Source organism: Parendozoicomonas sp. Alg238-R29 (genome assembly GCF_947331445.1).
In the GTDB taxonomy this organism is placed as follows: domain Bacteria; phylum Pseudomonadota; class Gammaproteobacteria; order Pseudomonadales; family Endozoicomonadaceae; genus Sansalvadorimonas.
On the sequence record NZ_CAMZOG010000017.1, the window covers coordinates 1 to 57,671 of the forward strand.

The 57,671-nt window shown below is 48.1% G+C and carries 56 protein-coding genes and 1 pseudogene; 34 read left to right on the forward strand and 23 right to left on the reverse strand.

All coding sequences use genetic code 11. The features are described 5' to 3' along the window. Positions 1 to 79: 79 nt before the first annotated feature. Positions 80 to 292 (reverse strand): hypothetical protein, encoded by a 213-nt coding sequence (locus QMA35_RS06260; RefSeq protein WP_281646282.1) that lies wholly within the window; start codon positions 290 to 292, stop codon positions 80 to 82. A gap of 167 nt (positions 293 to 459) precedes the next feature. Between QMA35_RS06260 and QMA35_RS06265 the strand changes: the two genes are divergently transcribed. Then, positions 460 to 1,956, forward strand: a complete 1,497-nt coding sequence (locus QMA35_RS06265) for a CoA-acylating methylmalonate-semialdehyde dehydrogenase (RefSeq protein WP_281646283.1) — start codon at positions 460 to 462, stop codon at positions 1,954 to 1,956. 23 nt (positions 1,957 to 1,979) lie between these two features. Continuing rightward, positions 1,980 to 2,876 (forward strand): 3-hydroxyisobutyrate dehydrogenase, encoded by an 897-nt coding sequence (mmsB, locus tag QMA35_RS06270; protein WP_281646284.1) that lies wholly within the window; start codon positions 1,980 to 1,982, stop codon positions 2,874 to 2,876. Here mmsB and QMA35_RS06275 read toward each other — a convergent pair. The 3 genes and pseudogenes from QMA35_RS06275 to QMA35_RS06285 all read right to left on the reverse strand — a co-directional run bounded on the left by QMA35_RS06275 (position 2,865) and on the right by QMA35_RS06285 (position 4,925). Then, positions 2,865 to 3,938: pseudogene (locus QMA35_RS06275) on the reverse strand (D-serine ammonia-lyase). The gene mmsB and the pseudogene QMA35_RS06275 overlap by 12 nt on opposite strands. Further along, a complete protein-coding gene (locus tag QMA35_RS06280) occupies positions 3,910 to 4,209 on the reverse strand; it encodes a hypothetical protein (RefSeq protein ID WP_281646285.1) in 300 nt (99 codons plus the stop codon). The pseudogene QMA35_RS06275 and the gene QMA35_RS06280 overlap by 29 nt, the downstream one beginning before the upstream one ends. Positions 4,210 to 4,325: 116 nt before the next feature. Beyond that, positions 4,326 to 4,925: a hypothetical protein gene (locus QMA35_RS06285; protein WP_281646286.1), complete on the reverse strand. Its 600-nt coding sequence runs from the start codon at positions 4,923 to 4,925 to the stop codon at positions 4,326 to 4,328. Positions 4,926 to 5,005: 80 nt separating this feature from the next. On the opposite strand from QMA35_RS06285, the gene rraA reads away from it, so the two are divergent. Next, on the forward strand, positions 5,006 to 5,494 hold the full coding sequence (rraA, locus tag QMA35_RS06290) for a ribonuclease E activity regulator RraA (RefSeq protein WP_281646287.1): 489 nt from the start codon (positions 5,006 to 5,008) through the stop codon (positions 5,492 to 5,494). Positions 5,495 to 5,554: 60 nt separating this feature from the next. On the opposite strand, the gene urtE is transcribed toward rraA, so the two are convergent. The 6 genes from urtE to QMA35_RS06320 all read right to left on the reverse strand — a co-directional run bounded on the left by urtE (position 5,555) and on the right by QMA35_RS06320 (position 12,407). Next, a complete protein-coding gene (gene urtE, locus QMA35_RS06295; protein WP_281646288.1) occupies positions 5,555 to 6,250 on the reverse strand; it encodes an urea ABC transporter ATP-binding subunit UrtE in 696 nt (231 codons plus the stop codon). A gap of 98 nt (positions 6,251 to 6,348) precedes the next feature. After that, positions 6,349 to 7,125: an urea ABC transporter ATP-binding protein UrtD gene (gene urtD / locus QMA35_RS06300; protein WP_281646289.1), complete on the reverse strand. Its 777-nt coding sequence runs from the start codon at positions 7,123 to 7,125 to the stop codon at positions 6,349 to 6,351. Then, positions 7,118 to 8,281 carry an urea ABC transporter permease subunit UrtC gene (gene urtC / locus QMA35_RS06305; RefSeq protein ID WP_281646290.1) on the reverse strand — a complete coding sequence of 388 codons (1,164 nt, stop codon included), beginning with the start codon at positions 8,279 to 8,281 and terminating at the stop codon, positions 7,118 to 7,120. The genes urtD and urtC overlap by 8 nt, the downstream gene beginning before the upstream one ends. A gap of 28 nt (positions 8,282 to 8,309) precedes the next feature. Beyond that, positions 8,310 to 9,914, reverse strand: coding sequence for an urea ABC transporter permease subunit UrtB (urtB, locus tag QMA35_RS06310; RefSeq protein ID WP_281646291.1), 1,605 nt, complete (start codon positions 9,912 to 9,914; stop codon positions 8,310 to 8,312). Between the two features lie 102 nt (positions 9,915 to 10,016). Beyond that, positions 10,017 to 11,318 carry an urea ABC transporter substrate-binding protein gene (urtA, locus tag QMA35_RS06315; RefSeq protein WP_281646292.1) on the reverse strand — a complete coding sequence of 434 codons (1,302 nt, stop codon included), beginning with the start codon at positions 11,316 to 11,318 and terminating at the stop codon, positions 10,017 to 10,019. Positions 11,319 to 11,525: 207 nt separating this feature from the next. Then, positions 11,526 to 12,407: a hypothetical protein gene (locus tag QMA35_RS06320; RefSeq protein WP_281646293.1), complete on the reverse strand. Its 882-nt coding sequence runs from the start codon at positions 12,405 to 12,407 to the stop codon at positions 11,526 to 11,528. A gap of 258 nt (positions 12,408 to 12,665) precedes the next feature. On the opposite strand from QMA35_RS06320, the gene QMA35_RS06325 reads away from it, so the two are divergent. From QMA35_RS06325 to QMA35_RS06360, 8 genes are all read left to right on the forward strand, one after another. Then, positions 12,666 to 13,556 (forward strand): urease accessory protein UreD, encoded by an 891-nt coding sequence (locus QMA35_RS06325; RefSeq protein WP_281646294.1) that lies wholly within the window; start codon positions 12,666 to 12,668, stop codon positions 13,554 to 13,556. Between the two features lie 294 nt (positions 13,557 to 13,850). Then, positions 13,851 to 14,153 carry an urease subunit gamma gene (locus tag QMA35_RS06330; protein WP_281646295.1) on the forward strand — a complete coding sequence of 101 codons (303 nt, stop codon included), beginning with the start codon at positions 13,851 to 13,853 and terminating at the stop codon, positions 14,151 to 14,153. 41 nt (positions 14,154 to 14,194) lie between these two features. Then, the gene (locus QMA35_RS06335; protein WP_281646296.1) at positions 14,195 to 14,515 is read left to right on the forward strand and encodes an urease subunit beta; all 321 of its coding nucleotides are present in this window, start codon (positions 14,195 to 14,197) and stop codon (positions 14,513 to 14,515) included. Between the two features lie 21 nt (positions 14,516 to 14,536). Next, positions 14,537 to 16,231, forward strand: coding sequence for an urease subunit alpha (ureC, locus tag QMA35_RS06340; protein ID WP_281646340.1), 1,695 nt, complete (start codon positions 14,537 to 14,539; stop codon positions 16,229 to 16,231). A gap of 28 nt (positions 16,232 to 16,259) precedes the next feature. After that, entirely contained in the window at positions 16,260 to 16,769 is a 510-nt protein-coding gene (gene ureE / locus QMA35_RS06345; RefSeq protein ID WP_281646297.1) for an urease accessory protein UreE, read from the forward strand. Between the two features lie 3 nt (positions 16,770 to 16,772). Then, on the forward strand, positions 16,773 to 17,438 hold the full coding sequence (locus QMA35_RS06350) for an urease accessory UreF family protein (RefSeq protein WP_281646298.1): 666 nt from the start codon (positions 16,773 to 16,775) through the stop codon (positions 17,436 to 17,438). Between the two features lie 141 nt (positions 17,439 to 17,579). Then, positions 17,580 to 18,224, forward strand: a complete 645-nt coding sequence (gene ureG, locus QMA35_RS06355) for an urease accessory protein UreG (RefSeq protein ID WP_281646299.1) — start codon at positions 17,580 to 17,582, stop codon at positions 18,222 to 18,224. Continuing rightward, positions 18,221 to 18,415 (forward strand): hypothetical protein, encoded by a 195-nt coding sequence (locus tag QMA35_RS06360; protein ID WP_281646300.1) that lies wholly within the window; start codon positions 18,221 to 18,223, stop codon positions 18,413 to 18,415. The genes ureG and QMA35_RS06360 overlap by 4 nt, the downstream gene beginning before the upstream one ends. 9 nt (positions 18,416 to 18,424) lie before the next feature. Here the strand turns inward: QMA35_RS06360 and QMA35_RS06365 are convergent, their stop codons facing one another. After that, a complete protein-coding gene (locus tag QMA35_RS06365) occupies positions 18,425 to 19,360 on the reverse strand; it encodes an RING finger domain-containing protein (RefSeq protein ID WP_281646301.1) in 936 nt (311 codons plus the stop codon). Between the two features lie 186 nt (positions 19,361 to 19,546). Here QMA35_RS06365 and QMA35_RS06370 point away from each other — a divergent pair, with 186 nt between their 5' ends. Next, a complete protein-coding gene (locus tag QMA35_RS06370; RefSeq protein WP_281646302.1) occupies positions 19,547 to 20,065 on the forward strand; it encodes a hypothetical protein in 519 nt (172 codons plus the stop codon). Positions 20,066 to 20,076: 11 nt separating this feature from the next. On the opposite strand, the gene QMA35_RS06375 is transcribed toward QMA35_RS06370, so the two are convergent. Beyond that, positions 20,077 to 20,268, reverse strand: coding sequence for a type II toxin-antitoxin system RelB/DinJ family antitoxin (locus QMA35_RS06375; protein WP_281646303.1), 192 nt, complete (start codon positions 20,266 to 20,268; stop codon positions 20,077 to 20,079). Between the two features lie 118 nt (positions 20,269 to 20,386). Beyond that, positions 20,387 to 20,716, reverse strand: a complete 330-nt coding sequence (locus QMA35_RS06380) for a hypothetical protein (RefSeq protein ID WP_281646304.1) — start codon at positions 20,714 to 20,716, stop codon at positions 20,387 to 20,389. A 290-nt stretch (positions 20,717 to 21,006) separates the two neighbouring features. Here QMA35_RS06380 and QMA35_RS06385 point away from each other — a divergent pair, with 290 nt between their 5' ends. Further along, entirely contained in the window at positions 21,007 to 21,825 is an 819-nt protein-coding gene (locus tag QMA35_RS06385; RefSeq protein WP_281646305.1) for a cytochrome c, read from the forward strand. A 271-nt stretch (positions 21,826 to 22,096) separates the two neighbouring features. Continuing rightward, positions 22,097 to 22,381, forward strand: coding sequence for a hypothetical protein (locus QMA35_RS06390; protein ID WP_281646306.1), 285 nt, complete (start codon positions 22,097 to 22,099; stop codon positions 22,379 to 22,381). Positions 22,382 to 22,450: 69 nt separating this feature from the next. On the opposite strand, the gene QMA35_RS06395 is transcribed toward QMA35_RS06390, so the two are convergent. Continuing rightward, the gene (locus QMA35_RS06395) at positions 22,451 to 23,098 is read right to left on the reverse strand and encodes a hypothetical protein (RefSeq protein WP_281646307.1); all 648 of its coding nucleotides are present in this window, start codon (positions 23,096 to 23,098) and stop codon (positions 22,451 to 22,453) included. 322 nt (positions 23,099 to 23,420) lie between these two features. Between QMA35_RS06395 and xthA the strand changes: the two genes are divergently transcribed. The 11 genes from xthA (at position 23,421) to infA (ending at position 35,263) form a co-directional block, all read left to right on the forward strand. Beyond that, positions 23,421 to 24,227, forward strand: coding sequence for an exodeoxyribonuclease III (xthA, locus tag QMA35_RS06400; RefSeq protein WP_281646308.1), 807 nt, complete (start codon positions 23,421 to 23,423; stop codon positions 24,225 to 24,227). A 162-nt stretch (positions 24,228 to 24,389) separates the two neighbouring features. Beyond that, a complete protein-coding gene (locus QMA35_RS06405; protein WP_281646309.1) occupies positions 24,390 to 24,833 on the forward strand; it encodes a MerR family DNA-binding transcriptional regulator in 444 nt (147 codons plus the stop codon). Positions 24,834 to 24,840: 7 nt separating this feature from the next. Next, positions 24,841 to 26,001 (forward strand): isovaleryl-CoA dehydrogenase, encoded by a 1,161-nt coding sequence (locus QMA35_RS06410; protein ID WP_348650934.1) that lies wholly within the window; start codon positions 24,841 to 24,843, stop codon positions 25,999 to 26,001. Between the two features lie 42 nt (positions 26,002 to 26,043). Continuing rightward, complete coding sequence (locus QMA35_RS06415) at positions 26,044 to 27,651, forward strand: carboxyl transferase domain-containing protein (RefSeq protein ID WP_281646311.1); 1,608 nt, start codon at positions 26,044 to 26,046, stop codon at positions 27,649 to 27,651. Between the two features lie 16 nt (positions 27,652 to 27,667). After that, positions 27,668 to 28,477: an enoyl-CoA hydratase-related protein gene (locus QMA35_RS06420; RefSeq protein WP_281646312.1), complete on the forward strand. Its 810-nt coding sequence runs from the start codon at positions 27,668 to 27,670 to the stop codon at positions 28,475 to 28,477. Then, on the forward strand, positions 28,477 to 30,474 hold the full coding sequence (locus QMA35_RS06425) for a biotin carboxylase N-terminal domain-containing protein (RefSeq protein ID WP_281646313.1): 1,998 nt from the start codon (positions 28,477 to 28,479) through the stop codon (positions 30,472 to 30,474). The genes QMA35_RS06420 and QMA35_RS06425 overlap by 1 nt, the downstream gene beginning before the upstream one ends. Beyond that, entirely contained in the window at positions 30,471 to 31,409 is a 939-nt protein-coding gene (locus tag QMA35_RS06430; RefSeq protein WP_281646314.1) for a hydroxymethylglutaryl-CoA lyase, read from the forward strand. Before QMA35_RS06425 ends, QMA35_RS06430 begins: the two co-directional genes overlap by 4 nt. Before the next feature lie 75 nt (positions 31,410 to 31,484). Then, the gene (locus QMA35_RS06435) at positions 31,485 to 33,434 is read left to right on the forward strand and encodes an acetoacetate--CoA ligase (protein WP_281646315.1); all 1,950 of its coding nucleotides are present in this window, start codon (positions 31,485 to 31,487) and stop codon (positions 33,432 to 33,434) included. A 53-nt stretch (positions 33,435 to 33,487) separates the two neighbouring features. Next, a complete protein-coding gene (aat, locus tag QMA35_RS06440) occupies positions 33,488 to 34,204 on the forward strand; it encodes a leucyl/phenylalanyl-tRNA--protein transferase (RefSeq protein ID WP_281646316.1) in 717 nt (238 codons plus the stop codon). Then, a complete protein-coding gene (locus tag QMA35_RS06445) occupies positions 34,197 to 34,907 on the forward strand; it encodes an arginyltransferase (protein ID WP_281646317.1) in 711 nt (236 codons plus the stop codon). Before aat ends, QMA35_RS06445 begins: the two co-directional genes overlap by 8 nt. Positions 34,908 to 35,044: 137 nt before the next feature. Beyond that, positions 35,045 to 35,263, forward strand: coding sequence for a translation initiation factor IF-1 (gene infA / locus QMA35_RS06450; RefSeq protein WP_281646318.1), 219 nt, complete (start codon positions 35,045 to 35,047; stop codon positions 35,261 to 35,263). A 119-nt stretch (positions 35,264 to 35,382) separates the two neighbouring features. Here the strand turns inward: infA and clpA are convergent, their stop codons facing one another. Further along, the gene (clpA, locus tag QMA35_RS06455; protein ID WP_281646319.1) at positions 35,383 to 37,668 is read right to left on the reverse strand and encodes an ATP-dependent Clp protease ATP-binding subunit ClpA; all 2,286 of its coding nucleotides are present in this window, start codon (positions 37,666 to 37,668) and stop codon (positions 35,383 to 35,385) included. A 19-nt stretch (positions 37,669 to 37,687) separates the two neighbouring features. Beyond that, entirely contained in the window at positions 37,688 to 38,050 is a 363-nt protein-coding gene (clpS, locus tag QMA35_RS06460; protein WP_281646341.1) for an ATP-dependent Clp protease adapter ClpS, read from the reverse strand. Between the two features lie 186 nt (positions 38,051 to 38,236). Between clpS and QMA35_RS06465 the strand changes: the two genes are divergently transcribed. Then, entirely contained in the window at positions 38,237 to 38,524 is a 288-nt protein-coding gene (locus QMA35_RS06465; RefSeq protein ID WP_281646320.1) for a cold shock domain-containing protein, read from the forward strand. 115 nt (positions 38,525 to 38,639) lie between these two features. Here the strand turns inward: QMA35_RS06465 and icd are convergent, their stop codons facing one another. Further along, complete coding sequence (gene icd, locus QMA35_RS06470) at positions 38,640 to 39,896, reverse strand: NADP-dependent isocitrate dehydrogenase (protein WP_281646321.1); 1,257 nt, start codon at positions 39,894 to 39,896, stop codon at positions 38,640 to 38,642. A gap of 328 nt (positions 39,897 to 40,224) precedes the next feature. Between icd and mnmA the strand changes: the two genes are divergently transcribed. The 5 genes from mnmA to QMA35_RS06495 all read left to right on the forward strand — a co-directional run bounded on the left by mnmA (position 40,225) and on the right by QMA35_RS06495 (position 45,293). Then, positions 40,225 to 41,331, forward strand: a complete 1,107-nt coding sequence (gene mnmA, locus QMA35_RS06475; protein ID WP_281646322.1) for a tRNA 2-thiouridine(34) synthase MnmA — start codon at positions 40,225 to 40,227, stop codon at positions 41,329 to 41,331. 86 nt (positions 41,332 to 41,417) lie between these two features. Then, positions 41,418 to 42,044 carry a high frequency lysogenization protein HflD gene (gene hflD, locus QMA35_RS06480; RefSeq protein ID WP_281646323.1) on the forward strand — a complete coding sequence of 209 codons (627 nt, stop codon included), beginning with the start codon at positions 41,418 to 41,420 and terminating at the stop codon, positions 42,042 to 42,044. Between the two features lie 74 nt (positions 42,045 to 42,118). After that, a complete protein-coding gene (gene purB / locus QMA35_RS06485; RefSeq protein WP_281646324.1) occupies positions 42,119 to 43,483 on the forward strand; it encodes an adenylosuccinate lyase in 1,365 nt (454 codons plus the stop codon). A 67-nt stretch (positions 43,484 to 43,550) separates the two neighbouring features. Next, complete coding sequence (locus QMA35_RS06490; RefSeq protein WP_281646325.1) at positions 43,551 to 44,666, forward strand: cupin domain-containing protein; 1,116 nt, start codon at positions 43,551 to 43,553, stop codon at positions 44,664 to 44,666. A 180-nt stretch (positions 44,667 to 44,846) separates the two neighbouring features. Further along, entirely contained in the window at positions 44,847 to 45,293 is a 447-nt protein-coding gene (locus QMA35_RS06495) for a GFA family protein (RefSeq protein WP_281646326.1), read from the forward strand. 158 nt (positions 45,294 to 45,451) lie between these two features. Here QMA35_RS06495 and QMA35_RS06500 read toward each other — a convergent pair whose 3' ends face one another. The 5 genes from QMA35_RS06500 to QMA35_RS06520 all read right to left on the reverse strand — a co-directional run bounded on the left by QMA35_RS06500 (position 45,452) and on the right by QMA35_RS06520 (position 50,740). After that, entirely contained in the window at positions 45,452 to 45,625 is a 174-nt protein-coding gene (locus QMA35_RS06500; protein ID WP_281646327.1) for a hypothetical protein, read from the reverse strand. Positions 45,626 to 46,316: 691 nt separating this feature from the next. Continuing rightward, positions 46,317 to 46,712, reverse strand: coding sequence for a hypothetical protein (locus QMA35_RS06505; protein WP_281646328.1), 396 nt, complete (start codon positions 46,710 to 46,712; stop codon positions 46,317 to 46,319). A gap of 162 nt (positions 46,713 to 46,874) precedes the next feature. Next, entirely contained in the window at positions 46,875 to 48,236 is a 1,362-nt protein-coding gene (locus QMA35_RS06510; RefSeq protein WP_281646329.1) for an L-serine ammonia-lyase, read from the reverse strand. A 151-nt stretch (positions 48,237 to 48,387) separates the two neighbouring features. After that, the gene (locus QMA35_RS06515) at positions 48,388 to 49,845 is read right to left on the reverse strand and encodes an aminoacyl-histidine dipeptidase (RefSeq protein ID WP_281646330.1); all 1,458 of its coding nucleotides are present in this window, start codon (positions 49,843 to 49,845) and stop codon (positions 48,388 to 48,390) included. Positions 49,846 to 49,945: 100 nt separating this feature from the next. After that, complete coding sequence (locus QMA35_RS06520; protein ID WP_281646331.1) at positions 49,946 to 50,740, reverse strand: MOSC N-terminal beta barrel domain-containing protein; 795 nt, start codon at positions 50,738 to 50,740, stop codon at positions 49,946 to 49,948. 75 nt (positions 50,741 to 50,815) lie between these two features. Between QMA35_RS06520 and QMA35_RS06525 the strand changes: the two genes are divergently transcribed. From QMA35_RS06525 to QMA35_RS06535, 3 genes are all read left to right on the forward strand, one after another. Then, entirely contained in the window at positions 50,816 to 51,250 is a 435-nt protein-coding gene (locus QMA35_RS06525) for a DUF1499 domain-containing protein (protein WP_281646332.1), read from the forward strand. 414 nt (positions 51,251 to 51,664) lie between these two features. After that, positions 51,665 to 52,744 (forward strand): efflux RND transporter periplasmic adaptor subunit, encoded by a 1,080-nt coding sequence (locus QMA35_RS06530; protein ID WP_281646333.1) that lies wholly within the window; start codon positions 51,665 to 51,667, stop codon positions 52,742 to 52,744. A 4-nt stretch (positions 52,745 to 52,748) separates the two neighbouring features. Beyond that, positions 52,749 to 55,817 (forward strand): MexW/MexI family multidrug efflux RND transporter permease subunit, encoded by a 3,069-nt coding sequence (locus tag QMA35_RS06535; protein WP_281646334.1) that lies wholly within the window; start codon positions 52,749 to 52,751, stop codon positions 55,815 to 55,817. Positions 55,818 to 55,862: 45 nt separating this feature from the next. On the opposite strand, the gene ggt is transcribed toward QMA35_RS06535, so the two are convergent. Further along, entirely contained in the window at positions 55,863 to 57,554 is a 1,692-nt protein-coding gene (ggt, locus tag QMA35_RS06540; RefSeq protein WP_281646335.1) for a gamma-glutamyltransferase, read from the reverse strand. Positions 57,555 to 57,671 lie beyond the last annotated feature (117 nt).

The window sequence follows — 57,671 nt, forward strand, 5'->3', positions numbered from 1 at the left end:
CAACGGGTTTGAATATCCATTTATTCATAGAGCTTGACGCCACTGCAACTGGATGTTCGATTCTATCTTGATTGACGTTTTAAGTCCGACAGGCTGCTAGTGCTGGAATCGGTATACCTGTAGGCCCAGCCCCTGCCTGCCCACTGAAGCCATTGCTGTGGAGGTTAGCGGCTTCCGTTTGATCATCAAAGGTGATGGTTGCGGCCGGTAGATTGGTCACAAACGGTAATAGACCAGACAAGGCAATCAGGGGTAGATTATTTATCAGTGCAAATTGACGCTTTCTGTTCACGGAATTATCCAGTTGATGATCTACCAGAAAATGAGTCTAGATGAACGGTTTCAGACTGTACGTCTATTTTCGTATAGTGATAGTTTCAGTTTTCACCTGTTACCATCACCTTTTGCCAACAACATCTGAACTTTTACTATAAAAACAATATTTTCGGAGGTTTGATAATGACGGCACGTGTTCCTCTGTTCATTAACAACCAATTAGTTGCTTCTGCATCAGAGCAGATTATTCCTGTTACCAATCCGGCCACGGGCGAAGTCATATCTGAAGCACCCTTAACCACCCCAGCAGAGATGCAACAAGCGATTGCCGATGCCAAACAGGCGTTTAAAACCTGGCGTAATGTAGCAGTGCCTGAACGTTCCCGCCTGATGCTTCGTTATCAAGCTTTATTGAAAGAACATCACGATGAGCTGGCAGAAATCCTCAGCCAGGAAACAGGTAAAGTATTCGAAGATGCCAAGGGTGATGTCTGGCGGGGCATTGAAGTGGTTGAGCAGGCTGCCAATATCGCCCCTCAACTTATGGGTGAATCGGTAGAAAATGTCGCGCCCGGTATTGATACGGTCAGCTATATCCAGCCATTGGGTGTTTGTACGGGTATAACGCCATTTAACTTTCCAGCGATGATACCTCTATGGATGTTCCCAATGGCAATTGCCTGCGGTAATACCTTTATTCTGAAACCTTCGGAGCAGGATCCCCATACACCCATGCGCCTTGCAGAGTTGTTCCGCGAGGCCGGCGCACCAGAGGGGGTTCTTCAGGTTGTACATGGCAGCAAGGAGCAAGTTGATACACTGCTGACCCATGACGATATCAAAGCTGTATCTTTTGTTGGCTCTGTGAATGTTGGTCAACATGTTTACCGCACAGCCACAGATCATTTGAAGCGGGCACAGTGTTTTGCCGGTGCTAAAAACCATATGGTTGTTATGCCAGATGCCAGTAAACAACAGGTTATTAATAATATTGTTGGTGCTTCTGTTGGCGCTGCTGGTCAGCGTTGTATGGCGATCAGTGTAGCTGTACTGGTTGGTGAAGCCCGTGAATGGTTGCCTGACATTAAAGAAGCGTTGGCGAATGTTCGCCCGGGCGCGTGGAATGACCCGGAAGCAGCTTTTGGCCCGGTTATCAGCCCCAAAGCCCGTGAGCGTGTTCTTTCTTTAATCGCCAAAGGCAAGGAAGAGGGCGCGACATGCTTGATTGATGGTTCAGACTGTAAGGTTGATGGCCTTCCCAATGGCAACTGGATAGGCCCAACCGTGTTCTCCGGAGTAACTCCGGATATGTCTATCTACAAGGAAGAAATCTTTGGCCCGGTTCTCTGCTGTATGGAAGCTGAAAACCTGGATGACGCTCTGGAACTCGTCAATAACAGTCCTTATGGTAACGGTACGTCCATCTTTACTGACAGCGGTGCGATTGCACGGCGCTATCGCCATGAGGTGGAAGTCGGGCAGGTAGGTATTAATGTGCCGATTCCTGTGCCTCTGCCATTTTTCTCTTTCACTGGTTGGAAAGGTTCCTTCTATGGCGATCAGCACGCTTATGGCAAGCAGGCTGTCCGGTTCTATACAGAGACTAAAACGGTCACCAGTCGTTGGTTTGAAGATGCAGCCAAACCATCCGGCCCTAACATGACCATTAACCTCAAATAATAAAAACAACTGAGGAAAGACTTATGAATATTGCGTTTATTGGTCTTGGAAATATGGGCGGTCCAATGGCTGCCAACCTTGTTAAAGCTGGCTATGCCGTGACTGGCTTTGACCTATCAAAAGCTTCTTTAGACGCTCTTGAAAAGGCCGGAGGCAAAGTCGCCTCCACAGCCCTTGCAGCGGTTGAGGGTGTCGATGTTGTTATTTCCATGTTGCCCAATGGCAAAATCGTTCGGGATTTATATACCGGGAAGAACAGCCTCTTTGCCGCACTATTACCTCAAACACTGGTGATTGACTCCAGCACTATTGATCTGCAAACCGCACGGGATATGGCGGCGGCAGCAGAGGAACAGGGTGTTCAATTTATTGATGCTCCGGTATCTGGTGGTACCGCTGGAGCTGCAGCTGGCACCTTGGCTTTTATGGCTGGGGGTGAAGATGAGGCCTTCAAGCGTGCGAAACCTGTTCTTGAAAAAATGGGGGCCAATATCTTCCACGTTGGTGCAGCTGGTAATGGTCAGCTGGTAAAAATGTGCAATAATATGCTGCTGGCGATTCATATGGCGGGAACGTCTGAAGCGCTGGCTTTAGGGGCGGCCAACGGCCTTGATCCCAAAGTCCTTTCAGAAGTAATGCTTCAAAGCTCGGGCTGTAACTGGTCGCTACAGAAATACAACCCTGCCCCTGGCGTTATGGAGAATGTTCCGGCCGCTAACAGCTACCAGGGAGGCTTTATGGTGAATCTGATGCTGAAAGATCTGGGATTAGCCATGGATATTGCCTCTGGCAGCAGTCAGCCAACACCTATGGGAGAGCTGGCTCAAACCCTGTTCCAAAAGCATGGCGATCAGGGTATGGGCGATAGAGATTTTTCAAGCATTTACCAGATGTACCGCCAGGGTGATCTATTTGCCTAGCTTGTGAGTGCGTGCCAGATAGTGATTCATTTCATCATCTGGCACCATACCTCCACCCGTTGCCCAAACAATATGGGTTGATTGGGCAACTTTATCAGCCAACCCCATCTGCTGAAGGTATTCACGATTCTCTAAAACCTTCACAACTCCCGGCATACCGGCCAGAGCTGATGGCTCCAAAGCTATTCCTTCATTCTGATGCAATTGTCCCAATCTATGGAACAACTCTTCATCACTGACGGTGTAATAACCGTCAATCATTCGCTCCATGGCTTTGCCAACAAAACCGGAAGCACGGCCAACAGCCAAGCCGTCTGCAACAGCGCTGTTGTCCAGCCCGATATCCTGAACAGAAATCCCTTCGTGCAGGCCGGTATACACCCCAAGCATCATGCAGGGTGAATGGGTGGGTTCCGCAAAAATGCAGCGTACCGCATCACCAAAAGCCAGTTTTAAGCCAAAGGCGACTCCACCTGGACCACCACCCACTCCACATGGCAGATAAACAAAGAGAGGATGACTTTGATCGACAATGACTCCCTGCTTATCAAGCTGTTGTTTCAACCGTTGACCAGCAACGGCATAACCAAGAAAAAGAGTGGTAGAGCTTTCGTCATCAACCAAATGGCAATGGGGATCAGCTTCAGCCTGCTCTCGTCCCTGTTCCACAGCCCGACTGTAATCGGACTCATACTCCTTAACAGTCACACCGTGATCCCTCAGTTTATCTTTCTTCCACTAGCGGGCATCGGCAGACATATGAACCGTAACGTTAAAACCAAGCCTCGCGCTGATAATACCGATAGAAAGACCGAGGTTGCCGGTTGAACCTACGGCAATAGAGTAATTTTTGAAACAGTCTGAAAACCTTCTGGAATCAAACTGGCTGTAATCCTGATTCTTACTAATTAGTCTTTCATTAAGAGCCAGGCTCTCAGCATGGTGTAAAACTTCATAGATTCCGCCGCGTGCCTTTATAGAACCGGAGACAGGTAGCTGTGAGTCGAGTTTAATCATCAGCTTGCCAGAAGTATTACGCACTATCCCAGGCGCTTTCTGCATATGTGGAATAGCCTGAAGAGGTGACTCCAACACTCCTTGAGTGATGCGTGCCTTGAGTGATGCGTGTTTCAGGAAAAGCGCTCTCAAAATAGGGAGCAAAGCGCTGCAATCTGGCAGCAGCATTTTCTACATCATACTGAGTAAGGTCTGTATAAGGCAGGGCTGTTTCAAAATCGGTAATTTCATTATTAAACCAGCTGACAGGTTGGTAATTCTTAAGCTGGTTAATGAGCTGATCATTGGAGCCAAAGATAGTTATTGTTTGTTGCATAAATAGCCAGAGTAGACAGAGCAGGGCGTAAAGCACTCAGGCACTATGAGGGCTTTAAAAGGAAAATAACAGCTCCAGAAATGAAGGTTTTGTAAATATGGCTATAGGCCAGAGCATCAGCCTCCTGCAGCAGGAGGCAACTGTTTCAGCCATTGCTCTCTGAGTTCATTGGCCTTATTTATATCTTCCAAGGCTTTTACCCTCTTTGCCTCTTCCAACTGCCGACGCTCGTTATAACTTTTCTGGTCCTGCCTATCCTGATCATGTTCTTCCTGTTTGCGCTCAGCGTCTCTTTCCTGGCTCTTCTCTATTTCTTTTAATTGAATCGTGATGAGGGTATTTATTGAGCTTACAGCTTTTATATATTCAACCTGATCCGAGTAATCCTCAGGCTTCATTTTGTCCGCTATTCTTGCCAGCTCTAGAACGACAATGAATGGATCTCCATAGTCTTTACGCATTTCCGCTTTAGCTGCTTTGATGGCTTCCGCTCTTACGGCTTTTTCAGCTTGCACTTCCGCCTGCTTTTGCAGGCGTCTTGCCCTGCGACGATCTTTGCGTTCTGCCGGGGTAAGTTTGGGCATTTTATAGCCCATACGTTTGCTCATATGGGCACGAACTACCTTTCTACGCCGATAGCTGCCAACAGCAACCTTGCGGTGATTTCTTCCACGCTGTGGTTCGCCGCCCGCTGTGGGGCCATCTATAACTGGCATATCGTCTTTCCCTGAAACCTCAGTTCCAGTATAAAATACCTTCCACCTTCGGCTTAGAATGATAACCAAGAGAAAACGCCATGAAGTATATAACGCCAGATCTTTGTGATACTTACCCAGAACAGGTATCAGCAGCAGCGCCAGGATTCCGTAATTTTGGCGGTGAATCCTCGTTTGGTGGTGAAGTTGTCACTGTTAAGTGTTTTGAAGATAACTCCCGTGTAAAAGAACTGGTGGACGAAGATGGCTCAGGCAAGGTGATGGTTGTTGATGCTGGCGGTTCTATGCGTCGTGCCTGTCTGGGCGATATGCTGGCAGAGAAGGCCGTTAAGAATGGCTGGGAAGGTATTATCATGTATGGCTGTGTGCGGGACGTGGATATTCTGGCAACTCTGCCTCTGGGAGTCCAGGCTCTGGGAGCCCACCCTATGAAAACGGATAAGAAGGGGATTGGTGAAGTGAATGTTCCAGTCACTTTCCACGGTGTGACTTTTGAACCCGGCTCGTATGTGTATGCGGATAATAACGGTATTATTTCTTCACTTGTACCACTCTCTATGCCTGAGTAAATAGCATATAAAACAAACAGTTGTCGTTAATACTTAAAATCAACGACAACTGTTTATTTTCTAAACCATCATATGCCCACGCACTTCCTCGATATCTACCTGGTCGGCTTCACCGGCCAGCACCACTTCACCCCGATCCAGCACGGTATAGTAATCCGCCAGTTCACGGGCAAAATCAAAGAACTGTTCTACCAACACAATAGCCATATCACCACGGTCACGGAGCATGGCAATCACCGATTGAATATCTTTGATAATAGAAGGCTGAATACCTTCCGTCGGCTCATCGAGGATAAGCAACTCTGGTCGGGTAATCAGCGCCCGGGCAATCGCCAATTGCTGTTGCTGACCGCCAGACAGGTCTCCACCACGGCGCTTGCGCATATCATGGAGAATAGGAAACAGGTCAAAGATTTCCGGATCTATAGTGCGATGGCCGCGAGGGACACAGGCATAACCCGTTTCCAGATTTTCCTGTACGGTAAGCAAAGGAAATATCTGTCGCCCCTGAGGAACATAAGCAATACCAGAACGGGCACGGGTATGGGCCGGCTGGGTGGTAATATTCTTGCCTTGCCAGGTAATGGCGCCGGATGTTGGCGACACATGTCCGGCAATACTTTGCATAAGTGTGGTTTTACCCACACCGTTACGACCCAGCACCGCAGTAATTTTTCCTGGTTCGGCCTTTGATGAGACAGACTTCAGTGCCTGGCTGGCTCCGTAATACACATCCAGGTTTTCAATTTCCAACATAATTTCAATGCTCCCTCATGTTTAATGCTCAGTCAGGTCGCGAGTCATAAACACGCTGTTGGGATCTGGGCCTTTAAGGTCGTCAAAAATGATTTCCATTAGCGCCCCAGATACACGTCGATCACTCGTTGATCCTGCTGCACATGGTCCAGTGAACCCTCTGCCAGCACATGGCCTTCATGAAGAACGGTCACTCGGCAGTCCAGTGCCCGGATAAATTCCATATCATGTTCGACCACCACCACAGAGCGCTCCCTGGCGATATCTTTGAGCAGATCTGCAGTGCGGAAAGTTTCCTCATCGGTCATACCGGCAGCCGGTTCATCGACTAGCAGCAGTTCCGGTTCCTGCAGTAACAGCATGCCAATCTCCAGCCACTGTTTCTGGCCATGGGAGAGATTTTCTCCAAGGTCATCACGGCGATCGGCAAGGTGAATCAACATCAAAGTGTCGGCAATTTTGACTTCTCCCGCATCATCAAGCTGGTGAAACAACGAAGCGAAAGGTGAACGACGACCGACCAGTGCTATCTCCAGGTTTTCCCAGACTGTGAGGCTTTCAATCACTGAGGGTTTCTGGAATTTACGGCCAATGCCCATGTTGGCGACAGCGGCTTCGTCGTATGTAGTCAGATCGGTACTGGCTTCAGCCTGTGTCGATTGCCGATAGAGTACCCGACCATTATCCGGACGGGTTTTGCCGGTAATCACATCCATCATTGTGCTTTTACCAGCACCATTGGGACCAATCATGGCCCGCAGTTCCCCTTTGCGCACCAGCAGGGACAGATCATTCAGAGCTTTAAAACCATCAAAGCTGACGTTTACACTGTCCAGGTAGAGAAGGGTGTCATCGGGTATATGTTTATCAACCATGATCGACGACCTCCTGCATTACAGGCTCGGATTTTCGTTGTTTGAACTTATTTATCAGGGGCTCAACAATGCCCACGATACCTTTGGGCAGCCATAAAGTGCTCACTACGAACAGCGCGCCGAGGGCAAACAACCAAACTTCCGGGAAAGCACCGGTAAACCAGGTTTTGGCATAGTTCACCAGCAGGGCACCAATCACCGCACCATAGAGTGAGCCCCGGCCACCGATGGCCACCCAGATCACAAGCTCAATCGAGTAAATAGGGGAGAATTCACCGGGGTTGATAATGCCCACCTGTGGCACATACAAGGCACCAGCGATACCTGCCAGCACAGCAGATATGACAAAAGCGACCAGTTTAAAGTGCTCAACTCGATAACCGAGGAAGCGGGCGCGACTCTCGGCATCCCGTACCGCAACAAGTACGCGGCCATAGCGGCTACTGACCAGGCCATGACAGAGCAGGTATCCAACAATCAAGGCCACAGACGACAACAGGAACAGTACTGCCCGTGTGCCATCGGCCTGCAGGTCATAACCGAGAATATCTTTAAAGTCGGTCAGACCGTTGTTACCGCCAAAACCGAAGTCATTCTGGAAAAACATCAGCATCAACGCATAGGTCAGTGCCTGGGTGATAATGGACAGGTATACGCCAGTCACACGGGAGCGAAATGCCAGCCAGCCAAACAGGAAAGCCAGCAGCCCAGGAGCCAACATGACCATCACCGCGGCAAGCCAGAACTGATCAAACCCTTGCCAGTACCAGGGGAGTTCCTGCCAATTGAGGAACACCATAAAGTCCGGCAGTTCCGGGTTGCCATATACGCCTCGATCACCGATCTGGCGCATCAGGTACATACCCATGGCATACCCACCAAGGGCAAAGAAGGCACCATGTCCCAGACTAAGGATTCCGCAGTAACCCCATACCAGATCCAGTGCCAGTGCCAGCAGGCCGTAGCAAAGGTATTTCCCCAGCAATGTCACCATATAAGTGCTGACATGCAGGGGCGAAGAGGCAGGCACCAACAGATTCAGTACTAAAACCGATAGTGTTCCGACAGCGAGGCAACCAAGGAACCAACGTCCGCCTCGATCATTCAGCAGCAACCGTGTGACCGGGCCGCCTTTTATTGTTTGAGTAGAATTCATCAATAAACTCTTATTTTAAAAGCACGGCTTACGATTCCACCGCACGCCCTTTCAAGGCGAACAGACCACGGGGACGTTTCTGAATAAACAGAATGATAAAGATCAATACTAAAATCTTGGCGATAACTGCTCCTGCCCAGGGCTCAATAAACTTGTTGGCAATCCCCAATCCCATGGCCGCAACAAAGGTGCCCCAGAGATTTCCGACACCACCAAAGACCACCACCATAAAGGAGTCGATGATGTAGTTCTGGCCAAGGTTAGGGCCAACATTTGTCAGCTGGGACAGTGCCACACCGGCGATACCGGCAATGCCAGAACCCAGACCAAAGGTGAGGGCGTCAACATGGCCTGTACGAATACCCATGGAACTGGCCATAGCCCGGTTCTGGGTGACTGCACGCATGGTTAAACCGGCACGGGTATAACGCAGCACAAACAAAAGGCCGAGGAACACGATCAAGCTGAAGCCAATTACGACCAGTCGATTGACAGTCAGGGATAGCATCTCATTGATAACGATGGAGCCGCTCATCCACTCAGGCGTAATTACGCTTTGGTTGAGTGGAGAGAAAATGGTTCGCACCGCCTGCTGAAGAATCAGGCTGACACCAAAGGTGGCCAGCAGTGTTTCCAATGGGCGGCCGTAAAGGTGGCGAATCACCGTGCGCTCAATCAACACTCCTGTAGCCCCGGCCACAAGGAAAGCCAGGGGCAGGGAGATAAACAATGAGGCACCAATATGATCCGGCAACAGGCTTTGCACCACATAGGTGGTGTAAGCGCCAAGCATAATCATTTCGCCGTGAGCCATATTGATGACCCCCATTACCCCAAAGGTAATGGCAAGGCCAATCGCTGATAACAGCAATACCGAGCCAAGGCTTAAACCAAAGAAGGTGTTTTCTACTGCGCCATAGAACTTGCGACGTTGTTCAATATCATCAATAGACTTATTAATGACGGCCAGAACATCTTTGTCCTGCTCAATAGCCTTCTGAGCCTGCAGTTTGGTATAGACAACGGAATTGTTGGCTTCGCCTAATATTTGGACTGCGGAAAGACGTTGTTCTTCATTGCCATTTTTCAGGTCAAACAGTGCCAGACCTGAACTGATCAGTTCTTTTAGCTCTCGCTTCTGTTCAGTTCTGCTGGCAGTTTTCAAAAGCTCATAGCTTTCTGGATTTTCATCGCCCAGCAGGTTGGCTATAGCTGTGCGTCGTAATTCTGTATCTGTGGATTGCAGATCTCGTACAGAGAGCGCATTACGCAGAATTTTGCGCAGCTTGTTATTGAGCGGCACTTTCTTTACCGCACGTTTTTTATGAAGACCAAGATCTTCACCTGTTGCGAGATTGGTCAACTGATATTTGCGCCCATCCTTTTGGGTCAGCACAAATGTTTGATTCGACTTGAGTACAAATAACTGTCCGTCCAGCCAGAGTTCCGCCAGTTGAATGGATGAAGATTCTTGAGAGGTAGCCAGGTGGTGGGCGAGGGTTTCCCGCTCAGACCAAGAGCCTTTTAATAATTGTTTACTTAAGAGGGGTTCGCTTAAACCTTCAGGTAACGCCACCACTGTCGTAGACAGACATAGAAAAACCAGTGCGGCCAAGCGCTGAATAACATTCATAGAACGCCTTAGAACATAAATAAATCGTATAAGAACGAAGCAAGTGGGTTGGGGTAGCCACGAAGTGGCATAACCCAACCTACGCAAAGCTACATGATGGGATTACTCGTATTTTTGACCAGAACATACTGATGTGCTCAGGTTGTAGTTGCCGCACTTCACTGGAGCCGTCCAGTCAGCAATGATCTTGGCGCTTTCTGGCAGGTAATCTGTCCAGGCGTCACCAATGACTCCACCGCTGGTCTTCCATACGATCTCAAACTGACCATCGTCCTGAATCTCACCGATCAGTACTGGTTTAGTCAGGTGGTGATTGGTGTTCATCACTGCATAACCGCCGGTCAGGTTTGGTACAGTTACGCCGTAGATAGCATCCCGTACGGAATCAACCTCTGCGGTGCCAGCCTTCTCAACAGCCTTGGCCCACATATTGAAACCAATGTAAGTCGCTTCCATGGGGTCATTGGTGACACGTTCTTCATCCTTGATAAACGCCTGCCAGGTTTCGATAAACTCGTCGTTTACGTCACTCTCGGCGCTCATAAAGTAGTTCCAGGCGGCCAGGTGACCAACCAGTGGGCCAGTGTCGATACCAGACAGCTCTTCTTCACCCACGGAGAAGGCAATAACAGGAATATCTTCTGCAGAAAGGCCCTGGTTACCCAGTTCCTTGTAGAAAGGTACGTTAGCGTCACCGTTGACTGTAGAGATCACAGCTGTTTTTTTGCCAGCAGAACCAAACTTTTTGATATCAGAAACAATAGTCTGCCAGTCGGAGTGACCAAATGGTGTGTAGTTCACCATGATGTCGGACTCAGCGACGCCCTTGCTCTTCAGGTAAGACTCAAGAATTTTGTTGGTGGTACGTGGGTAAACGTAATCGGTACCGGCCAGAACAAAACGATCAACACTGTCACCGGCTTCACTCATCAGGTAATCAACAGCAGGAATCGCCTGCTGGTTGGGCGCTGCACCGGTGTAGAACACGTTCTTGGAAGACTCTTCACCCTCGTACTGAACCGGGTAGAACATCAGGCCATTCAGCTCTTCCAGAACAGGCAGGGCAGATTTACGGGATACGGAGGTCCAGGAACCGAAGATGACATCCACTTCTTCTTTGACCAGTAGTTCACGGGCTTTCTCAGCGAACAGTGGCCAGTTGGAGGCCGGGTCAACAACAACAGGCTCCAGCTTCTTACCCAACAGGCCACCTTCTTTATTCTGCTGTTCAATCAGCATCAGGACAGTGTCTTTGAGAGTGGTTTCACTGATCGCCATGGTGCCGGAAAGAGAGTGCAACACACCGACCTTAATAGTTTCCTCTGAGGCTTGTACAGCCGCGGCAGCTAAAGATATTGACGTGGCCAGAGCGATTTTTTTGACTGTGGTGTTCAGTGTTTTCATTGTATCCCTTTGCACTTTGTTATCTAAACCGCAACAGACGGTTTGGTATATGCCTGAAGCAGTTACGTAAAAGCAAAGAGGGTGCCAGATTCAATCCAGGCCGTTGTAGCAGGCTCTATCGACCTTAATGAAGTCCCTGAGGTTGTACTTGGGAATATGGTACGGACCATTTCGGGGCGCGCTCACCAAGAGTTAACACCCGGCGCACTATTTTGTTTCATGGTGTGCTTTTACAGTGTTGTACTGCAAAATAGCCTGGTGCAATTGTTGGAGGGTGGCTTTAGTTTTTATTTCAAGCCCAAAGTCTTCATCTATGTCGAGTTGATGAAGAGATAGCTGATAAAGGTAGTAATAAGCGAAGGCACTGGATGCCGCTGTCACCGCTATGGTGCTTATGACTATGAGGGGATGATCTTGCACAAGAAGAGTCGCAAAACGGTATATGTTGTGTGGAAGATTCTGTAGGGCAGCCTTGGTCCATACCAATATATCCTGGGTTGTTGTTGCAACTGTTTTTATCATTGCTAAAGGGGATGTCAGGAGATATGCACTGAAACCAATAGTAGCGACTCCTCCAAGGACAACAGGCCCAGCCATTAAAATCGCTCCAATCCCTACGGAGCCACCCACAGCCACTAATGGCAACATTTGTAGCATATTGTTGACATACAATGTATATCCCCCAAGCCACTCGTAACCACCCAGTAATCCAGCTGCCAGAACCAGTGTTGCTTTTGTGTAAGAGTGCTTGTCGAGCCTGCTTGCCTTCTCAAAGGTTAACCCCTGCAATTGCAAGTGCTGTAGTTCTGGTACTGGTTCACATCCACTTCCCGGAAAGCATTTCAGAACTTGGATATGGTTGTCGTTGGTTTTTTTTAGCACCAGGGAACCAGCAGTTTTGTAGTCTGACGGTGTGAGAACGATCTGGTGAGAGCGTTGAAAATAGAAATTGGGAACGGTTTCGGGAAGAAGATTCGCTTGAGCCGGGGGGAATTGAACCGCAGAAGCAGCAATCACGGTAACTATAATAGCCACCACGGTCAGGGTTGATAAAAGAATACTATCGCGTCTTCTGCTCTGGCCAGACACAGTGAAACCACCCCACAATCCGATGATTTACGAAAAAGTAGTTCAAAGCAGCACATCAGTGTAAAGAGATTTGGGTATTTTGTAGCAGCCTGCATAGAGTGCCTGTTCACCTATAAAAGGTTCACCTCTTGGGGAAAAAGCAGATTTTTTTCACCTGTGATCGCACATTACCTCATGGAACAATGTGCTCGTTGGCACTGTTTTTGAATAATTCCGGTAAGCCTTTTTGGTACTAATAACAAGCAAGAGATAACCAACATGACCGTTGCATTGTCATCTCCAGATGTGTCTTCGCATTTCTTACGGGGCAAGCCAAAGGAAGACCCGCATCAGTTCTGGCAAGCGGGATTGGAGGTAGAGCTCAGGGCATCTGACCAGAAGACGATACTCGGTCGAACCAGACATTATGGCCCTTTACGATTGCAGCGTCCTTTCTTTCCCGAAGGGCGTGATCTGGCGCATCTTTATATCCTGCACCCACCCGGTGGTTTGGTGGCCGGAGACAGGTTGCAGCAATCCATTACAGTCCAACCTGGGGCTGCTGGAGTGGTGACCACACCGGCAGCCGGTAAGGTGTATTTCAGTCAGTCTGGCTCTCAGCAAAAACAGATCATTGAGTTGAAAGTAGGCAATGATGCAAGTCTGGAATGGCTTCCTCAGGAAACGATTCTTTATAACGGCTGTGCAGCGGCCATGGAAACCAGGGTGACCCTGACAGGTACAGCCCGTTATATAGGTTGGGAGATTATCTGCCTGGGACGCACGGCTTCAGGTGAACACTTTAATCAGGGCAGCTTATTGCAAACCGTGCGCCTTGAACGGGACGGGAAGCCCTTATTTCAGGAGCGTATGCACCTTGAAGCTGGTGAATACAAACAATCCGGGCTTCTTGGTTTTCATGGTCGGCCGGTATTCGGGACGATGATGGCTACTCTTGATAAAGAGCCAGACATAGAGGAGTGGCACAGCCAATTGAATCAGGATGCCGACCACCCCATAGCTTTAACCTCTCGGAATGGTGTGTTGCTAGTGCGTTACCTTGGGTACTCTTCTGCCAAAGCACGGGCTTTGTTTGAGCAAGCCTGGCAGCTGTGTCGACCACAGGTACTCGGCCGGGAAGCCTGTCGCCCAAGAATCTGGAATACTTGAAAATCTTGCATCTGTGCCCTGTCACTAAAATCAACCATTATGACAACATGCTATCTTCTGGTGCGTTTCGCGTGCACCAGAACTGCACCATGGGTAATTATGGTGCGCTCAAGTTAAATAAAAAAGCACTTGCCCCAGTAAAAACAATAATTCAAGAGATTGGCGCAGTGATTGCTTTATAGCGATAACAATACAAGAAGCCTTACTTTTCGGGCGTATAAATAAGAACTGTGGCACAAACAAAATCAATAAACGCCATCTCAATAGTAATGAATAGCTCCGGGTGCTGTAGATATGGAACTGACTCCACGGGAAAAAGACAAACTTCTTCTTTATACCGCTGCACTGGTGGCCGAGCGCCGTTTAGCCCGCGGCGTGAAATTGAATTACCCCGAATCTGTCGCTCTGATTTCCATGCACATAATGGAAGGAGCCCGGGACGGCAAAACCGTAGCGGACTTGATGAATGAAGGTCGCGATATTCTCTCTCGAGATCAGGTGATGGATGGTATTCCTGAAATGGTGCATGAGGTTCAAGTGGAAGCGACGTTCCCTGACGGCACCAAACTGGTGACAGTTCATAACCCGATTGCCTGACATTCGCATAACCAAACATTTCTAAGAATAAGGGGCTGTACATGATTCCTGGAGAACTGATTGCGGCTGAAGGTGAACTGCCAATCAATGAGGGTCGGGAAACCTGCAAGGTAACCGTTGCAAATACTGGCGACCGGCCTGTGCAGGTGGGATCTCATTATCATTTTTATGAAACCAATCTGGCATTGGCATTTGATCGTGAAACCACCCGTGGTTTTCGCCTGAATATACCGGCGGGTACTGCTGTGCGTTTTGAACCCGGTCAGGATCGGGAGGTGGAGCTGGTTGAGTTTGCCGGTAGTCGTACGGTGTATGGCTTTCGTGGTGAAGTGATGGGTCCGCTGGAAGCTGAGGAGGCATAGGCCGTGGCAAACAAAACAACCATGAACCGCCAGACTTATGCAGAAATGTTTGGCCCGACTGTTGGCGATAAAGTCCGGTTGGGAGATACCAGCCTGTTTATCAGCCCGGAAAAAGATTACACAGTTTACGGCGACGAAGTGAAGTTCGGTGGTGGCAAGGTTATCCGTGACGGTATGGGGCAAAGCCAGTTGGGCAATGGGGATGTTGCCGACACCGTGATTACCAACGCCCTGATTCTTGACCACTGGGGAATAGTGAAAGCGGATATCGCAATTAAAGGCGGTCGTATACAGGCAATTGGTAAAGCCGGTAATCCAGATGTTCAGGCCGGAGTTGATATTATTATTGGTCCGGGCACTGAAGTGATTGCTGGAGAAGGCCAGATTGTCACTGCCGGAGGCATTGATGCCCACATCCACTTTATCTGCCCACAGCAGGTGGAAGAGGCGTTAGTGTCTGGTGTCACCACTATGATTGGTGGTGGTACAGGTCCTGCAACGGGTACCAATGCCACAACCTGTACACCGGGTATCTGGCATATGAGCACTATGCTGCAGGCAGTTGATAGCTTACCTATGAATATCGGTTTTCTGGGTAAGGGCAATGCCAGCTTACCGGGCGCCTTGGTAGAACAGGTGGCTGCTGGAGCCATGGGGCTGAAACTTCATGAGGATTGGGGGACAACACCCGCATCAATTGATTGCTGCCTGTCTGTGGCTGAGGAATACGACATTCAGGTTGCTATCCACACAGACACTTTGAATGAATCTGGTTTTGTTGAGGATACCATTGCTGCATTTAAAGAGCGGGTAATTCACACTTATCACACCGAAGGAGCCGGTGGAGGACACGCGCCGGATATTATCAAGGCCTGTGGTTTAGCGAATGTATTGCCATCGTCTACCAACCCAACCCGCCCCTACACCATTAATACCGTGGATGAGCATCTGGATATGTTAATGGTCTGTCACCACCTTGATCCAAATATTCCGGAAGATGTGGCTTTTGCTGACTCTCGTATACGCCGGGAAACCATTGCTGCGGAAGATATTCTCCATGATCTGGGCGCGTTTAGCATGATTGCTTCTGACTCCCAAGCCATGGGACGAGTAGGGGAGGTCGTTATCCGTACTTGGCAGACTGCTCACAAGATGAAAGAACAGAGGGGCGCTCTGTCAGAAGAGTCTGGCGATAATGATAACTTCCGTGCCCGCCGTTATGTGGCCAAGTACACCATTAATCCAGCATTGGCTCATGGTATTGCCCATGAGGTGGGTTCTGTAGAAGTTGGCAAGCTTGCAGATTTAGTGCTTTGGAAACCAGCCTTCTTTGCCACCAAACCTTCACTGATCTTGAAAGGCGGAGCCATCGCAGCCGCACCAATGGGCGACCCGAATGCTTCTATTCCAACCCCTCAACCTGTTCATTATCGCCCCATGTTTGGCGCGATGGGTAAAGCCGTAGAAAAAACATCGCTGACCTTTGTCTCGCAAACCGCCTTTGAAAACGATATTGGTCGTACCCTGGGGCTAGGCAAAACATTAAGCGCCGTGAAAGGCTGTCGGACAGTGCGCAAGAAAGACATGATACTGAACAGCTGGCAACCCCATATGGAAGTGCATCCGGAAACCTATGAAGTTCGGGCCAATGGTGAGCTTTTAACCTGCGAACCGGCAACCGTAGTACCACTGGCTCAGCGTTATTTTTTGTTTTAAGAGCAGAGCTTCTGACTGGAGTGAATGAATGTTGCAGTTAACCGAGCGCCTGAATGGCCATCATCATGCCGCAGACACCCTGTTGCTGCCATTTGATGAACGTAAGCGTGGTCGTTTAAAGGCGGTCACAAAAAAAGGCGTAGACGTCGGTATTTTTATTGAGCGGGGTGAAGTGCTTCGCCATGGAACCTGCCTTAAAGCGGAATCTGGAGAGATTATTGAAATCCAGGCGGCCAGTGAACAGGTGACAGTCGCTCGTTGCCGTGATCCATACCTGTTTTCCCGCGCCTGTTACCACCTGGGTAACCGTCATGTGCCCTTACAGATTGGTGAACCGAAAGCTGGTGAACATTGGTTGCGATTCCAATGTGATCATGTACTGGATGAGATGCTGGTTTTACTGGGGCTGGACGTTGATCATGAATCAGCGCCCTTTGAGCCGGAAAATGGCGCTTATGCACCAGGAACCGGTCATGCTCATGGGCATTCTCATAGTTATTCTCACAGTCACAGTCACGGCCACCATCATGAGCACTGATCGATGAAGGCTGAGTCTTTACTGGGGCTGCTACATATTTCCAGTCCGTCATTACCTGTCGGCGCTTTTGCCTATTCTCAGGGATTGGAAACAGCTATTGATCGGGGCTGGTGTACTGATGAAGAAAGCACTGGCCGCTGGATTTATGAACTGTTAAAGCAGGGGATAGCAACATTGGACCTGCCAGTGTTTCTACGTCTGTATCGCAGCTGGGCCACGCAAGACCGTGATGCGGTTAACCAATGGAATGCTGAACTGCTGGCGTTTCGGGAAACCAAAGAGTTGTACGACGAGGACTGTCAGGTAGGTCGTGCCTTTGCTGTCTGGCACCGAAGCCTTTACGACGATGAACGTATCGATTGGCTGTCACAGCCAACCGTTGCCGCAATGTATGCGCTGGCGGGGGTTTATAACGACCTCGGGGAAGAAGCAGCTGCCCTTGGCTTTTTATGGAGTTGGTGTGAAAACCAGGTAGCTTCAGCCGCAAAGGCTGTGCCTTTGGGACAGACGGCAGCGCAACGTATTTTACAAAAGTTAATAGCGACGATTGAGCCTGTGATACACCACAGTGTTTCTATTCAGGATCATGAGATAGGTAATAGCTTGCATCATTATGCGATGGCCAGTGCATGGCATGAGCAGCAGTATTCGCGACTGTTTCGGTCTTAGCGATAAGGTTGACTGAAATCTGGAATACTTTTCTCGCTTCACCAAGCCATCCTGGCCTTTGGAAAAACAATTCCAGACTCCAGCCTGCGAGTATTGTGTTACGAAACAAAGCGTTATGTTTTTGGGTTAAGGGGGGAGAGAATGGAACAAACTTTAAGAGTTGGAGTAGGGGGGCCGGTTGGCTCTGGCAAGACGGCATTGTTAACCGCTATCTGCCGTTCATTGCGGGATATTTACAATATTGCCGTGGTGACCAACGATATTTATACCAAGGAAGATGCTAAGTTTCTTATGCGCCATGAGGCGCTGGATGAAGATCGAATCCTGGGTGTTGAAACCGGTGGTTGCCCGCATACCGCGATTCGGGAAGATGCCTCTATGAATCTTGCGGCGGTAGATGAACTTTGTCAGCGCCATGAAGGTTTGGAAATGGTTATGGTGGAATCCGGTGGTGATAACCTGAGTGCTACCTTTAGCCCGGAACTGTCTGACCTCACTATTTATGTGATTGATGTCTCGGCCGGTGACAAGATTCCCCGTAAAGGCGGACCGGGTATTACCCGTTCTGATTTGTTGATTATCAATAAAACTGACATCGCCCAATATGTGGGTGCTTCTCTGGAAGTCATGGATCGTGATACCCGCAAGATGCGTGGCGAACGACCTTTTGTTTTCGCCAATATGAAAACCGGGGAAGGGCTGCGAGAAATTCTCGATTTTATTATCGAACAGGGCATGTTGCCTAAGCGTTTGACTGAAGACCAAAAACTGGGAGTGGCAATATGAATTTGAATAAAGGGGTTTTTGGGGTGAGCATGATGCTTTCATCAGCAGCTATGGCCCATCAGGGCGACCATAGCTGGTCTGGATTGATGCATTTTCTTACAGAGCCTGATCATGTCGCTATCATGATGATCGCACTGGTAGCAACTGGGGCTTTCTTCCGTAAGATGAAGAAAAGTCAAAAGGCTCTTTAGCCACAGTCATTAAAAAATCAATATTTGGTGGCGAGGTTGCTGTAGCATCATATCGTCACCAAACCAGCGCGCAGGCTGGGACAAGCCAAAATAGTTTGGTCGCACCTGTGAACGACAGGAAAACCCCATATCTAAAGAATCCAGCAAGCGGAATGGTGATCTATAAGGATCTTGTCGCAGTATGAGCTTTGGCCGACATGGTGGAATGGTTAAATGATAAGTGTGTACAGGTTCTCTCCGTACTTGATGAACACGGTGTCTTTTGCCTGAGTGCGCTCTTCCGCAACTATTTGTTAAATGGTTGCCGTTAAAATCAACAGGGGGTTTATAGTTGGTGCGTCTGTACCGGCGACGTGGACGAGGCTGTTGCTCTGCTACATCAGCAAATAAAGCATTAATCAGAGCATCTAATGGGTTTTTTAATTCAAACTGAAGGGGCTCTCTTCTTACAGGTCTTTCTCCAAATAAAAGAGAGAAAAGGTTATTGGCTCTATTATGGTTAGCCATTGGTTCGCTTGGAGGAGTCGCTCTATGTTGTAATTCTGCTTCCCACAGCATTTGGTTGTCAGTGCTATTCCTGTCCCTGTGACCATTTACCAGATCTTCACGAAGCACTTCGTTCATATTTTCTTCTGCCGTTATCACTCGCAGATCTGTGTTGAGCTGGCGATTTATATTGTTCAGTACGTAGGGCTCAACTTTATGTCTGCAGAGAGGGCATTCAGACTTTGCACGCAAGCAACCGACAGCGCAGTCCTTGTGGAAGGCATGACCACAGTTCAACCGGATATGGCGGTTATCCCGTGTCACTCCATAACGCCGATTTTTGTTAACACTCTCCTCTACGGGGGATACATTAAACATATCGTCCAAGCATACTGCGCAGCTGCCACCACACTGAGGTGTCGCAGTCGTTGGAGGATTACAATTTACTGGTCTCGCCATGTTTGAAGCTCCCGTTTAGAAAGACAATGAGTGCAGATTTAGATCCTGTTCTTTTCTTTAGTTTCTGTGAAATATCTGGGTTGTTAGTAATTATGACAATTACTTCTTTGACTTACCCATACTTAATACCAAAGGACAAGACACTTAACTCTTTGATATATATAGACATTTACGCCGTACCGACTAATGTCGGATATCACATATGGGAACTATTACATAACCTGCCAATATGAAAGCCAAGTTAAAAAGGCGAATACAAGGAGAGTAGTTATGATCAGATTAGGTAAAGCCATTGTTGCTGGATTAAGGCCAGATAATATTGAACACCTTATTGATGATGCGGCGAAAAGCCCTAAAAATGTCAAGAATGGTTTTTCTACCTGGATTGTAACCAAGTACCATCAAGGGAAAAAGCATGTAGGCTTAGAGGATTCTCAGACAGCAGCAGAAAGGGAAGAAAAGCAACAGATTGGGCGGGTAAGTAAAAAGCTTCAGCAGTTTTTCCTTGTGATTGCAGTCCCATTTATATCTATAAAATTTCAATACCGTGTGGCTAAAAACAGCGAAGTGAAAGGCGGTGGTTTTCAGAGAACCCTTAAAAAGTTTTCCAACACTGTCGCAGAAACAACAGGTATTCAGGACGTAAGAGCATACACTGGTGGTTTAAATAAGTTCGACCGATACGTTTTAAGGTTATATGTCTAAAACTCATGGGATCAGTATGACTGATCCCTTTTTTCTTCTTCGGGTATAACAACATCGAAAGGCAAACCTTTACGTAGCACTATCTGGCTAAAATATAGATTAATTGCCTGAGATGTATTGAGCCCCAACTGCTTAAGAACCTTTTCAGCATCTTGCTTCAATTCTTCACTTATACGTGCACGAACTGTTGTTTCCTTAGCCATAGTAATTCCCGTAATTTAGGATCTATATTTAAGCTATTTTGCCATAACAGTGAGAAAATCTGTACAGTTAACGAGGAAGATTCTGAACCCTCAGAAGAGGGCTCAGGGAGGCACGATCTTACTTAACGTTTTTAATCTGCTGCTTAAGCTTATCAACCAGCTTCTTGCCTTTAGGGCTGAGGCTCAATCGGAAATATCTACCATCATCCTCATGTTGCTGTTTCTTGAGCAAGCCAAGACCAGGACGATCGTGACGGCCTTCACCCAGCCGCTTTACGCTTACAGCGATATCACTGGGAGTGCCGCAAATTAGCTTTCCATCGTTAACCAGGTCGGTGATGGTTTCACCGGGATTTTCTGCAACAACCAGAAGAATCTGCCATTGGATAATAGTCAGGGGCTGAGCCTGAAGGATACCAGTTAGTTTAATTAAGCCTTTGAGTGTCATTTTTGAACCCTCTTTTGTTATTTCGTCTTCCTATGACATTTTTACGGGTATGAGACAGCCAAAAACGACGCGGCTATTACCTGTTCTCTATATAACCTGACGAAATCAAAACCCACTCCAATATCGCCATGGTTAAATATTAGACAGAAGCTGATCCAATATGCAAACAACTTGTCAAAAAAAGTGCTTTTTGTCGTACGACCATTTACTCACGAATAATTTTCTGAACGCAGGCTCGAATGAACCACTGTTGTTAACTACGTTATCGGGAAGAATATAGAATACTGTTGATGATGATGAAATTAATAAAAACACTGATATGGATAACTATTGCGGGGCTGATTTCTGTTGGATGTCAGGCTTTGGATACTCTTACATTCCGTGAGAAAGGCTTTGAAAACAGGCTCAGCCTTGCTGACATACGGTCAAGGCTTACAAGTCACATTATTTCTATATATGACCCATATTACTTAAAAAATAAAAAGTACCGGGCATTTCAACTGGATGAAGTATTACAGCTTGGCTTTCAAAAACAGCCTAAGTTGTTAGATATTCATGACTTTGTCACATTTCATGCACTAGACGGCTATAACCCTACAATGGATTTAAAGCGATCAGGAACCAAAGGAGGCTGGATCGCTGTTGAAGATCTGAGCTGGCCCACTGGGTGGGAGCCAAGAGGTGGCGCCACAGATCTTGGCCCGTTTTATATAGTTTGGGAAGGAGATAATCAAAGATTAGAGACGGGTTATCCATGGCCTGCAAAAACAGTGACTATCGAGCTAACCAGCTTTGAACAATCTTATGGCAACATCCAGCCTCACGGGGTAACTGAAGATTCAGACGTATATAAAGGATATGAGCTGTTTCGAAGCCGGTGTCTGGTGTGCCATGCCTTAAATAAACAGGGTGGTGATAAGGGGCCGGATTTGCTGGCGCCCAAGGCCATTGGGACATACAGAACTAGAATGTTTCTGAAAGCTTATATAAAGAAGCCTTCTGATTATCGCTATACAAAAATGCCAGACAACCCGGATTTAAGCGATTCTGAGGTTGAGACCATCATTGAATACTTGGAACACCAAGCACAGTTAAAACAGGACAGGTAACAGAAAGAGGGTTATTCGTAAAATGGCAACAACTGCGCATAATCTATATTATGTTAAATATAAGCATACAAAAACAACCCAATACATATACGCCACTCCTCCTTATTTCATAGATTCGTTGCATGTTAACAGCAAAAACAGTCTTTTCAACAGCTCAAGTCTGTAGAATCACCTACATCCCTATTTCTTTCGTATGGGGGTTCCTTATTCATGGAATAAATTGATTTTTTCTATAAAAGAGCTGCAGTCGAATATATCCGGAAGCCAGCTGATGATAACCGGGTACGCGCTCCACAGCCTTGATGCTCTTGCCAAACAGACCCGCAATAGTGAAATGTTGAACAACTCACTCCAGTTTGTCGGCCGGTTTATGGGCGTTCCACGAAATCTGGACTGGCATATCTCTGCCGTTCCACAACAGGAACTTACCGATGAAAATGTGTCTCAATATGTAAAAAGAATTTCCCTCAGCAAATCACCTGATATCGAAAGTATGGAGCGAGGCAGTCGCCATCTCTCGCGCTTGCTGGAAAAGATAAAAGCCGGGCAAGCGTAACCTGTTCCAGAATCGGCTTTTTAATGGAAAATGCCTCATCGCTCAGAAACTGAGCTTTCGCAGATAATTCTAGTTTTTACCGGCAGGGCGAGGCCGAAACAGTAGTGTTTGCTGGTAGGCGCCCTGCTCCACTTCACCTGTCACCTGATATCCCCATCCTTTAAAGAAAGGCAGTAAGTCTTTATTGCTTAGACTTAAAGCACTTCCGGAAGATTCCTGATCAAGATCACAAAGATCATGGACGGCACTCAGCAATTTCCGCCCATAGCCCAAATCACGAAACTCTGGATGAATACCAACCAAAGGAAGCAGATAGCTGCGAGATTCAGGCAGTGTGTCACGTAGACTTTGCTGATATTCAAGGTAGTTTTCTGTACAGCTATAACCGATAGAAAGCATCATTCTCGTTCTCCACAGCAGGCGATTGGTCACCTCTTCAGCTTTTTCGCTGCTGGCAACAAAAGCCACTCCCGTAAGCCGGTCACCTAAAAGAAGGCCGATAATCGGCATGTTTTCGGTAAAATAGCTGGCTGAAAGTTCCCGGGTACAAGCTCGTATGCGCTGAAGATAACCTTTTCGGTCAGACTCCAGTATGCATTGAAACATAGGGTCATCCCGGTAGGTATGATAGAGAAGAGAGCGAACCTGGCGGCTCCAGGAGGAATCCAGATAGCGGGTAGAAAGAGTATTATCTGCTTCAACTGTTGCAGTGGTCATGCAGTTCTCCAGTCGGCGATTCTTCTTTTTATTGTGGTACGCCTGACAGGAAAGCGCTTCTTTCCTGCTCTTCATCCAAGTTATCACGACGAAAATACTTTCGCACCATATGCCGCTCTAGGAGCGTCCTGAATACGTAACAGCCTTAATCACCGAGTGAGATGCTTCCCTGCTCCGGCTGAGAGTATTCAGTCGCTATTTTCAGGACTTGGCATATAAAAGACCTGTTAATATTTCCAAAAGTACCGTCCAGATATTGCAGATTGCAACATGCTGCTGTTCAATCGTGGGCAGTTAACCACCGGTATTGCTTCTTAACACTATGAAAATCATTTCTTTCAACGCCAACAGCATCCGCATGCGCCTTCCTCAGCTTGAGGCCATGATAGAAAAACACCAGCCTGATGTGATTGGTATTCAGGAAACCAAGGTGACCGACACTGATTTTCCTGTTCAGGCTATAGAAGAGCTTGGCTACCATGCCACCTTTCATGGTCAAAAGACCCATTACGGTGTGGCAACCCTGACCAAAGAAAAGCCAATCTCTATTCAAAAAGGTTTTGAAAATGAACCAGAAGATGCCCAACGCCGCATGGTTATGGTTGACCTGCCCTGGAATGGACAAACGGTAAAAGTCATCAACGGTTATTTCCCTCAGGGAGAAAACCGGGATCATCCCGAGAAATTCCCTAACAAAGTTCGCTTCTACGAGAATCTGCAAAGTTTTCTTGAGAAGAACTGTTCACCCGATCAGCCGGTTATCGTTCTTGGGGACTTCAATATATCCCCTGAAGATGCTGATATTGGTATTGGGCCAGATAATGCCAAGCGCTGGCTCAACACCGGCAAATGCAGCTTTTTACCCGAAGAGCGCGCGTGGTACCAGAAACTCCTTGGCTGGGGTTTAACGGATAGTTACCGTCATCTGTACCCTGATGCTAATGAGCTGTTCAGCTGGTTTGACTATCGTTCCCGTGGTTTTGAACGTGAACCCAAACGAGGTCTTCGTATCGACCATATTCTGGTGACTAAACCTTTACTGGAAAATTGTTCCGGCGCGGGTGTTGATTACGATATTCGCGGAATGGAAAAACCCTCCGATCACGCCCCGGTCTGGGCACAACTCTAGGGGGCGTTCTCAATTAAGCAGACACGTTGAGTTTTTCATGTGTCTGCACTCCCTTTATCCATTGCCTATTTCTTTTCAGGTTTACGTTTACGTAAAGGTAATTTGTACTTACAATACCTTCATAAAAATTAATAACATCATCTTTCTTACAGGATTCGTTTTATGAGTTCTGACAAAAGCCAGACCTATTCCATTTCAGATCTTGCTCGGGAGTTTGACATCACTCCCCGTACTATTCGTTTTTACGAAGAACAAGGTTTACTGGCACCCACCCGGCGTGGGCAGGTTCGCATCTACAGCCCCGGCGACCGAGTACGACTGAAACTTATTCTTCGGGGAAAACGCCTGGGCTTTACCTTGGAAGAATCAAGAGCTCTGTTCGATCTTTATGACCCAGGCAGCGGTAATCGTCGACAACTAAAGACCATGTTGGCGACCATCGCATCACACAGAACCAATCTCACCCAACAGCTCCATGATATTCAGGTAATGATGATTGAGCTGGATGAATCGGAAGCCCGTTGCAACCAGGCTTTGGAAGAGTTTTCTGACACAACCTCAAGTACTGCCCCTATTAATAATAAAAACACGATGACAGAGGAGTAAGTCCATGATTGCCATGAATGATCTGAACTTTGGGCTGGGTGAAACCATTGATATGTTCCGCGAACAGGTTCGTCAGTTTGCGGACGCTGAAATTGCTCCGAGAGCGGCAGAAATCGATAAAGAAAATCGTTTCCCTATGGATCTCTGGAAAAAGTTTGGTGATATGGGCCTGCTCGGCATGACTGTGCCGGAAGAGTTTGGAGGTCTTGGGCTGGGTTATCTGGCACATGCCGTTGTTATGGAAGAGATCAGCAGAGCATCAGCCTCTGTTGCTCTCAGCTATGGCGCCCACTCAAATCTTTGTGTTAACCAGATTCGTTTGAATGGCACAGAAGAACAGAAGAAAAAGTACCTTCCCGGTTTGGTGAGTGGTGATCAGATTGGCGCTCTCGCCATGAGTGAACACAATGCTGGTTCTGATGTGGTCAGCATGGGTTTACGGGCAGAAGATAAAGGCGATCATTTTGTTCTGAATGGAAGCAAAATGTGGATCACCAACGGTCCGGACGCTGATACTTATGTGATCTACGCCAAAACCTCTCCTGAAAAGAAAGCCCACGGTATTACTGCATTCATTGTTGAGCGTGATTTCCCCGGTTTCTCCCGCTCTCCACACTTAGATAAACTCGGTATGCGCGGTTCCAATACCTGCGAGCTGGTTTTCGAAAACACTCCAGTGCCACGGGAGAATATTCTCGGTACCGAAGATGCGGGTGTGAGAGTTCTGATGAGCGGCCTGGACTATGAACGGGTTGTTCTCTCTGCGGGTCCAACCGGTATTATGCTGGCCTGCATGGATGCTGTTCTTCCTTATATCCACGAACGTAAGCAGTTTGGTCTGCCCATCGGAGAGTTTCAGTTGGTACAGGGAAAGGTTGCGGATATGTACAGCTCCATGAATGCCTGTCGCGCCTATCTGTATACCGTTGCCCGCGCCTGTGATCGTGGTGAAACCACCCGTAAAGATGCAGCTGGCGTCATTCTTTACTGTGCAGAAAAAGCCACGCAAATGGCACTGGATGCTATTCAGTTGCTGGGCGGCAATGGTTACACCAATGAATATCCTACCGGACGTTTACTGCGTGATGCCAAGCTCTACGAAATTGGCGCGGGTACATCCGAGATCCGTCGTATGTTGATTGGTCGTGAGCTTTTCTCCGGAAAATAATTCGGCAGCAAACACAAGAAAATAACAGGAAAACAATAAGCTATGCCCGTTATTTCAAGCAAAATCAGTACAGCGTCGTCTGAATATTCCAGCAATCGCGACGCTATGCTTGAGCAGATTGAAACGATCAATCAACTCTCCAGTATTGTTACTGTCGGCGGCCCCAAGGCTTCCCGTGACCGTCATGAATCTCGCGGTAAGTTATTACCTCGAGACCGTATCAGCGCCCTGCTGGACACTGGTTCGCCTTTTCTGGAACTAGGACGTTTTGCGGCGTATGACGTGTATGGTGAAGACGTTCCCGCTGCCGGAGTGGTGGCAGGTATCGGACAGGTGTCTGACCGTACCTGTATGATTGTGGCTAATGATGCCACTGTCAAAGGTGGCAGTTACTACCCTCTTACCGTTAAAAAGCACTTACGAGCGCAGACAATTGCGGCAGAGAATCGTCTGCCATGCATCTATCTGGTGGATTCCGGTGGTGCCAATCTGCCTCGTCAGGATGAAGTGTTCCCAGATCGAGAACACTTTGGCCGAATATTTTTTAATCAGGCCAATATGTCTTCCCAAGGTATTGCCCAGATAGCAGTGGTTATGGGTTCCTGTACAGCCGGCGGCGCCTATGTTCCGGCGATGGCAGATGAAAGTATTATTGTTCGTAATCAGGGCACCATTTTCCTCGCTGGCCCGCCACTGGTAAAAGCCGCAACGGGTGAAGAAGTGTCTGCTGAAGATCTTGGTGGCGCAGAGATTCATGGCAAGGTATCTGGAGTGGTTGATTATATTGCTGAGAATGACCACCATGCTCTGCAGTTAGCCCGCCAGTCTGTTGCCCACTTAAATACTGCACCTCCCGCTTTGCCGGACAAAATTGAATCCCGCCCTCCCAAGCTGAATCCGGATGAGCTCTGTGGAGTAATCCCTGCCAGCCTTAAGACCCCTTACGACGTAAGGGAAGTTATCGGGCGCATTGTCGATGGCTCAGAGCTGGATGAATTTAAAGCTAACTTTGGTACCACTCTGGTCACAGGTTTTGCCCGCATTCATGGCTATCCTGTAGGCATCGTTGCCAATAATGGCATTCTGTTTTCTGAATCAGCCCAGAAAGGCGCTCACTTTGTTGAGCTTTGCTGCCAGCGCAAGATTCCTCTGATCTTCCTGCAAAATATTACTGGATTTATGGTAGGTGCCCGCTATGAAGCCGGTGGTATTGCCAAACATGGTGCCAAGCTAGTGAATGCCGTGTCCTGCGCCAAGGTGCCGAAACTAACAGTGATTATCGGTGGCAGTTTTGGCGCCGGTAATTACGGCATGTGTGGTCGTGCCTATGATCCTCGCTTCCTGTGGAGCTGGCCCAATGCCCGTATTTCCGTGATGGGCGGCGAGCAGGCAGCAGGCGTTATGACCATGGTGAAAAGCGCCTCTGCTATCAAGAAAGGTCAGAAGTGGACGGAAGAACAGGATCAGCAGTGTCGTCAGGAGGTCATTGACGATTACGATCGTATGGGCAATCCACTGTACGCCAGCGCCCGACTCTGGGACGACGGCATTATCGACCCCAGGGATACCCGGGAAGTCCTGGGGCTGAGTCTCGCAGCAGCACTGAATGCTCCCATCGAAGATACTCAGTTCGGTGTATTCCGAATGTAAGGGGCAGGAAACGATTATGACATCTGAAACGAATACACCCGCTGTCCAAACGTCCATCAATCAAGGTGTTGCCCGTCTGGTTTTAAACCGTGTAGAAAAGCGCAATGCTTTTGACGACAGTATGATTGAGACAATTTCGGCAACGTTGCAAGAATGGCATAACGACAGCAGCATTCGAGCTCTGATGATTTCTGCCGCTGGTGACACTTTCTGTGCCGGTGCGGATCTAGGCTGGATGAAACGGACTGCCAAGCTGGACTATGAAGCTAATCAGGCTGATGCACAGGCTCTGGCTGAAATGATGCAGCTGCTCGATACTTTCCCTGCTCCTGTTATTACCCTTGTTCAGGGTTCTGCTTTTGGTGGCGCTTTGGGCATTATCTGTACCAGCGATATAGTGCTGGCGACCACTGATGCACGCTTCTGCTTGAGTGAAGTGAAGCTGGGGATTATTCCAGCAGTCATCAGTCCCTACGTGGTGAGAGCAATGGGAGAGCGTAATGCTCGTCGATATATGCTCACGGCTGAGTTGATTTCAGCGGAAACAGCACAGGCGATGAATATCGTTCACCAGCTTTTTGAAGAACGTACTGATGCGGCTACCACCGCAGAAAAAATTATTCTTGCCATCAAGAACAATGGGCCAGCTGCAACCAAAGCCTGCAAGCAACTGATCAGCAATATTGCTGGGAAAGATATTGATTCGTCCTTGATGAAAATGACCAGTCATGCCATTGCCGAAATCCGCAATACCCCAGAAGGACAGGAAGGTTTAGGGGCTTTTCTGGAGAAACGAGCTCCCAACTGGCAGGAGACCAGCAACTAATGTTTACCACACCAACAAGAAAAATTAAGAAGCTGCTGATAGCCAACCGTGGCGAAATTGCCTGCCGGGTAATCAACACAGCGAAGAAGCTGGGTATTGAAACTGCGGTCGTTTGCTCTGAACCGGATAGGAATAGTTTGGCTGCCAATATGGCCGACCACAGTTTTTGTGTTGGCCCGGCAGAATCCAGCGCCAGCTATTTGAATCAACAAAAGATTATTCAGGTTGCTCAAGACTGGGGGGCTGATGCTATCCACCCAGGATACGGATTCCTTTCCGAGAATGCTGCGTTTTCCCAGAGGCTTGAACAAAGCAATATTTTATTTATAGGCCCACCTGCCAACGCTATGGAAAGCATGGCTTCCAAAAGTGAAGCTAAGCGGCTGATGGAACAGGCTAATGTCCCTCTTCTCTCTGGCTATCATGGAGAGGCGCAAGATGATGAAACCCTAAGGCAGGCCGCTGACAGTGTCGGCTACCCAGTTATGCTGAAAGCTGCCGCTGGTGGTGGTGGTAAAGGCATGCGTATCGTTTCAAGCCCTGCAGATTTTCAGGAAACACTGGATGGTGCCCGCAGAGAAGCAGAAAAAGCTTTTGGTGATACCACCATGCTGGTTGAGAAATATCTGGCCGCGCCAAGGCATATTGAAGTTCAGATTTTCTTTGACCAACAAGGCCAGGGGGTTTACCTGTTTGACCGTGACTGCTCCATTCAACGCCGCCATCAGAAAGTTGTTGAAGAAGCTCCGGCTCCCGGATTGTCCGATGAACTTCGCAAAGCGATGGGGGAAGCGGCTGTAGCTGCCGGCCAATCCATCGGCTATGTTGGTGCCGGAACTGTTGAGTTTCTTATGGATGCAGATGGCAGTTTTTATTTTATGGAAATGAATACCCGCCTGCAGGTTGAGCACCCGGTTACAGAAATGGTAACTGGTCAGGATTTGGTAGAGTGGCAAATTCGTGTTGCTGAAGGCGCTCCCCTGCCCTTATCTCAAAATAAGCTAACCATTGAGGGGCATTCTCTTGAAGTACGCCTTTATGCGGAAGAGCCCGAGCGTGAGTTTTTACCAGCAACCGGAACAATCGGCACTTTAAACTGGCCAGATTCTCAACCATGGTTGCGAGTGGAAACCGGGGTAAGAGCCGGCGATGAGATCACTACCTGGTATGACCCTATGGTCGCAAAGCTTGTTACTTGGGGACATGATCGTCAGCAAGCTACAGAACGCTTAATCTCAGCACTGGAAAATACACACCTGACAGGTTTAACCAGTAATCGTGATTTTCTGTTGCGAACCCTGAAACAGCCAGCTTTTTCTGAAACACCAGACACTGGATTTATTCCACGACACCAATCACAGCTGCTTTTCACTAATGAGGATGAGCGCTATCTGGCGATGGCGGCTGCAACATTGACGGCGGATTATTCGGAAGAGTCCACGTCGCCTTGGCAGAAAAGCAGCGGCTGGAGACTGCTTGGTCAGAAACAGTGGTATCGATGCTGGACTTGTGATGGGGAGCATTTCACCGTAAAGGTAAGTTCCCATGGTGATAGCTGGAATGTGAAGGTTAACGGTCGCCAGTTAGATATTGAAAAGGTTGGGGTTTCAGATCAACTTGTTACCGTGACTTATCAGGATAGAGCTTTATCATTTGCCATTTACCAAGGCGTTGACAGTTCCGTCACAGTTATCAGCCCATCACTGACACTTCCTCTTTCTAAGCCTGACTACTCTGTAACTGAAGCCGATGATCATGATCTCACCGCACCGATGAACGGCAGAGTGGTCACTGTCATGGTTGCCGGTGGCCAGAGTGTTGAAGAAGGTGAAGCGTTGGTTGTTCTGGAAGCTATGAAAATGGAACAGACCATCCGTGCGCCTCATAACGGCATCATTGATCAGATCCTGCACCAAGCTGGCAGCCTTGTTGAAGAAGGAGCTGCGCTGCTGACATTCTGCGATTCTGAGGAAGAGTCACTGGAGCAAGCCTCATGAGCAATGCCGTGACTTTCTCTGCAGGTCCACATCTGCCCGACAAAGTTACCTTGGTTGAGGTTGGACCTAGAGATGGTCTGCAGGGGCAGAAGAAAGTGCTCTCAGTAGAACGACGAGTTGGGCTGATTTCTGGACTGGCCGATAGTGGTTTAACACGCATTGAAGCAGGCAGTTTTGTCAACCCTCAGCGTATCCCGCCCATGCGGGATACTGATCAGGTTCTGAAACGGCTTCCAGGCAATAACGCTGTGCGTTACTGTGTTCTAACTCCCAATATGCGTGGACTGGAAGATGCTCTGAAGAGTGGAGTTAAAGAGGTTGCTGTATTTACCGGTGCTTCAGAAACATTTACCCAGAAAAACATCCAGTGCTCTATTGCGGAGAGCATGGAGCGCTTCCAGCCTGTTGTAGAGAAGGCCTGTGCAGAAGGTGTTCTGGTGAGAGGATATCTTTCCTGCATTATGGGGTGCCCTTATGAAGGTAATATTGACCTTAACCAGGTTGCTTCGTTAACTCGAGACCTCTACCAAATGGGCTGCTACGAAGTCTCCCTTGGCGATACTATCGGTGTTGGCAACCCTATCCGTGTACGTAAGTTGATTGAGAAAATCACTCATCAACTACCAGTAGAAGCTCTTGCTGCTCATTTCCACGACACCTATGGCCAAGCCATGGTAAACCTTTATGCAGCGATGGAGTCTGGTATTACGGTCATCGACAGTGCAATTGCTGGTTTGGGAGGTTGTCCTTATGCCAAAGGGGCATCGGGCAATGTTGCAACGGAAGATGTTCTGTTTATGCTCGATGGCCTGGGCATTGCGTCAGGTGTTGATATGGAAAAACTTCTTGATGTAAATAGCCATATTTGCAGCCAGAACAACTTTCCTAACTTCTCCCGAACCGCTCGTGCACTGTTAGCAGCCCGTGAGAAATAAAATCGCTTTTCGATTTAAGTATTAGAATAAAAAAGATCGTCCAGTTTGTTGATAAATAAAACAAAAGAGTCGTATATGTCAGAGCAGCCTTTATGGACACCAACGCCTGAACACATTGAGCAGACGCAAATCTGGCAATTCCTGCAGTCAGTCAATAAGAAGTTTGGATATCAATTTTCAAATTACGACGAGCTGTATACATGGAGCTGTGAACAGCGTGAAGAGTTCTGGCCTTACTTATCTGAATATCTGGATATTCCTCTCGGTGACTATGCATCAGTTGTGGACGAAACTCAGGGCATGTTTGCGGCCAAATGGTTCCCCGGCACAACTCTGAATTACGCCGAACAATTATTACGACACAAAGGGTCTAAAGCTGCGATTGTTTTTCGTTGCGAAAATGGGCTCCGCCGTGAAATCAGCCGGGACCAGTTAAGAGAAAATGTCGGACGTGCAGCCAATGCTCTGCGTAAAGCTGGTATTCAACAGGGTGACCGGGTAGCGGGCTTTATGCCCAATATGCCGGAAACCATCATTATGATGCTGGCCGCAACCAGTCTGGGAGCCATCTGGTCATCCTGCTCTCCTGACTTTGGCAGTCAGGGAGTGCTGGACAGATTTGGGCAGATTGAACCCAAACTTCTGATTGCAGCTGATGGCTACGCCTACAATGGCAAAACCATTGATTGCATGCCTCGAATAGCAGAACTCGTGGATCAGATTTCTTCTATTGAAACTGTGGTTGTGGTGCCATTCTTTCAGGAAGGCATTTCAGGCCTGGAAAATATTCGTGGAAGTATCGCCTTTCTCGACTTTCTGGGTGATGACCCTACTCTGACATTTACTCAGGTTCCTTTCGATCATCCGCTCTGCATTCTGTATTCGTCGGGCACAACGGGTGTGCCTAAATGCATTGTTCATGGTCATGGCGGCACATTGCTGCAACACGGCAAAGAGCTTGTTCTTCATACAGACCTGCGCGCAGGAGAAAAATTTTTCTACTTCACCACCTGCGGCTGGATGATGTGGAACTGGCTGGTATCTGGTCTCATGACTGGTGCAACCCTTGTTCTGTTTGACGGTTCGCCCTTCTACCCTTCTTCAGGTGTACTTTGGGAGATTGCTGAACAGGAAAACACCTCTGTATTTGGAACCAGTGCCCGATATCTTGGCGCGCTGCAAAAATCCGGTTTCGAACCAGCCAAAGAATGCGCCTTACCCAAACTCCGCTCTGTTCTCTCTACCGGCTCCCCCCTGCCCCACGAAGGTTTCGAATTCGTCTATAGCGGTATAGGCTCTGATCTGGTTCTGTCCTCTATCTCCGGTGGTACAGACATCGTTTCCTGCTTTGCTTTAGGTAATCCTGTAAAACCTGTGTACCGCGGGCAGCTGCAGTGTCGCGGCCTTGGTATGGATGTGCAGTTTTATGATGATGCTGGCCAACCAGTAACAGGTGAGCGCGGAGAACTGGTCTGTCAAAAGAGCTTCCCAAGCCGCCCGGTCATGTTCTGGGGCGATAAAGATGGCAGCCGCTACCGAAAGGCTTATTACGCCAGTTACGATAACATCTGGGCCCATGGCGATTATGGTGAATTAACTCCACAAAACGGTGTCATTATTCACGGCCGTTCAGACGCAGTGTTAAACCCCGGCGGCGTGCGTATAGGCACGGCAGAAATTTATCGACAAGTTGAAAAAATTGAGGAAGTTCTGGAGTCTTTGGCTGTAGGCCAGAAGATTGATGGAGATGAGCGTGTAGTCCTGTTTGTGCGCCTGAGAGACAACCTGACCCTGGGGGAACCGCTGCAGGATCGAATTCGGAAAACTATTCGTAAGAATGCCACGCCACGCCATGTTCCTGCGGTTATTGTTCAAGCTCCTGATTTACCAAGAACCGTAAGTGGAAAACTAACTGAGCTGGCGGTTAGAGCTTTGATCCATGGCGAGGAAGTAAAAAATACTGATGCACTGGCCAATCCAGATTCATTGGTTTTTTTCAAAGATCTGCCACAACTTCAGGTATAAAAGGCTAGCTTTTTAGTTAGTCCTTATCATAAGTTTGTTGGGTAGAATTTTGATTGGGAAACCAGCGCTTCGTGATTCCATGGATTGATGAACAACACCCGGCATTTCCTCCTGTCGAGCAGGCTCTTAAAGATCCTGATGGCCTGCTCTGTGCCGGAGGTAACCTTCTTCCGGAAACCCTTGTATCTGCCTATAGTCAGGGAATCTTTCCCTGGTACAGCGATGGGCAACCATTGCTGTGGTGGTCTCCCGATCCGCGAATGATTCTAACTCCTCGAACTCTGCATATTTCCCGAAGTATGCAGAAGTTTATGAAAAAGATGTGCTGGAAGGTAACGGCGGATCAATGTTTTGCTCAGGTGATTCATGCTTGTTCAATTGCCCCCAGAGAAGATCAGAACGGCACCTGGATTACGGCAGAGATGCAAGAGGCTTATATCCAACTACATCAACACGGTTTTGCTCATTCCGTAGAAGTTCATGATGAGAGCGGTGAGTTAGTAGGTGGTTTATATGGTGTAGCTCTGGGGCGAGTATTTTTTGGAGAATCCATGTTTTCCAGAGCCAGTAACGCTTCAAAGGTCGCACTGATCCATCTTATGCAGTCTGGATGTTTTGATCTTGTTGATTGCCAGATGCACACCCCTCACCTGCAAACAATGGGTGCGGAGTGCCGCCCTCGCTCGCTATTTTTAAAAGCTGTACAGACATTAACCCGACAGCCTGCAATGCCTCTTATAGTGGGCAATGGAGATGCCCATAATGTCTAACGAACAGCAGATTGGTTTGTATGAAACTGGAATTCATCCTTGTAGCTATATTCCCGGTAAAGATGCTGCTACCCAGTTTCTTGATCCCCGGTTAAGGATTGGAGCTGATATTGCTGAGCAATTGGCTCAACTGGGTTTTCGGCGTAGTGGCGAACATACTTATCGGCCACACTGCCCAGGGTGCAACGCCTGCATTCCACTCAGAGTTCGTGTTCAGGATTTCCAGCCCAACAGAACCCAGAGGAAAGTCCTCAATCGTAACCAGGATGTCGGGCTTGAGATTACAGAGCCAGCAGTTACTCTTGAGTACTATCGCTTGTATCGACGCTATATTAACCAACGCCATCAGGATGGTGATATGTTCCCACCCACGGCCAAACAGTATGCTGATTTTTTAGCCGTAGACAGTGGTTACACGAAATTTTGGGAATTCAGGGAAAAAGATCAATTATTGGGCATTGCTGTTACTGATCACTTTCAGGAGGCACTCTCTGCCGTTTACAGCTACTACATACCCGACCAAGCCTATAGCAGGAGAAGTTTGGGGGTTTACTTTGTTCTGCGACAGATAATGGCGGCAAAAGATCTAGGGTATCCCTATCTCTATCTGGGTTACCTGATTCGGGAATGCCGGAAAATGAGTTATAAAACTGACTTTCCACCTCTTGAGCAGTTGGTTGGTCATCAGTGGCAAAACCTTTAAAATCAAGGTTATTTGACGGCATGCTTTGCCTATTTTGGTGAATTCGGGCAGAATGCACGCCAAATTTTACTTGTAACACTGAGATAAAAAATCTATCAGGGTTACAATACAGTTTGTTCTAACGAGGTATATGCCGAATGGCAAAAGAAGAATCCATTGAAATGGAAGGTGTTGTAGTAGACACCCTTCCTAACACTATGTTCCGTGTAGAGCTTGAGAACGGCCACATCGTGACTGCTCATATCTCCGGTAAGATGCGCAAAAACTACATCCGTATCCTGACTGGTGACAAGGTGCGTGTAGAACTGACTCCTTACGACCTGAACAAGGCTCGTATTGTTTACCGCGCTCGCTAAAAACTGACACAAAAAAACCTGCTGATTGCTCAACAGGTTTTGTCGGTACCAATCTTTCATCTCTGAAAGATTTGACCGGGTAAAGCTCAAAGTAGAGACTTACCCGGTTACCTTCCCAACTACTCTGTTTCTGACTCTGATGCGGGCTCTTTAGCTGGCTCAATTTTGAAGGACAGATCTCCGCCTTTCACGCCAATCTTAACCAGTCCGCCAGCAATCAACTTGCCAAACAAAATGTCTTCAGCCAGAGACTTCTTGATCCTGTCCTGAACCAGACGTGCCATTGGACGTGCACCCATTAGCTTGTCATAGCCCTTCTCAGCCAGCCACTCACGTGCAGGCTTGTTGACTTCAATCTGAACCTTACGTTCATCCAGCTGTGCCTGAAGCTCTGTCAGCTGTTTATCTACAACGCTGGCAATAACTTCTTCGGAAAGCGGGTTGAACTGAATAACAGAATCGAGACGGTTACGGAATTCAGGGGTAAACGTTTTCTTAATGGCTTCCGTACCATCTGTCTGGTGATCCTGCTCAACAAAGCCAATGGATGCTCGGTTCATCTTCTCAGCGCCGGCATTGGTGGTCATAACCAGAATGACATTGCGGAAATCTGCTTTGCGGCCATTGTTATCGGTTAAGGTTCCGTGATCCATGACCTGCAACAGCAGGTTAAAGACATCAGGATGACCTTTCTCGATCTCATCAAGTAGCAGCACACAATGAGGAGTTTTGTTAATAGCCTCTGTCAGCAACCCGCCCTGATCAAAGCCAACATAGCCCGGAGGCGCACCAATCAGGCGAGAGACAGTATGACGCTCCATATATTCGGACATATCAAAGCGAACCAGCTCAATACCCATGGATTTAGCCAGCTGCTTGCAGACTTCTGTTTTACCCACACCAGTAGGGCCAGCAAACAGGAAGCAACCAACAGGCTTCTCAGTTGGTTTCAAGCCTGCGCGAGACAACCGAATATTAGTTGATAGAGCGGTAATGGCTTCGTCCTGCCCGAAGATAGTCATCTTCAGGTTTCGAGGCAACTTTTCAAGCAGATCCTTATCAGAAGCAGAAACAGACTTCGGTGGAATACGAGCCATCTTTGAAACAATGGCTTCAACCTCTGGCACACCGATATTGGTCTTACGGTCTTCCTTAGTCTGAAGACGCTGATAAGCTCCGGCTTCATCAATAACATCAATGGCCTTATCTGGCATATGACGGTCATTGATATAGCGATCTGCAAGCTCTGCAGCGGCTCTCATAGCATCACGTTCATAAGTGATATCGTGATGCTCTTCAAACTTAGGCTTGAGACCCATCAGTATCTCAAATGTATCATCAACATTTGGTTCCTGAACGTCTACCTTCTGGAAGCGACGAGCCAGAGCGCGATCTTTTTCAAAGATTCCTCGAAATTCCTGAAAGGTCGTCGACCCGATACAACGCAATTCGCCAGATGTCAGCAGTGGCTTCAGCAGGTTAGAAGCATCCATGACGCCACCAGATGCGGCGCCAGCACCAATAATAGTGTGAATTTCATCGATGAACAGTATTGCGCCCTCTTTCCTGCGCAACTCAGATAGCAACTGCTTGAAACGCTTTTCAAAATCACCCCGATACTTGGTTCCGGCTAATAGTGCACCAAGATCAAGGGAGTAAACGATAGCGTCTTTCAGGATATCTGGCACATCACCATCGACAATGCGTTTGGCCAGACCTTCCGCAATTGCAGTCTTACCCACACCAGCCTCACCAACCAATAGTGGATTATTCTTGCGGCGGCGGGTAAGGATCTGAGAAACACGCTCAACTTCCTGGTCGCGACCGACCAACGGGTCGATCTTACCAAGCTTGGCCTGCTCATTCAGGTTGAGAGTATAAGAATCCAGTGGGCGAGCACCCTGCCCCTCAGAGTCAGCGGATTCTTCCACCAACTCTTGACCCATTGTTTCAGCACCCTGATGACCAGGAACCTTGGAAATGCCGTGAGCAATGTAATTAACAACATCTATGCGGGCAATTTCCTGTTGCTTAAGAAAATACACTGCCTGACTTTCCTGTTCACTAAAGATAGCGACCAAAACATTGGCGCCATTCACTTCTTTCTTGCCAGAGCTCTGAACATGGAAAACCGCCCGCTGAAGAACTCGCTGGAATCCCAGTGTTGGCTGGGTTTCACGTTCATCGTCTCCGGCAGGGATATGTGGGGTTGTTGAATCTATGAATTTAGTGAGTTCGTCACGCAGTTGCTGAATATCCGCACCGCAAGCTTCCAGCACATCAGCGGCTGAAGCATTATCCAGCAGAGCTAATAGCAGGTGCTCTACGGTCATGAACTCATGACGTTTGTCGCGCGCCTCACGGAAAGCACTGTTGAGCGTCTGTTCGAGATCTTTATTAAGCATTTTCGTACCCGATGGAGCCTTAGTCAGTGGCTTTTTGAACTTTGCACATCAGGGGGTGCTGATGTTCCCGCGAGTATCGGTTGACCTGTTCTGCACGCGTTTCTGCAACGTCCCGCGTGTAGACACCACATACAGCCGATCCCTGGGTATGTACTGTCAGCATGACCTGTGTTGCCCGTTCCCTGGACATCCTGAAAAACTGCTCGAGAATCTCGACTACGAAATCCATAGGGGTGTAATCATCATTCATCAGTATAACTTTATACTTCGGTGGCTGTTTAAGCTTCGGCTTTGCCGTTGCTACAGCAACTGCACCGTCTTCGTCATACTCATTTTGATGATCCTTGTTTAAGGATAGTCGAATCCGCTCGATGAAACCCATCTTCTCTCTTGTCAGTGTATTGTCATATAAATCGAGTTTAATAATATTACCAAGGGATAACCTTGACATATGCTTGACACTCGTCGTTACATATCTAAAACTAGTTCTGACCCATGGATGTGGGACTCGACAAGAATAATAACACTAAAAAAAAGAAAGCATCAGGAGTACAAGAGGGATATTACGATGCCAACAGGAAAAGTTAAGTGGTTCAATAACGCTAAAGGGTACGGTTTCATTCTTCCAGGTGAAGAAGATAATGGTGAAGATCTCTTCGTTCATTACTCTTCTATCACAATGGATGGATACAAAACTCTTAAGGCGGGCCAGCAAGTCAGTTATGACATTATCCAGGGGCCAAAGGGTCTTCATGCCGTAAATATCGGCATCCTCTCAGAAGACGGTTCCGACGAAAGTACGGTACCGGCAGCCTCCCCAACCACCTCTCAGCCGGAAGAATTTTCAGAACCATAACTGTATTTTCTTTTGGTCATTTATCAATGGTCTGAAAGACTGATAAATAACTAAGAGGAAATACAAAAAAGGGAGCAGTTCTCACTGCTCCCTTTTTGTTTTTCTCTTAATTCACTTACATGTGCTTCACAATGGCATCGCCAAACTCAGAACATTTCAGAAGAGTTGCATCATCCATCAGGCGTTCGAAGTCGTAAGTCACAGTCTTCGCTTCAATAGCACCTTCCACACCCTTAATAATCAGATCGGCCGCTTCAGTCCAGCCCAAGTGACGCAGCATCATTTCCGCAGAAAGGATCAGGGAGCCTGGGTTCACCTTATCCTGACCAGCATACTTAGGCGCAGTACCGTGGGTCGCTTCAAAGATAGCGACCTTGCCACCAATGTTGGCACCTGGAGCAATACCGATACCACCAACTTCCGCAGCCAGAGCATCGGAGATGTAGTCGCCATTCAGGTTCAGGGTAGCGATAACTGAGTACTCAGCTGGACGCATCAGAATCTGCTGCAGGAATGCATCAGCAATCACGTCTTTGATAATGATTTCATTACCAGTTTTAGGGTTCTTCAGGGTATGCCATGGACCACCGTCCAAAGGCTCAGCGCCAAACTGCTCAGCAGCCAGCTCATAACCCCAATCCTTGAAGGAACCTTCAGTGAATTTCATGATATTGCCCTTGTGAACCAGAGTCACGGAAGGCAGATCATTATCAATAGCGTGCTGAATAGCTTTACGAACAAGGCGCTGGGTTCCCTGCTTGGAAACCGGCTTGATGCCGATACCGCAATCTTCATCGAAACGGATCTTGGTTACGCCCATTTCTTCTTTCAGGAAGGTAATCAGTTTTTTTACTTCGGGGCTGTCGGCCTGCCACTCAATACCTGCGTAAATATCTTCTGAATTTTCCCGGAAAATTACCATGTCGGTTTTTTCAGGGTTGGTTACCGGGCTTGGTACACCCTTAAACCAACGCACAGGACGAATACAGGCATACAGGTCAAGCTCCTGACGCAAAGCCACGTTCAGGGAGCGAATACCACCACCAACAGGAGTGGTCAAAGGGCCCTTGATGCTAACGCTGTACTCTTTCAAGGCTTCCAGAGTTTCAGTTGGCATCCATTCGTCCGGGCCATAAACAGTGGTCGCCTTTTCACCGGTATAAACCTCCATCCAGACAATAGAACGATCGCTTCCGTAAGCTTTCTCTACAGCGGCATCCACAACCTTAAGCATCGCAGGTGTCACATCAACACCGATGCCATCCCCTTCGATATAAGGTATGACTGGATGATTGGGAACATTCAGTGAAAGGTCATCATTGACAGTGATTTTGTCACCATTAGCAGGGACCTGGATCTTCTGGTATCCCATTATCAACTCCGTTATTTGGAATGTGTGGTATCGGCTATTTGGTTCTTGCCGACATTTAGAGTGTTTTTGTAGTTTTGCTACATTCCAGCCGTACTTTGCTGGTGTGTTAGCGAAAGCAGCCTGACTTTGATATACAAAGATACCGTAATAATTACCAATAATAAATGCGGTTTGTTGCAAAACTACATTTGGATACAGTCCTGAACCTGACCGCACTCCAATAGTCTGAAGCTCTGCCAACCATCACGGTTTATTCTTGTGGACGTTCCTATGGCATTGCTTAAAATAGAGCAACTTCTAATACGATATACCCGTTTTTTGAGATTTTATGACCGATAACTCCCAGATCCGAGTCATCGTCGGCATGTCCGGCGGCGTAGATTCTTCCGTTTCCGCCCTGCTGCTGCAGCAACAAGGCTATCAAGTGGAAGGACTGTTTATGAAAAACTGGGAGGAAGATGACGGTACGGAATACTGTACAGCCCAGGAAGATTTGGCCGACGCCCAGAAAGTATGTGACAAACTGGGCATACATCTGCACCAGGCCAACTTCGCCGCAGAATACTGGGACAATGTATTTGAGCATTTCCTTGAAGAGTACAAAGCTGGCCGCACCCCTAACCCGGATATCCTTTGCAATCGGGAAATCAAATTCAAAGCTTTCCTTGATTACGCACTAACCTTGGGCGCAGATATGATCGCCACCGGCCACTATGTGCGTCGTGACGACTCTGGTGAAAATGTTGTTATGCGCAAAGGCCTGGATAACAACAAAGACCAGAGCTACTTCCTCCATGCCGTTGGCGAAGAACAGATTACCAAAACCCTGTTTCCGGTTGGTGAACTGGAGAAAAGTGAAGTGCGGGCCATTGCCGAAAAGCACGACCTGATCACGTTCAATAAAAAAGACAGTACCGGTATCTGTTTTATTGGTGAGCGCCGTTTCCGTGACTTCCTCAAGCAATACATCCCAGCACAGCCCGGCGTTATTGAGACAGAAGCCGGTGACGTGATTGGTGAACATCATGGTCTGATGTACCACACCATCGGCCAGCGTCAGGGGCTTGGTATTGGCGGCTTGAAAAATGCCAGCGATGAGCCTTGGTATGTTCTGGAAAAAGACTTAAACCGCAATGTTCTTATTGTTGGTCAGGGTAATGACAATCTGTTGCTGTTCTCCAAAGCCCTGTCAGCTGATACCATCTACTGGGTCAATGGCGAACCACCACTGCCAGCCAAACTGACAGCCAAAGTACGCTACCGCCAGGATGATCAACCCTGCCAGCTGCAACGAGATAAATCCGGCAGGTATCTGGTTGTTTTTGATGAACCCCAACGCGCTGTGACTCCTGGTCAGTCGGTTGTTTTTTATGATGGCGATATCTGCCTCGGTGGTGGCGTTATTGAACAACGACATGGTCAACAGCCAGAATAAGCTTTGACTGAAAAATACGTTTAGAGATAGTTACAGGCCGGCTGAGTTAGTCGGCCATTTCGCAGATATCAGGATATGTACTCGCTGTGACGCACAATGAATCCGATCGCGTGCTTGCCCTTGCCGGCCTTTTTCAAGCCTGCAGTCTGGTAGAAAAGCTTGCCAAAACCGGCCAGGCACCGACCGACACCATGGAAACCGCCATTAAAAGTATTTTCGTAACGGATCCAAGAAACGTTCAGGAAGTTTATGGTGATGTTTTCAGCGTACACAATGGTTTAAGACTCGTACGCGGCCTGCTGGAGCGGGACCCGGAAGTCGTACGCTCCGACACCATCCGCTATGCACTGACACTTATTCACCTGGAGCGCAAAGTTCGCAGCAGCAACTCTATGATGAGCAGCATTGCTGACGGCATTAATCGTGCCCGTGGCCAGTTGAATCACTTTGATCATCTGCATGAAAACCTTATGGCCAGCCTGGCCGGTGTTTATCTCGATAATGTCAGCACCTTCAAAACCCGCGTGCAGGTGACCGGCGACCTTCGCAACCTGCAAAATGCAGCCAGTGCCAACAAGATCCGAGCATGCCTTCTAGCGGGATTGCGCTCTGCCATTCTCTGGCGCCAGGTCGGTGGACGCCGCTGGCATCTGGTATTTTCCCGCAAATCCATGCTGGGTGAGGCATCAAACCTGCTCAAGGGGCAGATTTGATACAGATTTTGTTGTAGGATGCGCGCGCTCGCACCACTTTCAAAAGATAAGTTGCAACTGACAAGGGTCACCCAATGGAACTGTCATCGCTGACTGCGATTTCCCCCGTCGACGGCCGTTACGGCAGCAAGACCAGCGCCCTGAGAGGCATTTTCAGCGAATACGGACTGATCCGTGCCAGAGTCGAGGTAGAGGTTCGCTGGTTGCAGCGCCTCGGCCAGCACAATCAAATCCCAGAACTCCCTGCTTTCAGTGGCGAAGCTAACAACCTTCTCAACACCATTGTTGAGCACTTCTCTGCCGAGGATGCTGCAGAGATTAAAGCTATTGAGCGCACTACCAACCATGATGTGAAAGCGGTTGAATACTTCCTGAAAGGCAAAATGAAAGAGAATGCTGAACTCAGCAAGGCTCTGGAATTTGTTCACTTTGCCTGCACTTCCGAAGACATTAACAACCTGTCCCACGGTTTGATGCTCAAACAGGGGCGTGAAACAGTCCTTGCCACTATGACCAAAGTTATGGAAGCTATTCGCGCTCTGGCTCACGAGCATGCTGCAACACCGATGTTGAGCCGCACTCATGGTCAAACAGCCTCACCAACGACTCTTGGCAAAGAAATGGCGAACGTTGCTTACCGCCTGCAACGTCAGCTGGATCAACTTCAGCAGGTTCCCCTGCTTGGCAAGATCAATGGCGCAGTTGGTAACTACAACGCACACCTGGCCACCTACCCTGACATTGACTGGGAAGTGAATGCCAAGGAATTTATTCAATCTCTTGGGCTGACACTTAACCCATACACCATCCAGATTGAGCCTCACGACTACATCGCAGAACTATTCGATGTCATTCGTCGATTCAATACCATCCTGATCGACTTCGACCGGGACATCTGGTCCTACATCTCTGTTGGCTACTTCAAGCAGCGCACCATTGCTGGCGAGGTGGGTTCCTCCACCATGCCTCACAAAGTTAACCCAATCGACTTCGAAAACTCCGAAGGTAACTTGGGCCTGGCAAACGCCATCATGGAACATATGGCGGTCAAACTGCCGATTTCCCGCTGGCAACGTGACCTGACCGATTCCACTGTACTTCGCAATATGGGTGTCGGCATGGCATATAGCTTGATCGCCTATGAAGCCACTCTTAAAGGAATCAGCAAGCTGGAAGCCAATGCCGCCCGTTTAGCTGAAGATCTGAACAATGCTTGGGAAGTGCTGGCAGAACCTGTGCAAACAGTGATGCGTCGTTACGGCATTGAAGAACCCTATGAAAAGCTGAAAGCATTTACTCGCGGCAAAGTGATTACTCGTGAAGCCATGCTGGAGTTTGTTGATCAGCTGGATATGCCAGAAGAAGCCAAAGAATCCTTGAAAGCATTAACGCCAGCGTCCTATGTTGGCAATGCTGAAGAACAAGCGCTAAAGGTCTAAATCATTTAATGATTTGCCTGGAAAGGAGAGCCTATGCTCTCCTTTCTTTTCTCTGGAATGAAAAACAATGACACCTGAATTAAACTGGCCCCAGGGCAATGTATCAGCTGAAGACTTCCTTCAGAACTACTGGCAAAAGCGCCCTCTTCTTATTCGAGATGCACTGCCCGGATTTGTTTCGCCAGTCTCTGGAGATGAACTGGCAGGCTTAGCCTGTGAAGGGGAAATCGAATCCCGCATTGTGATTGGCCAAGGAAAAAAATGGCAACTAAAACAAGGCCCCTTCTCCGAAGACGAGTTTGCCTCTCTCCCCCCCTCTCACTGGACCCTGCTGGTTCAGGCTGTTGATCATTGGGTTCCGGAAGCAAGAGATTTATTAAATCAGTTCCGTTTTATTCCAGACTGGCGGTTGGACGATATCATGATCAGCTATGCCACTGATGGCGGCGGTGTCGGTCCGCATTACGACAATTATGATGTTTTTCTTTTGCAGGGTACTGGTCAGCGCCGCTGGCAAACCGGTCAACTGTGCGATGGAAGTACTCCTCTACTCAATAATCAGCAGCTACGACTTCTTAATGAGTTCTCTTCCGAGAATGACTGGGTGCTTAACTCAGGAGATATGCTGTACCTGCCTCCACGTATTGCCCACCTTGGAGAAGCCATAGGTGATAACTGCATAACCATTTCAGTAGGTTTCCGAGCCCCTTCTTACGGAGAGATTACCAGTGAATTCAGTGAGTTCTATTCGCACCTCCTTCCCGAAAGCAAGCGGTACTCAGACCCGAACCCGCAAATACAAAGCTCTTCTGCAGAAATAGCCCCAACAGCCATTGCTAATATTCAGGAGATCTTACGGGAAACCGCAGAACAACCTGAGCTTATTGCCCAGTGGCTGGGACAACACATGACTCTTCCCAAATATCAAGAACATCTTGAAGAAACAGCGCAGGAAAGCGACCGACTTCTTACCGCTGGTTCGCGGCTTGCCTGGCATCAAATTAACGAAAAGGAAATTCTCTTCTTTGTAAACGGTGAATCTCGCAAGCTTCCCAGCAAAGCCAAACAGGCAGTGCAGCTTCTGTGCGACACGCGCGCCTTAACAGATGAACTAGGCGAAGCACTGGGTGATGAGATTATCTTCTGGCTTGTTGATATGCAGGCATTTTTGCCCGACGAGTAAAGCGCGTGTGGCAATCAGCTCCAAGGGGTTCCACTTTTGTCCCGACGGGTCTCCGGAAGAGTGGCCACACCTCATCTCTGGCAAACACCTGTAAATGATGGTCCAGATAGAAAAAGCCCCTTGATTCGACAGGTTTTCGGTCAGAAGATAGATCGACCTGCGCAGATAAAGAGAACAAAGATGGCGAAAATCAAAGGAAGTTGTCGATGCGGACAGCTTAAGTATCAGATAACAGATTCACCTGTTTTATCCGGGTTTTGCCACTGTTATGCCTGCCAAAAGAGAACAAACGCCCCTTGCGCGGCATTTGCGATGGTCAAGAAAAACACCTTCAATCCTGTAGGCAGCAGTCTGACCTACAAGGACAAAGGCGGCTCAGGAGCCCCTCTTCTGGAGCACCGGTGTTCGGAATGCGGAACTATTGTCTACACAGAGCTCAAAGTGCTGGATGGTATCTATGCTGTTAGCGCTACCACTTATACCGACTCTTCCCAGTTTGATCCAAGCATTCACGTCTGGGTCAGCAGCCAGGATAAACGTTTTCAGATTAACGATAACCTGCACCAAGAGGCTGGCCCACCCAAAGCTCTATTCAAATTTATCGCCAAAGAAAAAAGCGAAGCTTAGGAATAAGCCTTTTGGCGCACCTTTCTTTCAAGTCAAACACCTGATTCATCAGACTCACCTACAGAAAGTCTGGTTTTTTATTAATGGCTATAGGCAGTCGCGACATTATTCAGGAAGCCCCGTTTTTTAATAACAAATCCAACAACGCAACCGATCCATTAATGAGCGTGATGAACGAGATCAATAGCCGCTTCGGAGCCAATCACCTCCGTTCCGCGACCACAGGCCTGCATCAAAAACGTTGGCATATGAAGCAGGAATACCCTTCCCATCTGTACAACTAGATAAAAAAGAACCGGTGCGCTGGGGGAAGCGGCACCGGCCAAGACCATATCAAAACCTTAACAACACCGCCGAAAAGCGGCTTCCTACAAGTTCGCAACCCCCTCTATCAACGATTTCAAAACTCTTCGCACACAGACCCAGACATCACTCACAACCGGAAAAAAGAACCGGTGCGCTGGGGGAAGCATCACCGGCCAAGACCATAGAGTGAAACGGTACACAATCCAAAAGTACCAAGGTCACTAGCTGACCCTGCCAGTGGGATAGTAGGGGGACATCAACCACACTGGCGGGAGTAAGTATTACCCAGTTCGGACGGAACGCCAGCCCGTCATTAGATGATATTTTTATAAACCTGAGAACTTTACTTGTCGAAAAATCTGAAAAAATAGCAATAGATGGCAACAATCTTGCCGGCTACTTGCCAGGAATTGCTAAGAGCTTTACATCAAGAAAAAATATGAACAAACAGGCGAAATAAGAGGAAAAAGAGCCGGTTTCGAAAAGAAAGTAAAGGAAGAGACGAAGGAGGAATCAAGTTTACTTGAACAACAAACGAAAAAGCGTTACGCAGCGTCAACAAGCTACACCCGTAGCTCAAAACACTTTTTTCATGAAAGCAATAAGGGTTAGTGCGATTAACACTAACCTTTATTGACTGGCACATAAGGAAACCCTGCAAAGATCAAATAGATTTGAATTGCAGGCTCTCCCGGGACCAATTAAAGCATCGGAGTATTAAGCAGTTTCTGCTTCTTTCTCTTCAGCTTCTGCCTTGAGCTTGTCCAGCTCTAGCTTGGTAGCGTCCAGTTGTTGTTGCAACTGCTTCTGCTTACTCTTGAGGGCCTTGTTCTCAGCAGTCATATCCCTGTTCTGCTCTTGAAGACGCTTAATCTGCTTCTTCATGCGATCAGGGTTTTGTTCACGGAGAACCTTAATTTCTTTGTCGAGTCCTTTAATTTGATTACCAGCCTTGGCAGTTTTACCATCGGCGGCTTCAAGTTGACTCTTCAGGCTTTGAACTTCTTCACTGTGCTTCGTGGTGATTTCCAGAAGCGCTTCCAGCCGACGCTGCTCAATCAGCTCGAGCTCTTCACTTTTGAAGAAACGTCCGCCCATGCTGAGCGTTTCCATTGGATTTACCTCTTGGACAATATCTTTCTGTGCGGGATTCAATTTTGGAGTGATATTTTGATATGTAGGAGCCGCGGGATTATACACTTCCAAAATAATAAGTCAGCCCATTTGAGCAAAAAAACCGATAAAAAGTGTTATTTCTGTGAAATAGGACGTTCATCAACAGTAAACGACATTCACCGCCAACCCTCCCAGAGAGGTTTCTTTATATCTATCCTGCATATCTTTTCCAGTCTGATACATGGTGGCTATCACCTGATCCAGCGACACCCGGTGGCGCCCATCACCACTTACCGCCAGTCGGGCAGCATTAATGGCTTTGACCGCTCCCATAGAGTTACGCTCAATACAGGGCACCTGCACCAACCCAGCAACCGGGTCACAGGTCATTCCCAGGTGGTGCTCCATGGCTATCTCAGCAGCATTCTCTACCTGAGCAATAGAGCCACCCCACACGGCCGCAAGCCCAGCTGCAGCCATAGAGGAAGCCACGCCTATTTCTCCCTGGCAGCCCACCTCGGCCGCTGATATTGAGGCATTCTTTTTATAGAGCATTCCTATTGCAGCAGCGGTGAGCAGAAACTGGCGAATTGTTTCTGAGTTTGATTCACGGTCATATTGTTTGTGGAAAGCAATAACTGCCGGTATAACGCCAGCGGCGCCATTGGTCGGCGAAGTCACGACTCGACCACCTGCGGCATTCTCTTCATTCACCGCCAGAGCGCAAACATTCACCCAGTCCATAACCTGTAGAGGGTCTTTACCCGCATTCTCTTTTTGCCAACGAAGATACAATTCTGGTGCTCTACGCTCTACCCCCAAACCACCGGGCAACACCCCAGAAGTGCTATAGCCCCGCTGCATACAGGATTCCATAGCCAGCCAAATGGCATCGAGGCGCTTATTCACTGCACTCTTATCGTTACCCTCTGTGCATTCATTGGCCATAACCAGTTCGGCAATCGATAAACTGTTCTGTTCACATAACTGCTGTAACTGTTCGCCAGAAGAAAAAGGATAAGAAGTCGCACACTGCTCCTGAGGGGCTGCAGTTTCATCCCACTCCTCTGCAGACACAATAAAGCCACCACCCACAGAGAAATAAACTTGCGAAGCAATAACTTGTCCGTCCGCTGCCATAGCTTCAAACAGCATGCCATTAGGATGCTCAGGCAGGGGATGATCGTCGAAAACGATATCTCTATGGGGATCAAAACCCACACGGCACCCACGTGGCAAACTCAGTTCTTTCAACTGGCAGACAGTATGCCATAGCATATTGGCCTGATCCGGCTGGGTTGTTTCCGGGTGACAACCAGCCAACCCCAACGTAACGGCTTTATCGGTAGCGTGCCCTGCTCCGGTTAAAGACAACGAACCATATAAAGTGGCCCGAATAGAAATCACACCAGATTCAGGAACCGAGGAAGAAAATTGCAAAGCAGCCAGCATAGGGCCAACGGTATGGGAGCTGGAGGGCCCCAAGCCTATTTTGAAAAGGTCAAAAACACTGATTGTCATTATCTATCTGCCCTGATGCAGGAATAAACCTGCGCATTCAATCTCTCTTCGTTCAGGTTAGTACGATCAATTTATTCTGAGGCAAAATTGTGGGGAAATAATAAGCCGACAAAAATGCCGGCTTATTAAGTCGCACGAAAGCTGGTAGAAATTATTCTGCGACAGGTACCCGAGCCAGAGCTTCGCTCAGCAGACTCCAGAACTTCTCAACACTGTTGATTTCTACTTTCTCATCAGGGGAGTGAGGGAAGCAGATGGTTGGGCCAATGGAGAGCATATCCCACTCAGGATACTTGCTACCCAGAAGACCACACTCCAGACCAGCGTGAATAACCTTCACTTCCGGAATTTTGCCATATAAAGAGTTGTAGGTTTCTTTCATGGACGCAAGGATCGCGGAATCCATGTTTGGCTGCCAGCCTGGGAACTGACCTTCCAGACGCGCTTCCATACCCGCCAGACGCATCAGACCAATCAGGCGTTCACCTATTTCGGAAGTTGCGCTATCCACCAGAGAACGGGCAAAGCAATGCACGCCAATCTTGCCTTCGGATACAGTCATGATGGCGAAGTTGTTGGACGTTTCTACAACCCCTTCCACGCTTTCGCTCATACGGTCAACACCGTTAGGCATAGCGTGGAACAAATCCAGCCACTTCTGCTGGTCAGCTTGAGCCATCACCTTTTCGCCAGCGTCAGCGGCATTGGCAGTGATGATAATACCGCCATCAGTTTCCGCCAGGATGTTACGGGAGATGGACAATTGCTCATCAACGATTGCAGCAACCTCTTCAGCTTTATCAGCAGGTGCGGCAACAACAGCAAAAGCTTCACGAGGAATAGCGTTGGACAGGCTGCCACCATTGATGCTGGCAACACGAACACCAGCAGTCTGCAGAGCTTTCAGCAGATTGACCATGATTTTGTTTGCATTGCCACGCTGCAGATGGATATCGCAACCGGAGTGACCACCTTTCAGGCCTTTCACTTCCAGGCTCAACCAGTTCACACCAGCTTCGGCAGACTCTTCGGTGTAGGTAGCTTCAGCAATAGCATCAACACCACCGGCACAACCAACATATAGTTCGCCTTCTTCTTCGGTATCCAGGTTCAGCAGAATTTTTCCCTGCAACCAACCAGACTTCAGTTCTTCTGCGCCGACCATGGAACGTTCTTCATCAATGGTAAACAGGGCTTCAACCGGGCCGTGTTGCAGTTCTTTGTCTTCCAGAACAGCCAGAGCCGCTGCCATACCAATACCATTGTCAGCACCCAGAGTGGTACCACGAGCCTTCACCCATTCACCATCAACATAAGCCTGGATAGGATCTTTGCTGAAATCGTGTTCGGTATCAGCATTTTTCTGAGGCACCATATCCAGGTGACCCTGCAGAACTACACCAACACGATTTTCAAAACCAGGAGTGGCAGGCTTGCGGATAACCACGTTACCAGCTTCGTCGGTTTCAGCTTTCAGCCCATGCTTTTCGGCAAACCCGAGAACGTACTGACGCACAGCGTCTTCTTCGCCGGAAGGATGTGGAATGTTGCAGATATTCTGGAAATGGGTCCAGAGAGCAGCCGGTTTCAGGTTGAGAAGATCAGACATTGGACAATCCTTCTACAAATTTGCGGCATTTATACAACCTGCATTACAACATTCCACATAGGGATATACCGCAATCCAGAGATAACAGAAATATATCCCGCTATTCCAGAATTTCTACGGACATTCCTTTAGAAATCCCCCCCGTGCCGTGATGAATCATGTTCTGTCCAAAAATTACTTTATTATTGAGACGACGATATTTCGCCAATGTTCTCAGGGGTTCCGGGGATTTCTCTGCTGTTTCTGTATCAACGGTGGTCATGACACAACGGGTACACAGTTTTACACCGGAAAATTCTATGTCACCAATGCGGATACGCTTCCAGTTATCTTCCGCATGGGGTTCACAACCCTTGATCACAATGTTTGGGCGAAAGCGTTTCATAGGAATTGTGTCGTCAAGCTTACTGTTCAATAACTCCAGAGAGGCTTCGGATATCACCAGAAATGGAAAGCCATCAGCAAAACTCGTCCGCACACCTTCCTCAGCATATGCGCGATCAACCTGCCGGAAAGTGGAATCCGGCATATAAACCAAACGACAAGGTTTACCAATCACTTCACTGCACCAACTGGCAGCGTCTTCGCCAGCATCCCATGCATCACAGGTATCATCCCAAACGGTTGCCTGAACGATAGAACGACTTCCAGGTACAACGACTTCAATTCTGTTCATATCCGGGTGACTGAGAGAGATACCACCAACTATGGGCAGACAGATAATTTTAACCATTTGGGGGTGGGTGCGCTGACTGACAAAAATTCCGGTTTTGCTATCAACAACAACCCAGCGACGATCTCCGGCAAAACCAAAACTATCGACATTCCAGCTGTCTGCGGTAAGCTGGCGGCAGGACTTCATGGGATAAACGGCGAGTTCTGATACTGTCAGCATTTTTCTCTTCTTTTGATTTTTCAGGCAAAGTCGCACCTGCAAATAACATACTATTCAACAATAAAAGGCAGTCTTATGTTTCAGCGTTCAAAGCATGCCAAAGGCTTCATCGGGGCAACTCTTCTCTCATGCTCTCTCACTGCAACTGTTTCAGCAGAAGACATCGTGTCTATGACCTGCCCAGGCAGCCCAAATTGTGTTAGTAGTCAGGTACAGGGTGACCATTTTATCGCCCCATTAGATTTCCAAGGGCAGGATACAGCAACCATTCGTGATCGTCTGTTAGCCTGGCTGGAGCATTCTCCCAGAACAGTCATCACTCAAAGTGATGGAAACATAATTAAGGCGAAATTCAGTTCCCGAATGATGGGATTTGTTGATGATTTGACATTGATCATTCAACCGAGCGGAACAGTTGATGTGCGTTCTGCCTCCAGAACCGGCTACTACGATTTCAAGGTTAACCGGAAGCGTGTCGAAGCTCTTCGCATATACTTTCAAAACCAATAATATTTTTCGCCCCATTAATACGGGGCGCATATCCTGACCCTTGTCTACCTTAACAAGCATTTACTGAATGATTGGAATAGAGACAAATGTCGAAAGACCTTTCCCCTTTGCAGGCAGCAGAAAGCCTTTCTCCACTTATTCGAGCGTCTCGTCTTAAGGCGGAAAAGGCGTCTTTCTCTGTCATCATCTTACATAATGGCATGAACTGCATTACAAACATTGCGAATTTTGCTCGCAGGTTTGTGAGATTTTCAATGACTGAGAATCCCAGCAAAACTTGCTAAAGCTGCTTCTTTACCACAGCCACCAAAAACCAACAAGTGACGTAACAAAACCAGTACAAACGCCTAATTCATTACGATATAGTCACTGCGCATTCAGAACGGATAAACCGTTTGCCAAGGAATAAACCCAATGATGAAAAAAATGCTGTTGATGCTGTTTTGCACAGTAGCTTTGTTCGGAGCCTTTTTTGGTCTCAAGTTGTTTATGAATGATCAGATGGCCAAGGGCATGGCCGGTTATGTTCCTCCACCAACTGTTATCGAACCTGCTACTGCCAACAGCGAAACCTGGTACCCCTACCTGAGCTCTATTGGCACCTTGAGTGCACGACAGGGTGTTGATATTCGCTCGGAAGTTGCCGGCGTCATCAGCAAGGTTCACTTTGAATCAGGTCAGGAAATTTCAGAAAGCGCCCTGCTGGCACAACTTGATGATGATACTGAACGGGCAAATTTGAAAAGTTTTCAGGCTCGTCAGAAGCTGGCGAAACTGACCTGGACCCGTGACAAATCCCTGATTGAACGAAAAGCTATTTCCCAGACAGAGTTTGATCAGGCATCAGCCAATCTGGATGAAGCGACGGCAGCCGTAGAACAAACCCGTGCGACCCTGCGTAAAAAGAAAATCACCGCTCCTTTTTCTGGCCGGATTGGTATACGACAGGCTGAGCCCGGCGATTATCTGAAAGAAGGCGATATTCTTGCCACTTTGCAGAATATTAACCAGCTCTATGTTGATTTTGCCATGCCGGAACAGGATTACCCAGACCTGTATATCGGCCAGTCTGTTCGCTTCTCAGTTCAAGCCTATCCAGATAAAGAGTTTGATGCTGTAGTTGACGCCATCAACGCCAAGATCAACAGCAACACTCGCAATATTGAAGTCCGGGCCATGATGGATAACAGCATGGGAGAATTGGTTCCCGGTATGTTTGCTGACATCAAGGTAATGGCCGAAAAACCGAAGAGTGTTATTACCCTGCCACGAACCGCTATTACCTACTCCCTGTATGGCGATTCTGTGTACTTGATTACAGGTGACAAGCCAGAAAACCTGACCGTAAAACTGACACAGGTAACTACCGGCGATATTCAGGGCAACCGGGTAGAAATTGTTTCCGGATTGCAAGCTAACGACAGAGTCGCTGCATCTGGCCAGCTTAAACTGCGCAACGGTGCACGAGTCACCATTAAGTCCGCCGGGGAGTAAGCAGATGACATTTACTGATCTGTTTATACGCCGGCCGGTCCTGGCAACGGTCGTCAGTCTACTTATTGTTCTGATTGGACTGCAGGCTTTTCAGAAACTGCCTGTGCGGGAATATCCTTCACTCGAAGATGCCATAGTAACTGTTACGACGTCCTATCCTGGCGCCAGTGCAGAGTTGATTCAGGGTTTTATTACCACGCCTGTACAACAAGCTATCGCCAGCGCTGAAGGCATTGATTATCTGAGTTCCTCAAGTAACCAGAACCTCTCCACAGTCACAGCTCACCTGCGATTGGGTTACAGTGCTGATAAAGCACTGACGGAGATCATGTCCAAAGTGAACCAGGTTCGCAGTCAGCTTCCCGCTGAATCGGACGACCCGGTGATCACCAAAGGTGACAACCGTGGTAGTGCCCTGCTCTATCTGAGTTTCTACAGCGACACCATGAGCAGTGAGCAGGTTACTGATTACCTCACTCGCGTAATCCAGCCACAATTATCCACCATTGAAGGTGTGGGGTCGGCTGAAATTCTGGGGGCAAAAACCTTCGCTATGCGTATCTGGCTTGACCCGATCCGCATGAGTGCCTTTGAGGTCACAGCAGCTGATATTAATAATGCTCTGTTAAGCAGTAACGTTCAGTCAGCTGCTGGCCAGACCCGCGGTGAACTGGTTGTTTCCAATATCAATGCCCAAACCGATCTTTCTACGGTCAAAGATTTCTCCCGCATTGTGGTGAAAACAACCGATGAAACTCTGATTCGCCTGGAAGATGTGGCAGACATCAAGCTGGAGGCGGAAAACTTTGACAGTTTTGTTGCCTTTAACGGCAAGCCCTCGACTTACGTGGGTGTCTCTGCAACACCATCCGCCAATCCGCTGGATGTCATTGATCGTGTCCGTGTTCATTTACCTGATATGAAAAGCCAGCTCCCAAGTGGCTTGGAGGCCGACATTGTTTATGACGCGACAAAGTTCATCCAGGAGTCCATCGACGAAGTTGTACAAACCCTGATTGAAGCAACACTGATCGTTATTGCTGTTGTTTTCCTTTTCCTGGGGTCTTGGCGCACAGTGATTATTCCTGTTGTGGCCATTCCACTGTCCATGATCGGCGTGCTGTTTGTTATGCAAATGTTGGGCTATTCCATCAATCTGCTGACTTTGCTTGCCATGGTTTTAGCCATTGGACTGGTTGTTGATGACGCTATTGTGGTGGTGGAGAATATTCATCGTCATATCGAAGAAGGGAAATCGCCTTTAGATGCCTCACTTCTGGGAGCGAGGGAGATAGCCCTACCGGTTATCGCCATGACCATTACTCTGGCAGCGGTATACGCGCCTATCGGGTTTATGGAAGGATTGACCGGTGCACTGTTCCGGGAGTTCGCCTTTACCCTGGCAGGCTCTGTATTAGTGTCCGGAGTTGTAGCTCTAACTCTGTCGCCAATGATGTGTTCAAAGTTGATGCAACCAGCCAACAATGAAAGTGCATTTACTCACTGGTTGGATAAAAAGTTCAATGGTCTCAAAGATCGCTACAAAAACCGCTTAACCCATTCGCTGGAAACACGAACAGTGACACTGGTTTTTGCGCTGATTGTACTGGCCACCATTCCTCCCATGTTTATGGAATCCAAAAAGGAACTGGCACCAGCAGAAGACAGTGGGCTGGTATTCATCCTGTCCAAGTCACCTCAGTACGCCAATATTGATTACATGAACAAGTACACCGGCGAGATGGAAGAGATATTCAGAAAGTTCCCTGAATATCAGCAATCTTTCCTGATCAATGGTGACGGCAGCCCTAATGTTGGTTTTGCCGGTATGGTGCTGAAGCCCTGGAGTGAACGCGGGCGCAGTGTGTTCGAAGTTCAAAAGGATCTGCAGAATAATGATCTGAGCCAGATCACTGGCATCAGTACCTTCTCCTTTATCATGCCCTCACTGCCCGGCGCCGGAGGCGGCCTGCCCGTTGAGTTCATTCTCAACACTACCAGCGATTACAGCACTCTGGTTGATGTCGCTAATCAGCTGGTTGGCAAAGCGATGCAGTCAGGTATGTTCATGTTTGTTGAAAGCGAGCTGCGATTTAACAAGCCGGAAACAGAAATTCTGATCGATCGGGACAAAGCCGCCATTCTTGGCGTCAGCATGAGCGATATCGGCACAACCCTATCTACCATGCTGGGTAATGGTGACCTGAACCGTTTCAGTATTGACGGGCGCAGTTACAAGGTTATCCCTCAGGCTAATCAGGAGTTCCGCCTGAATAAAGAGTGGCTGGGGCGTTACTATGTACGCTCCCTGAGTGGTGAATTGGTGCCACTGTCGGCGATTATTACTCTGAAGAGTGAAACCCGCCCCAACCAGTTGACCCAGTTCCAACAGCTGAATTCTACCAAGATTCAAGGCATGCTGTTACCGGGTGTTAGTCTGGGTGAAGCACTGACCTTCCTTCAGCAGCAAACCAAAGAACTGGCTCCGGAAGGTTTCGGTACCGACTATGAAGGCACATCACGGCAATATATGAAGGAAGGCAACGCTCTGTTGTTTACCTTCGCGATTTCCATGGTGGTTATCTTCCTGGTACTGGCTGCTCAGTTTGAAAGTTTCCGTGACCCTCTGGTGGTGATGCTCACCGTTCCCATGTCTATCTGCGGAGCTTTGATTCCGCTGATGATGGGAATGCTGTTCCAGTTTGGCCTGGGAATTAATGTTTCCATGAACATTTATACCCAGATTGGTTTGGTCACTCTGATTGGCTTAATTTCCAAACACGGCATTCTGATTGTGGAATTCGCTAACCAGCTTCAGGAACAGGGAATGAGCATGAAGGATGCCATTCTGGAAGCAGCTGCCCTGCGTCTGCGACCAATCCTGATGACAACTGCCGCAACTGTTCTGGGTATCACTCCCCTGTTGCTGGCAACCGGTGCTGGCGCAGTCAGTCGCTTTAATATTGGACTGGTTATTACCGCAGGTATGACTATCGGTACTCTGTTCACTCTGTTCGTAATTCCGGTCATGTATACCTACATTGCCCGTGACCATCAAAAGCAGAGCGCTTAACTCTTTCGCAGATAATATTTCGCCATCCATTAGGGTGGCGAAATATTAATAACCTTCCACTTTACCGTCCTTCCTCCTCTCAGTAGCTCCGTAGTATCCCCCGGCTTTCTCATCAAACCAAATAGCTTGATAACCACCAAAGCCAAAGTCACTCTCTTTCACTTTATGTCCACGAAGCTCCAGATCCTCAGCGGTACTTGGCGAGAAACCTGGTTCAATCATGACTTTGCCTCCACCTTCTGTATAAGCATTATGCTTGCCTGTGGGCTCAGAAGAACCATCGTGCCTCCAACGCGGGTTATCACCGGCTTCCTGCAGATTCATGCCCAAATCAATAAGATTAACCAGTACTTGAACATGCCCCTGAGGCTGCATGGCACCGCCCATCAGGCCAAAACTCATCAGCGGTTTTCTGTTCTTAGTCATAAAGGCAGGAATAATCGTATGAAAAGGCCGCTTTCTTGGTGCATAAACATTGGCATGGTCAGGATCCATAGAGAATAACTGCCCACGATCCTGAAAGGTAAACCCAAGCCCAGGAACGACCACACCAGAACCCATGCCCCGGTAGTTACTTTGTATCAGCGATACCATATTGCCTTCACTATCTGCAGTCGTGATATAAACAGTGTCCCCCTTGTAGAGATAAGGATTTCCAGCATCGATACGCTGAGCCGCATGGTCGCCAATAAGCCCTCGGCGACTACGAGCATAATCTTTCGACAACAATCCTTTTATAGGCAGTTTTCTAAAATAAGTGTCTGCATAAAATCGGGCACGGTCTTCGAACGCCAGCTTTTTCGCTTCAATCATCAGGTGCAGAAGTTCACCGCTATCACGCTCCATAGCGCTGAGATCATAGCCTTCAAGAATATTAAGCATCTGGAGCACGGTAATACCCTGCCCATTGGGAGGCAGCTCCCAGATATCAAAACCTCTATAGTTGGTTGATACTGGCTCTACCCACTCTGATCGAAACGCGGCTAAATCTGAGAAGCGCAGGAACCCACCTTCTTTGCGCATAAACTCATCAATCTGCTTGGCGATGCTTCCCTTATAGAAAGCATCACGCCCTTTATCGGCGATAATCTGGTAAGTTCGGGCAAGGTCAGGGTTCCGGAATATTTCTCCGGCCTTAGGGGCTTTACCATTGATGGTGAATGTATCAACAAAGGAACCGGGTTGGCCTGTTAACCAATACACTCCCCACCACCAATGTTTGGCAATCACCGGAGTAACAGGGAAACCTTCTTTGGCATAATGGATAGCGGGGGCCAGAATATCTGCCATAGACAGGCTTCCAAATCGGCTATGTAGTTCAAACCAACCATCAACCGCTCCCGGCACTGTAATGGGCAGCATCCCGAATGGAGGAATATCATCACGATTTAACCGTTTTAATTCACTTTGCAGTTTATGAAAACTGAGTTCGGAAGGGGCATAACCACTGGCGTTGAGCCCATAAAGCTTCTTGTCTTTCGCACTCCAGACAATCGCAAACAGATCTCCTCCTATACCGCTACCCGTTGGTTCCATAAGACCTAACGCCGCATTAACAGCAATTGCAGCATCAATGGCATTGCCGCCTTTCTTTAAAATATCCAGCCCTATATCAACGGCAAGAGGTTCGCTGGTAGCCACCATACCGTTGGGGGAAAAGACCCCGGAGGGGACGGTTTTATGAATATCGAATGACTCTGCCTTATCCTCAGCCAGTGATTGTGATGACAAGGTCATTAACATGATTCCTATAACGCCATTCAAAACTTGAACACAAGTCGTCCTGACAAATCCAATGCATCCGTGCATGGTTATGCTCTCTAGGAAGGTTTATAGAAAAGATTAGAGCAGCCT

Coding starts and splice junctions, on each gene's coding strand:
- urtE (WP_281646288.1), bottom strand. CDS start 6,250: ATGTTGGAAATTGAAAACCTGGATGTGTATTACGGAGCCAGCCAGGCA.
- QMA35_RS06515 (WP_281646330.1), bottom strand. CDS start 49,845: ATGTCTGATCTTCTCAACCTGAAACCGGCTGCTCTCTGGACCCATTTC.
- QMA35_RS06445 (WP_281646317.1), top strand. CDS start 34,197: ATGTCTAACGAACAGCAGATTGGTTTGTATGAAACTGGAATTCATCCT.
- urtC (WP_281646290.1), bottom strand. CDS start 8,281: ATGAATTCTACTCAAACAATAAAAGGCGGCCCGGTCACACGGTTGCTG.
- urtB (WP_281646291.1), bottom strand. CDS start 9,914: ATGAATGTTATTCAGCGCTTGGCCGCACTGGTTTTTCTATGTCTGTCT.
- ggt (WP_281646335.1), bottom strand. CDS start 57,554: ATGACCTTGTCATCACAATCACTGGCTGAGGATAAGGCAGAGTCATTC.
- ureE (WP_281646297.1), top strand. CDS start 16,260: ATGTTGCAGTTAACCGAGCGCCTGAATGGCCATCATCATGCCGCAGAC.
- QMA35_RS06420 (WP_281646312.1), top strand. CDS start 27,668: ATGACATCTGAAACGAATACACCCGCTGTCCAAACGTCCATCAATCAA.
- QMA35_RS06265 (WP_281646283.1), top strand. CDS start 460: ATGACGGCACGTGTTCCTCTGTTCATTAACAACCAATTAGTTGCTTCT.
- QMA35_RS06495 (WP_281646326.1), top strand. CDS start 44,847: ATGGCGAAAATCAAAGGAAGTTGTCGATGCGGACAGCTTAAGTATCAG.
- QMA35_RS06370 (WP_281646302.1), top strand. CDS start 19,547: ATGTCGGATATCACATATGGGAACTATTACATAACCTGCCAATATGAA.
- QMA35_RS06530 (WP_281646333.1), top strand. CDS start 51,665: ATGATGAAAAAAATGCTGTTGATGCTGTTTTGCACAGTAGCTTTGTTC.
- QMA35_RS06415 (WP_281646311.1), top strand. CDS start 26,044: ATGCCCGTTATTTCAAGCAAAATCAGTACAGCGTCGTCTGAATATTCC.
- mnmA (WP_281646322.1), top strand. CDS start 40,225: ATGACCGATAACTCCCAGATCCGAGTCATCGTCGGCATGTCCGGCGGC.
- QMA35_RS06360 (WP_281646300.1), top strand. CDS start 18,221: ATGAATTTGAATAAAGGGGTTTTTGGGGTGAGCATGATGCTTTCATCA.
- xthA (WP_281646308.1), top strand. CDS start 23,421: ATGAAAATCATTTCTTTCAACGCCAACAGCATCCGCATGCGCCTTCCT.
- mmsB (WP_281646284.1), top strand. CDS start 1,980: ATGAATATTGCGTTTATTGGTCTTGGAAATATGGGCGGTCCAATGGCT.
- QMA35_RS06385 (WP_281646305.1), top strand. CDS start 21,007: ATGATGATGAAATTAATAAAAACACTGATATGGATAACTATTGCGGGG.
- QMA35_RS06500 (WP_281646327.1), bottom strand. CDS start 45,625: ATGGTCTTGGCCGGTGCCGCTTCCCCCAGCGCACCGGTTCTTTTTTAT.
- QMA35_RS06365 (WP_281646301.1), bottom strand. CDS start 19,360: ATGGCGAGACCAGTAAATTGTAATCCTCCAACGACTGCGACACCTCAG.
- QMA35_RS06520 (WP_281646331.1), bottom strand. CDS start 50,740: ATGCTGACAGTATCAGAACTCGCCGTTTATCCCATGAAGTCCTGCCGC.
- QMA35_RS06435 (WP_281646315.1), top strand. CDS start 31,485: ATGTCAGAGCAGCCTTTATGGACACCAACGCCTGAACACATTGAGCAG.
- clpA (WP_281646319.1), bottom strand. CDS start 37,668: ATGCTTAATAAAGATCTCGAACAGACGCTCAACAGTGCTTTCCGTGAG.
- ureC (WP_281646340.1), top strand. CDS start 14,537: ATGAACCGCCAGACTTATGCAGAAATGTTTGGCCCGACTGTTGGCGAT.
- QMA35_RS06375 (WP_281646303.1), bottom strand. CDS start 20,268: ATGGCTAAGGAAACAACAGTTCGTGCACGTATAAGTGAAGAATTGAAG.
- QMA35_RS06510 (WP_281646329.1), bottom strand. CDS start 48,236: ATGACAATCAGTGTTTTTGACCTTTTCAAAATAGGCTTGGGGCCCTCC.
- QMA35_RS06390 (WP_281646306.1), top strand. CDS start 22,097: ATGATAACCGGGTACGCGCTCCACAGCCTTGATGCTCTTGCCAAACAG.
- QMA35_RS06535 (WP_281646334.1), top strand. CDS start 52,749: ATGACATTTACTGATCTGTTTATACGCCGGCCGGTCCTGGCAACGGTC.
- QMA35_RS06405 (WP_281646309.1), top strand. CDS start 24,390: ATGAGTTCTGACAAAAGCCAGACCTATTCCATTTCAGATCTTGCTCGG.
- urtA (WP_281646292.1), bottom strand. CDS start 11,318: ATGAAAACACTGAACACCACAGTCAAAAAAATCGCTCTGGCCACGTCA.
- QMA35_RS06330 (WP_281646295.1), top strand. CDS start 13,851: ATGGAACTGACTCCACGGGAAAAAGACAAACTTCTTCTTTATACCGCT.
- QMA35_RS06335 (WP_281646296.1), top strand. CDS start 14,195: ATGATTCCTGGAGAACTGATTGCGGCTGAAGGTGAACTGCCAATCAAT.
- QMA35_RS06505 (WP_281646328.1), bottom strand. CDS start 46,712: ATGGAAACGCTCAGCATGGGCGGACGTTTCTTCAAAAGTGAAGAGCTC.
- QMA35_RS06285 (WP_281646286.1), bottom strand. CDS start 4,925: ATGCCAGTTATAGATGGCCCCACAGCGGGCGGCGAACCACAGCGTGGA.
- clpS (WP_281646341.1), bottom strand. CDS start 38,050: ATGGGTTTCATCGAGCGGATTCGACTATCCTTAAACAAGGATCATCAA.
- QMA35_RS06350 (WP_281646298.1), top strand. CDS start 16,773: ATGAAGGCTGAGTCTTTACTGGGGCTGCTACATATTTCCAGTCCGTCA.
- QMA35_RS06325 (WP_281646294.1), top strand. CDS start 12,666: ATGACCGTTGCATTGTCATCTCCAGATGTGTCTTCGCATTTCTTACGG.
- QMA35_RS06525 (WP_281646332.1), top strand. CDS start 50,816: ATGTTTCAGCGTTCAAAGCATGCCAAAGGCTTCATCGGGGCAACTCTT.
- QMA35_RS06395 (WP_281646307.1), bottom strand. CDS start 23,098: ATGACCACTGCAACAGTTGAAGCAGATAATACTCTTTCTACCCGCTAT.
- QMA35_RS06430 (WP_281646314.1), top strand. CDS start 30,471: ATGAGCAATGCCGTGACTTTCTCTGCAGGTCCACATCTGCCCGACAAA.
- QMA35_RS06280 (WP_281646285.1), bottom strand. CDS start 4,209: ATGCAACAAACAATAACTATCTTTGGCTCCAATGATCAGCTCATTAAC.
- urtD (WP_281646289.1), bottom strand. CDS start 7,125: ATGGTTGATAAACATATACCCGATGACACCCTTCTCTACCTGGACAGT.
- ureG (WP_281646299.1), top strand. CDS start 17,580: ATGGAACAAACTTTAAGAGTTGGAGTAGGGGGGCCGGTTGGCTCTGGC.
- QMA35_RS06490 (WP_281646325.1), top strand. CDS start 43,551: ATGACACCTGAATTAAACTGGCCCCAGGGCAATGTATCAGCTGAAGAC.
- QMA35_RS06465 (WP_281646320.1), top strand. CDS start 38,237: ATGCCAACAGGAAAAGTTAAGTGGTTCAATAACGCTAAAGGGTACGGT.
- QMA35_RS06425 (WP_281646313.1), top strand. CDS start 28,477: ATGTTTACCACACCAACAAGAAAAATTAAGAAGCTGCTGATAGCCAAC.
- purB (WP_281646324.1), top strand. CDS start 42,119: ATGGAACTGTCATCGCTGACTGCGATTTCCCCCGTCGACGGCCGTTAC.
- QMA35_RS06380 (WP_281646304.1), bottom strand. CDS start 20,716: ATGACACTCAAAGGCTTAATTAAACTAACTGGTATCCTTCAGGCTCAG.
- infA (WP_281646318.1), top strand. CDS start 35,045: ATGGCAAAAGAAGAATCCATTGAAATGGAAGGTGTTGTAGTAGACACC.
- rraA (WP_281646287.1), top strand. CDS start 5,006: ATGAAGTATATAACGCCAGATCTTTGTGATACTTACCCAGAACAGGTA.
- icd (WP_281646321.1), bottom strand. CDS start 39,896: ATGGGATACCAGAAGATCCAGGTCCCTGCTAATGGTGACAAAATCACT.